This window comes from Chitinophagales bacterium (genome assembly GCA_017303415.1).
GTDB lineage: Bacteria > Bacteroidota > Bacteroidia > Chitinophagales > Chitinophagaceae > SpSt-398.
Window position 1 is genome coordinate 922743 of sequence record JAFLBJ010000001.1, and the last position, 57671, is coordinate 980413.

The 57671-nt window shown below is 46.9% G+C and carries 47 protein-coding genes (2 of these 47 cut by a window edge); 15 read left to right on the top strand and 32 right to left on the bottom strand.

The genetic code is table 11. The features are described 5' to 3' along the window. A protein-coding gene (locus J0M30_04130) for a hypothetical protein (GenBank protein MBN8666667.1) crosses the window boundary here: on the top strand, positions 1-739 show its 3' portion. It extends 77 nt beyond the left edge of the window; 739 of the gene's 816 nt are visible here — the last part of the coding sequence; its start codon lies off the left edge, out of view; the stop codon is at positions 737-739. A 79-nt stretch (positions 740-818) separates the two neighbouring features. Here the strand turns inward: J0M30_04130 and J0M30_04135 are convergent, their stop codons facing one another. The 5 genes from J0M30_04135 to J0M30_04155 all read right to left on the bottom strand — a co-directional run bounded on the left by J0M30_04135 (position 819) and on the right by J0M30_04155 (position 3837). Next, positions 819-1244, bottom strand: a complete 426-nt coding sequence (locus J0M30_04135; protein ID MBN8666668.1) for a PIN domain-containing protein — start codon at positions 1242-1244, stop codon at positions 819-821. Further along, the gene (locus tag J0M30_04140) at positions 1234-1476 is read right to left on the bottom strand and encodes a hypothetical protein (GenBank protein ID MBN8666669.1); all 243 of its coding nucleotides are present in this window, start codon (positions 1474-1476) and stop codon (positions 1234-1236) included. The genes J0M30_04135 and J0M30_04140 overlap by 11 nt, the downstream gene beginning before the upstream one ends. Positions 1477-1598: 122 nt before the next feature. Then, positions 1599-2105: a thioredoxin family protein gene (locus J0M30_04145; protein ID MBN8666670.1), complete on the bottom strand. Its 507-nt coding sequence runs from the start codon at positions 2103-2105 to the stop codon at positions 1599-1601. Positions 2106-2210: 105 nt separating this feature from the next. Next, positions 2211-2804, bottom strand: a complete 594-nt coding sequence (locus tag J0M30_04150; protein MBN8666671.1) for a MerR family transcriptional regulator — start codon at positions 2802-2804, stop codon at positions 2211-2213. A 61-nt stretch (positions 2805-2865) separates the two neighbouring features. After that, the gene (locus tag J0M30_04155; protein MBN8666672.1) at positions 2866-3837 is read right to left on the bottom strand and encodes a peptidoglycan DD-metalloendopeptidase family protein; all 972 of its coding nucleotides are present in this window, start codon (positions 3835-3837) and stop codon (positions 2866-2868) included. 94 nt (positions 3838-3931) lie between these two features. On the opposite strand from J0M30_04155, the gene alaS reads away from it, so the two are divergent. The 4 genes from alaS to J0M30_04175 all read left to right on the top strand — a co-directional run bounded on the left by alaS (position 3932) and on the right by J0M30_04175 (position 10517). After that, on the top strand, positions 3932-6550 hold the full coding sequence (gene alaS, locus J0M30_04160) for an alanine--tRNA ligase (protein ID MBN8666673.1): 2619 nt from the start codon (positions 3932-3934) through the stop codon (positions 6548-6550). A 182-nt stretch (positions 6551-6732) separates the two neighbouring features. Further along, positions 6733-7773, top strand: coding sequence for a PDZ domain-containing protein (locus J0M30_04165; GenBank protein ID MBN8666674.1), 1041 nt, complete (start codon positions 6733-6735; stop codon positions 7771-7773). A gap of 138 nt (positions 7774-7911) precedes the next feature. Beyond that, positions 7912-9372 (top strand): Asp-tRNA(Asn)/Glu-tRNA(Gln) amidotransferase subunit GatB, encoded by a 1461-nt coding sequence (gene gatB / locus J0M30_04170; protein MBN8666675.1) that lies wholly within the window; start codon positions 7912-7914, stop codon positions 9370-9372. Then, positions 9372-10517, top strand: a complete 1146-nt coding sequence (locus J0M30_04175; protein MBN8666676.1) for an AhpC/TSA family protein — start codon at positions 9372-9374, stop codon at positions 10515-10517. The genes gatB and J0M30_04175 overlap by 1 nt, the downstream gene beginning before the upstream one ends. Positions 10518-10589: 72 nt before the next feature. Here the strand turns inward: J0M30_04175 and J0M30_04180 are convergent, their stop codons facing one another. From J0M30_04180 to J0M30_04205, 6 genes are all read right to left on the bottom strand, one after another. Next, positions 10590-11411 (bottom strand): hypothetical protein, encoded by an 822-nt coding sequence (locus J0M30_04180; GenBank protein MBN8666677.1) that lies wholly within the window; start codon positions 11409-11411, stop codon positions 10590-10592. Between the two features lie 27 nt (positions 11412-11438). Then, positions 11439-12926, bottom strand: coding sequence for a RagB/SusD family nutrient uptake outer membrane protein (locus J0M30_04185; protein MBN8666678.1), 1488 nt, complete (start codon positions 12924-12926; stop codon positions 11439-11441). A 17-nt stretch (positions 12927-12943) separates the two neighbouring features. Then, complete coding sequence (locus J0M30_04190; GenBank protein ID MBN8666679.1) at positions 12944-16087, bottom strand: SusC/RagA family TonB-linked outer membrane protein; 3144 nt, start codon at positions 16085-16087, stop codon at positions 12944-12946. A gap of 296 nt (positions 16088-16383) precedes the next feature. Beyond that, positions 16384-17850 carry a RagB/SusD family nutrient uptake outer membrane protein gene (locus J0M30_04195; protein MBN8666680.1) on the bottom strand — a complete coding sequence of 489 codons (1467 nt, stop codon included), beginning with the start codon at positions 17848-17850 and terminating at the stop codon, positions 16384-16386. Between the two features lie 19 nt (positions 17851-17869). Then, positions 17870-20998 (bottom strand): TonB-dependent receptor, encoded by a 3129-nt coding sequence (locus J0M30_04200; protein ID MBN8666681.1) that lies wholly within the window; start codon positions 20996-20998, stop codon positions 17870-17872. A gap of 156 nt (positions 20999-21154) precedes the next feature. Then, positions 21155-23485, bottom strand: a complete 2331-nt coding sequence (locus tag J0M30_04205; protein ID MBN8666682.1) for an MMPL family transporter — start codon at positions 23483-23485, stop codon at positions 21155-21157. Positions 23486-23668: 183 nt separating this feature from the next. Here J0M30_04205 and J0M30_04210 point away from each other — a divergent pair, with 183 nt between their 5' ends. Further along, positions 23669-25957 (top strand): hypothetical protein, encoded by a 2289-nt coding sequence (locus tag J0M30_04210; protein ID MBN8666683.1) that lies wholly within the window; start codon positions 23669-23671, stop codon positions 25955-25957. After that, complete coding sequence (recO, locus tag J0M30_04215; protein ID MBN8666684.1) at positions 25954-26685, top strand: DNA repair protein RecO; 732 nt, start codon at positions 25954-25956, stop codon at positions 26683-26685. The genes J0M30_04210 and recO overlap by 4 nt, the downstream gene beginning before the upstream one ends. A 171-nt stretch (positions 26686-26856) precedes the next feature. Here recO and J0M30_04220 read toward each other — a convergent pair whose 3' ends face one another. Then, positions 26857-28035 (bottom strand): amidohydrolase family protein, encoded by a 1179-nt coding sequence (locus J0M30_04220; GenBank protein ID MBN8666685.1) that lies wholly within the window; start codon positions 28033-28035, stop codon positions 26857-26859. A 114-nt stretch (positions 28036-28149) separates the two neighbouring features. On the opposite strand from J0M30_04220, the gene prfA reads away from it, so the two are divergent. Next, the gene (gene prfA, locus J0M30_04225) at positions 28150-29217 is read left to right on the top strand and encodes a peptide chain release factor 1 (GenBank protein MBN8666686.1); all 1068 of its coding nucleotides are present in this window, start codon (positions 28150-28152) and stop codon (positions 29215-29217) included. Between the two features lie 63 nt (positions 29218-29280). Further along, complete coding sequence (locus J0M30_04230; protein ID MBN8666687.1) at positions 29281-29901, top strand: hypothetical protein; 621 nt, start codon at positions 29281-29283, stop codon at positions 29899-29901. Positions 29902-30376: 475 nt separating this feature from the next. Here J0M30_04230 and J0M30_04235 read toward each other — a convergent pair whose 3' ends face one another. The 6 genes from J0M30_04235 to J0M30_04260 all read right to left on the bottom strand — a co-directional run bounded on the left by J0M30_04235 (position 30377) and on the right by J0M30_04260 (position 33772). After that, positions 30377-30760: a VanZ family protein gene (locus J0M30_04235; protein ID MBN8666688.1), complete on the bottom strand. Its 384-nt coding sequence runs from the start codon at positions 30758-30760 to the stop codon at positions 30377-30379. Positions 30761-30906: 146 nt separating this feature from the next. Then, positions 30907-31668, bottom strand: coding sequence for an anti-sigma factor (locus J0M30_04240; protein ID MBN8666689.1), 762 nt, complete (start codon positions 31666-31668; stop codon positions 30907-30909). A gap of 1 nt (position 31669) precedes the next feature. Then, positions 31670-32209, bottom strand: a complete 540-nt coding sequence (locus tag J0M30_04245) for a sigma-70 family RNA polymerase sigma factor (GenBank protein ID MBN8666690.1) — start codon at positions 32207-32209, stop codon at positions 31670-31672. Positions 32210-32280: 71 nt separating this feature from the next. Next, entirely contained in the window at positions 32281-32658 is a 378-nt protein-coding gene (gcvH, locus tag J0M30_04250; protein MBN8666691.1) for a glycine cleavage system protein GcvH, read from the bottom strand. A 55-nt stretch (positions 32659-32713) separates the two neighbouring features. Then, positions 32714-33418 carry a peptidylprolyl isomerase gene (locus tag J0M30_04255; protein ID MBN8666692.1) on the bottom strand — a complete coding sequence of 235 codons (705 nt, stop codon included), beginning with the start codon at positions 33416-33418 and terminating at the stop codon, positions 32714-32716. Between the two features lie 6 nt (positions 33419-33424). Next, positions 33425-33772, bottom strand: coding sequence for a hypothetical protein (locus J0M30_04260; protein ID MBN8666693.1), 348 nt, complete (start codon positions 33770-33772; stop codon positions 33425-33427). Between the two features lie 107 nt (positions 33773-33879). On the opposite strand from J0M30_04260, the gene serS reads away from it, so the two are divergent. Together serS and J0M30_04270 are read left to right on the top strand one after the other, a co-directional pair. Continuing rightward, positions 33880-35154, top strand: coding sequence for a serine--tRNA ligase (serS, locus tag J0M30_04265; GenBank protein MBN8666694.1), 1275 nt, complete (start codon positions 33880-33882; stop codon positions 35152-35154). A 116-nt stretch (positions 35155-35270) separates the two neighbouring features. After that, positions 35271-37115 (top strand): 2-oxoacid:acceptor oxidoreductase subunit alpha, encoded by a 1845-nt coding sequence (locus tag J0M30_04270; GenBank protein ID MBN8666695.1) that lies wholly within the window; start codon positions 35271-35273, stop codon positions 37113-37115. A gap of 107 nt (positions 37116-37222) precedes the next feature. Here the strand turns inward: J0M30_04270 and J0M30_04275 are convergent, their stop codons facing one another. The 9 genes from J0M30_04275 to J0M30_04315 all read right to left on the bottom strand — a co-directional run bounded on the left by J0M30_04275 (position 37223) and on the right by J0M30_04315 (position 47860). Next, positions 37223-38833 carry a DUF1501 domain-containing protein gene (locus tag J0M30_04275; GenBank protein MBN8666696.1) on the bottom strand — a complete coding sequence of 537 codons (1611 nt, stop codon included), beginning with the start codon at positions 38831-38833 and terminating at the stop codon, positions 37223-37225. A 43-nt stretch (positions 38834-38876) separates the two neighbouring features. Next, entirely contained in the window at positions 38877-40514 is a 1638-nt protein-coding gene (locus tag J0M30_04280) for a DUF1800 domain-containing protein (protein ID MBN8666697.1), read from the bottom strand. A 24-nt stretch (positions 40515-40538) separates the two neighbouring features. After that, on the bottom strand, positions 40539-42488 hold the full coding sequence (locus J0M30_04285; protein ID MBN8666698.1) for a gliding motility-associated C-terminal domain-containing protein: 1950 nt from the start codon (positions 42486-42488) through the stop codon (positions 40539-40541). 252 nt (positions 42489-42740) lie between these two features. Continuing rightward, on the bottom strand, positions 42741-43382 hold the full coding sequence (gene nth / locus J0M30_04290; GenBank protein ID MBN8666699.1) for an endonuclease III: 642 nt from the start codon (positions 43380-43382) through the stop codon (positions 42741-42743). A 90-nt stretch (positions 43383-43472) separates the two neighbouring features. Then, on the bottom strand, positions 43473-43706 hold the full coding sequence (locus tag J0M30_04295) for a hypothetical protein (GenBank protein MBN8666700.1): 234 nt from the start codon (positions 43704-43706) through the stop codon (positions 43473-43475). Positions 43707-43870: 164 nt separating this feature from the next. Then, on the bottom strand, positions 43871-44179 hold the full coding sequence (locus J0M30_04300; GenBank protein ID MBN8666701.1) for a septum formation initiator family protein: 309 nt from the start codon (positions 44177-44179) through the stop codon (positions 43871-43873). A gap of 209 nt (positions 44180-44388) precedes the next feature. Then, a complete protein-coding gene (gene eno / locus J0M30_04305) occupies positions 44389-45678 on the bottom strand; it encodes a phosphopyruvate hydratase (protein ID MBN8666702.1) in 1290 nt (429 codons plus the stop codon). Positions 45679-45845: 167 nt separating this feature from the next. Beyond that, on the bottom strand, positions 45846-46751 hold the full coding sequence (gene gldA / locus J0M30_04310; GenBank protein MBN8666703.1) for a gliding motility-associated ABC transporter ATP-binding subunit GldA: 906 nt from the start codon (positions 46749-46751) through the stop codon (positions 45846-45848). A gap of 32 nt (positions 46752-46783) precedes the next feature. Beyond that, complete coding sequence (locus tag J0M30_04315) at positions 46784-47860, bottom strand: hypothetical protein (protein MBN8666704.1); 1077 nt, start codon at positions 47858-47860, stop codon at positions 46784-46786. A gap of 72 nt (positions 47861-47932) precedes the next feature. Here J0M30_04315 and nhaD point away from each other — a divergent pair, with 72 nt between their 5' ends. Further along, on the top strand, positions 47933-49204 hold the full coding sequence (nhaD, locus tag J0M30_04320; protein ID MBN8666705.1) for a sodium:proton antiporter NhaD: 1272 nt from the start codon (positions 47933-47935) through the stop codon (positions 49202-49204). Positions 49205-49247: 43 nt separating this feature from the next. On the opposite strand, the gene J0M30_04325 is transcribed toward nhaD, so the two are convergent. Then, positions 49248-49883 (bottom strand): carbonic anhydrase, encoded by a 636-nt coding sequence (locus tag J0M30_04325; GenBank protein MBN8666706.1) that lies wholly within the window; start codon positions 49881-49883, stop codon positions 49248-49250. A gap of 165 nt (positions 49884-50048) precedes the next feature. Between J0M30_04325 and J0M30_04330 the strand changes: the two genes are divergently transcribed. From J0M30_04330 to J0M30_04340, 3 genes are all read left to right on the top strand, one after another. Beyond that, complete coding sequence (locus J0M30_04330) at positions 50049-50438, top strand: hypothetical protein (protein ID MBN8666707.1); 390 nt, start codon at positions 50049-50051, stop codon at positions 50436-50438. 116 nt (positions 50439-50554) lie between these two features. Then, on the top strand, positions 50555-51223 hold the full coding sequence (locus J0M30_04335) for a carbonic anhydrase (GenBank protein MBN8666708.1): 669 nt from the start codon (positions 50555-50557) through the stop codon (positions 51221-51223). A gap of 95 nt (positions 51224-51318) precedes the next feature. Further along, the gene (locus J0M30_04340; protein MBN8666709.1) at positions 51319-52893 is read left to right on the top strand and encodes a SulP family inorganic anion transporter; all 1575 of its coding nucleotides are present in this window, start codon (positions 51319-51321) and stop codon (positions 52891-52893) included. Between the two features lie 2 nt (positions 52894-52895). Here J0M30_04340 and J0M30_04345 read toward each other — a convergent pair whose 3' ends face one another. From J0M30_04345 to J0M30_04360, 4 genes are all read right to left on the bottom strand, one after another. After that, entirely contained in the window at positions 52896-54302 is a 1407-nt protein-coding gene (locus tag J0M30_04345) for a TolC family protein (protein MBN8666710.1), read from the bottom strand. A 67-nt stretch (positions 54303-54369) separates the two neighbouring features. After that, entirely contained in the window at positions 54370-55659 is a 1290-nt protein-coding gene (locus J0M30_04350; protein ID MBN8666711.1) for an HlyD family efflux transporter periplasmic adaptor subunit, read from the bottom strand. A gap of 17 nt (positions 55660-55676) precedes the next feature. Next, positions 55677-57335: an ATP-binding cassette domain-containing protein gene (locus tag J0M30_04355; protein MBN8666712.1), complete on the bottom strand. Its 1659-nt coding sequence runs from the start codon at positions 57333-57335 to the stop codon at positions 55677-55679. 67 nt (positions 57336-57402) lie between these two features. Then, positions 57403-57671, bottom strand: the 3' portion of a protein-coding gene (locus J0M30_04360; protein ID MBN8666713.1) for a hypothetical protein. 25 nt of this gene lie beyond the right edge of the window; 269 of the gene's 294 nt are visible here — the last part of the coding sequence; the start codon falls outside the window, past its right edge; its stop codon occupies positions 57403-57405.

Here is a 57671-nt window from a genome sequence, read left to right on the forward strand (position 1 = left end):
TTCCCGTATTCGCACCCTGAATGAATCCTTGCAGGATATCGCCGTCGATAATTTGGATAACCTTTATCTCCTGCGTGCTTCGGGGCAGTTGAAAAAGGTGAGCCCACAAGGCGATTCCCTCGCCGTGTTCAATGATGTGCGGCGATACGGACCGGTTACACAAATTGATGTGTCCAATCCTTTGCGGGTGTTGCTCTATTATCAGAATTTCTCTACCGTATTGATCCTCGACCGTTTTTTGAATGTGCGGTCAACGCTTGATCTCCGCCGCTCGAATATCTTACAGGTACGGGCTATTTGCCTGGCCTATGATAATAATATCTGGCTCTATGATGAGATCGAGAACAAGCTTAAAAAGGTGGATGAGAATGGGAAGGTGTTGATGGAGACCCCTGATTTCCGCTTATTGTTTGGCGAAGCCCCGGTGCCTGAATCCATCACCGAGCAGGATCAGCTGGTGTATTTGTATGATAAAAAATTGGGGATCTACGTTTTTGATTATTATGGGGCATTAAAGAATAAGATCTTGATCCAGGGATGGGATAATCTTCGGGTAGCCGGAAATTCCATTTGGGGAACCAAGGGGGATAGCTTGTACCGTTACCGGAAGGATCTGTTCCGCGTATATGATCAGCCGCTGCCCAAACAGTTTACTCCCTTTCAGAAATTGTTGTTTACCCCTTCGCGGATCTATGTAATGAAGAAGGAGGAGTTAGGAATTTTTGGTTACAGGGATTAACCGAATTTCGCGGATTGCACGAATTAATTTTCTGCTCCGTGGTTGTTGATGTTTCCCCAACAGCGGTGTAATTACCAGATTATTTATTTAGGCGTTTAAGTATTTCAATAGAAGAAAGTACAGGAAGTTGTGGAATTGCTGATTTTTTTAATTTTTTGTCAGCAGAAATAAAAAAATCAAGGTTGTGATGAAGCGCAGTATAATATTGGATGGCATCTTCAATGTCGCTCCAGTCAGTATTTGAAATAGCGGCTAAAACTGTATCGTAATCGGCATCTATAATTTGAATGTCATTTAATAAGGTTAATAAGATCATCCTGGTCTCCCTGATCGAATAACTCTGAGAGGTAAAATACGCGGTTATGTGTAAAACCGAAGGGGTGGTATAAAGATACAGCTTACCTTCCAGGGCAATCTCCATCAAAGCCCTTGCGGGTGTATAACCTTCACGCTTAAGGGTAATATCAAGGAGAAGATTAGCATCCAGAAATATTTTAGAAGCCATATTTCTTCTTTTTTCCTTCGTAATAAAGTTTCTTCAGATCTTCTTTAGGTTTTCTACCCTTAGGTTCTGGCAGACGATCAAGGAGTTGCAGTATATTTTCCTTTTTTGCTTGTGTGAGGGATTCAAAAAACCCTTCTACCAATTGTGATACGGAAGTGTTGTGCTTGGTGGCATACCTTTTCGCTTTCTCCATCAGTTCTTGGTCAATCGTGATGTTTAACCTATTTTTCATGATGAGGTCTTTATTCAAATATACGCATAGGTTTCTACGACGCTTCTGCCCGGGAAACACTACAACGGATAAGCTGAAAAATTAATTCGTGTAATTCGCTGAATTCGTAAAAATTCGTGTAATCATTTCCCTTCCAGGACCTCCGCCAGCTCCATATCAAACATACCATACTTCCCGTATTCGACCACACGGCCCAATTCTTTTCCGTCTTTTAGAACAATGATCGTCGGGACATTTTTTATGCCCAGTGCTTCAGCCAGGTGGCTCAGGGTTTTCTTTTGCTCATCGGTACCGATAAGCGTGATCTGGTTGGCGGGGAAACCGGAGGCATCGACCAGTTTGTAAAATTTGGGAATGATAAAATGCGAATCGTGACACCAGGTGCCCATAAAGACAAGCAGTTCATATTCGGGGTGATTCTTCAGACCTTCTACCGCCTTGGGGAAAGGGGTATAACCTTTTTCATTTTCGGCATACCAGGGGAAGGCGGTGTCTTTGGCGATCAGGTCGCGGGAGATAATGCCTTTTAATATTTTTTCATTATCGCTATTGCGGGATACTTCGTATTGATGCTGGGCGTGGATGGAAAAAGAGAGTAGAAGAATAAACAGTGTCAGGAGGGGTCTCATGGGGTCAAAACAATTAAATAGTAAGAAAATTTGATTTTTCTCACGGAAGGCACAGAAATCACGGAATTACGTTTTTGTGTTTTTCCTGCATTCTGTGAGAACCGCTTAAAGATTTGCTTTCAATTCCAACAAGAAACCACGTATCCCTTCCAGCGACCTTATCATTTCAAATTTCTGTTCGGCCTTCTTGTTGTTCTTTAAAAAATCCTTCGCGCCTTCGATCGTGAACTTTCTACGACGCAAAAGATCATAAATGAGTTGCAAATTCTTGACATCTTCCGGGCGGAAAAAGCGGTCCCCTTTGCGGTTCTTGCGGGGTTTGAGCAGGGTAAATTCAGATTCCCAGTAACGTAGCAGGGATTGATTGACCTGGAACCATACGGCTACTTCGCCGATGGAATAATATTGTTTTTGAAAAAGGATCTCATCGGGGGGGACATTCACGAGGTCGGCCATCTGGCTAATCTCTTTCAGGGAACGTCGGCCACGGGTGGATTTGCGGGCCGGCAGGGTTTCTATTGAAACGGCCTCCTCTTCCTTTTCCTCCACCGGCTCCTCAAAAACCTTTTCTGCCGAGGGCGGCTTGGGTGCCACCAGTGGACGTTTCTCCAGGAGTATTTCCTCTACCGGCTTTGGGGGGGTAACCTCCCCTTCGGGGCTGGAGAAATCAAAGGTTATTTGAGTGAGTGATTTTTGCATGGGCCGCTGTAAAAATACGATATTGGAAATTAAGAAATTCCAGAGTTTTCCACGTTGAAACCTAATCAAAGCTTTGGTTCGAGGCGCCGGCTTTTTTCAACAGCCTGTCAAATTGCTCGGGAGAAAGATCATTGTAGAAGAAATAGACAGGATCGATCTTTTGCCCATTTTTATGGACCTCATAGTGCAGGTGCGGACCGGTGGATTTTCCCGTGCTGCCCACATAGCCGATCACTTCGCCCCGGGTCACTTTCTGCCCCCGTCTGGCTTTGATCCGGCTCATATGTCCATAAAGGGTTTCGTACCCATAGCCATGGTTGATGACGACGTGGTTCCCATAGCCCCCGTCGCTAAACCCGGATACAGATACCACTCCATCGGCCGTGGCATAGATGGGGGTGCCTGTCGGGGCCGTGAAATCCAGTCCGGCATGGAGTTTTATGGTCTTATAAATAGGGTCGATCCGGTAGCCAAAACCGGAGGCGATCCGGTCCAGGTCCTTATTGCTCACGGGTTGAATGGCCGGGGTAGCGGCCAGGATCTTTTCCTTGTTTTTGATCCGTTCGTTGATCTCCCCGTATGACTTATTCTGTAAGGCGATCCGGTTCTTGAGTTGGTTGATGGATTCGAGCAGGGAGCGGTAAAGCTGGTTCCCCGTCATACTCTCGATGATGGCGGCCTGCTGTACCTTTTCCTGGGCTTTGGCCCGGGCACTGTCGGGAATGGGATTGGCCTCAAAAATGGAGCGGTACACTTCATTGTCCCGCTTTTCCAGGTCACGCATCTGCTGTCGCACTTCCCTCAATTCTTTGGAAAGCTGGTTATAACCATCGCCGAGACGGTCATTTTCCATTTTTAACAACCTTTCATTGGGAGAGCCGACAAACCGGAAAGCGAAAAAGGAGATCAGGGCGGCGGTAACCAGAGCAGCCGCTAAAAAACCAAATACCCGGAGCACTTTTACCCGTACAGGGGTCTCCAGCTTCTCATACCGAAGGGTATGTGTGTTGTAGAAGTATTTGATCTTTTTCATGGTGTATTGGGGAACAGAAATCAATACCTTTGCGTCCCACCCGTCGGGGTCAACAAATATAGACGGTTTACCAGCAAATATCAACCCAAAAGCTATGTTTACGAGCGCGGAAATACGTGATAAATTCCTGGATTTTTTCCGTTCCAAGGGCCATGCCATTCTACCCTCGGCCCCTATCGTGGTCAAAAACGACCCAACCCTCATGTTTACCAATGCAGGGATGAACCAGTTCAAGGATATCTTCCTGGGACATAAATCCCCCACCGATACGCGTGTGGCCGATACGCAGAAATGCCTGCGGGTAAGCGGCAAACATAATGACCTGGAAGAGGTAGGGGTGGATACCTATCACCATACCATGTTTGAGATGCTGGGGAACTGGAGTTTTGGTGATTATTTCAAAAAAGAGGCGATCGAATGGAGCTGGGCGCTGTTGACCGATGTATATGGAATTGATAAGGAAAGGATCTATGTAACGATCTTTGAAGGGGATGTAAAAGAAAATATTCCAAAGGATGAAGAGGCGTTCAGCGAATGGAAGAAATGGATCGCGGAGGACAGGATCTTATTGGGAAATAAAAAGGATAATTTTTGGGAAATGGGGGATACCGGTCCCTGTGGCCCTTGCACCGAGATACATGTTGACTGCCGCCCCGATGCCGAAAGAAAACAGGTGGATGGCAAGACTCTCGTGAACAATGACCACCCGCAGGTGATCGAGATCTGGAACAATGTATTCATCCAATTCAATCGCCAGAAAGATGGCTCCCTCGAACCGCTCCCTGCCAAGCATGTGGATACCGGTATGGGATTGGAGCGTCTAGTCAGGGTACTTCAAGGGAAGACCTCCAACTACGATACCGATATTTTCACCGGCACCATTGCCGCCACGGAAAAGATCACCGGCAAGAAATACGATTACAGCGATACCAAAGAAGCCATCGCCTTTCGCGTGCTGGCCGACCATATACGTGCCATCAGTTTTACCATCGCCGATGGACAATTACCTTCCAATACCGGTGCAGGGTATGTGATCCGAAGGATCCTTCGCCGGGCTGTTCGTTATTACTATTCTTACCTGGATTATAAACAACCCCTGCTCACCCAACTGGTACCCGTACTCGCGGAGCAATTCCGTACTGTATTCCCCGAATTGCATCAACAATTGGATTTTGTGGCCAAGGTGGTACTGAAAGAAGAAGAAACCTTTCTCCGCACCCTTGAAAAGGGCCTCAAACGGATCGATGAGATCATAGGCACGGGTGATAAAAAAGAGATCAAAGGAAAGGATGCTTTTGAATTGTATGATACCTACGGGTTCCCGCTTGACCTGACTCGCCTGATCGCAGCAGAGAACAAACTTCCCGTGGATGAAAAGGGCTTTGATGCTGAAATGAAACAGCAAAAAGACCGGAGTCGCGAAAATGCAGCGGTAGATACCGGTGACTGGGTGGTGCTGGATGATTTTGCCCCCCATGAGTTTGTTGGATACGACTCCCTCGAAATTGAGACACGTGTGGTGAAATACCGGAAAGTGAGTGCCAAAGGAAAGGACCAGTTTCAATTGGTATTGGAGGTAACACCGTTTTATGCGGAAAGTGGCGGACAGGTTGGAGATACCGGCACCTTGCAACTCAATGGTCATACCATTCAGATCACCAACACAAAGAAAGAGAATGACCTGATCATCCATTTTGCGGATACGCTTCCGGAAGAGCTGAATGGTGAAGCTTTTGCCCGGGTGGATGTTGAGCGTCGTCAGCATATTGCCCTGCATCATTCGGCTACACACCTATTACATGCCGCGTTGCGACAGGTACTTGGTACGCATGTAGCCCAAAAAGGGTCATTGGTCAATGAGGAACATTTGCGTTTTGACTTTTCTCATTTTGCCAAAGTGACCGAGGAAGAGATTACGGCTATTGAGCAGATGGTCAATAAAAAGATCCGTGAGAATATACCGGTTGTTATCCGGGAAATGCCCAAGGAAGAGGCTTTGCAACTGGGTGCTATGGCACTGTTTGGTGAGAAATACGGTGATATGGTACGGGTGGTGATCATTGATCCTACCTATTCCGTGGAACTCTGTGGGGGTACCCATGTAGGGGCTACGGGTGAACTAGGTCTGTTCAAGATCAAACTCGAAACAGCCGTAGCGGCCGGTGTACGTCGAGTAGAAGCGGTATGTGGTCAGCAAGCTGAAGCCTATATGGCAGAAAAATCAGAGCAACTTAAAGAAATAGGGGCCCTACTTAAAAACCCCAAGGATATTAAAGCAGCGGTGGAGAACCAGCTACAGGAAATCCAGGCCTTGCGCAAAAAACTTGAAGGGCTTGAAAACCGCGCTCTGGTAGGTATCCGCAATGAGCTGCTTCAAAAGGACGAGATCATCAATGGCATTACCTATATAGCCGATATCGTGGAAGTTTCGGGTGCGGATGCGCTGAAAAAACTCTGTCATGACCTGAGTAATAACCTTAAAGATTATGTCGCGGTTCTTGGGGCCAATGTGGATGGCAAACCCTATGTGGCCATTGGTATTTCAGAGACCGTGATCGCCGCCAAAGGACTGGATGCGGGTAAACTCATCAAAGAAACAATTGCCCCACTGATCAAGGGTGGTGGCGGTGGCCAAAAGGGTCTGGCTACGGCCGGCGGGTCGGATGTAGCGGGTCTGGAGAAAAGTATTGCCGCCATCCGACAATTATTATAAATTATTGATTTTAAATTCAAAAGAGACTAAAAACCAGAAGCTAATGGCTAAAAGCTATTAGCTTTTGGCCTTATGCCCTGTCATAAAGAAATCCTAAAATGACCCTCCGAAGATTTTCGTATTTCAGAATAAACTCTATATTTGATCTACGAAATTTAACGTAGTATAAAAACAAACGCATTATGAAACAATTTTTGAAGCCCGCTTCTTTGATCCTTGCCGCCCTGTTGGTGGTGGGTGGGGTAAATGCCCAGGATGAGAAGTTGAAGGAAAAGAAGAAGAATAAAGAGGATGTACAGCAGATCATCATTACCAAAACCGGCGAAAAGAATGAAAAGATCGTGGTGGAAATCGATGGTGATAAAGTGACCATCAATGGTAAAGATGTAAATGACATGAAGGATGAGGACATCAAAGTGATCACCAACAAATTCAAGGGTACAACCGGTTTGTCCATAGCTTCCGGTGGAGGTGACTGGAAGATGAACTGGAACCAGGATCAGCCATTTGCGCTTTCCACTACCATGGGTAACCGCGCCATGCTGGGTGTTACCACCGAATCTTCGGATAATGGGGTAGAGATCATGAGCGTGACCGAGAAGAGTGGTGCAGAGAAGGCCGGTTTGAAAAAGGGTGATCTTATTCTTAAAGTAGATGATGCGAAGATCGAATCGCCAGATGGGCTTACCAAGGCAATCCGTAGCCACAAGCCTGGTGATAAAGTAAAAGTTACCTATAAGCGGGATAAAAAAGAACTGACTACTACAGCCGAATTGGGCAAACTGGAAGGTGTAACCGGCGTATATAATTTTAATGCAACGATGCCTGAAATGCGTGAACTCGAAGCACTTCGTGGTTTAGAAATTCCCCGTGGGCAGGCATTTTCCATTCCCCGTATGGACCGTTTTGACAATTTCAATTTCCCCTATTTTGATGAGGAAATTCGGTTGGGGCTTTCTGTACAGGACACAGAGGATGGAAAAGGCGTGAAAGTGCTGGAGGTGGATGAGGAAAGCAATGCCGCCAAAGCCGGGATCGCTGTTGACGATGTGATCACCGAATTTGCCGGAAAAGCAGTAAACAGTGCCGATGAAGTGGCCAAACTCTACCGCGAGAAGCTAAGGGCCAAAGAAACTACTGTTCCTGTTAAGTTGTTGCGTGGCGGGAAAGAGAAAAGTGTGGAGATCAAGGTGCCGCGCAAGTTGAAAACAGCGGATCTGTAATCAATCTACCGCAAACACGCGAAGGCGCAAGGTAACGCAGGGATATTCCGGCGTCACTTTGCGCCTTTGTGGTAATGCACTATCCTGTGACCATCCTCACTCATTTCCTCAGCCCAGTTCCCTAATTTTGCCCTTCTGATGGCCGAAAATTCCCCTGCATACGAAATCGTCGTCGGGCTTGAGGTTCATGCCCAGTTACTGACCAAAAGCAAATTGTTTTGTGGTGACAGCACCGAATTTGGAAACGCCCCCAATACCCAGGTTTCCCCCGTTTCCCTGGCACATCCCGGTACCCTTCCGGTCATGAACAAGGAAGCCATTGCTTTTGCTGTAAAAATGGGGTTGGCCTGTGATTGCGAAATAGAACGGTACAACTACTTTGCCCGCAAAAATTATTTTTATCCTGATCTGCCCAAAGGGTATCAGGTATCACAACATACCACACCCATTTGCAAAGGCGGTCAGGTGACGGTGCAAGTGGAAGGGAAGGACGTGACGATACGCCTCAACCGGATCCACCTGGAAGAGGATGCGGGGAAGAGCCTGCATGATGTGGATGAGAATTTTACCTGTATTGACCTCAACCGGGCAGGGGTACCCCTGATAGAGATCGTAACGGAACCCGATATACGCAGCAGTGAAGAGGCTTTTGCCTACCTCACCGAGATCCGCAAGCGGGTACGCTATCTGGCCATATGTGATGGCAATATGGAAGAAGGGAGCCTGCGCTGTGATGCCAATATCTCTGTCAGAAAAAAAGGAGAGACAAAGCTGGGCACCAAGGTGGAAGTAAAGAACCTTAACTCCATACGCAATGTAAAAAGGGCCATTGACCATGAAGCGCAACGATTGATCGGTATGCTCGAACGGGGAGAGACCATTCTGCAACAGACCCGGAGTTTTGATGCCAATAATGGCACCACTTTCGCTATTCGCGATAAGGAGGAAGCGGATGATTACCGGTACTTCGCGGAACCGGACCTTACACCGTTTGACCTCACAGAAGAGTTCTTGCAAGAAATCCGGAAATCACTACCAGCCCTGCCTGCTCAACGAATACAACACTATACCACCGAATTTCAATTATCCGCCTATGATGCGGGGGTGTTGACCGAAGAAAAGGAAATAGCTGAATATTTTGAAAACCTGATCACCCATACCCCGCATTTCAAAGCCGCGGCGAACTGGATCTTAGGTCCTGTTAAGAATTGGATGAATGAACATAGTGCCGGTATCGAATCCTTTCCTCTCTCCCCCGGGAAACTGGCGCCATTGATCGATCTGGTACAGGAAGGAAAACTTAGTTTTTCTGCTGCCAGTACCCGTTTATTTCAATCGCTGCTTCAATCGCCTGATAAGGATCCTTTTTCTCTGGCACAGGAATTGAACCTCTTGCAGGAGAGTAATGCCGATCAACTTGAACCAGTGGTCGACGAAGTGTTGACCAGACTGGCCGACAAGGTAAAAGAGTACCAGAAAGGGAAAAAAGGCCTACTGGCTTTGTTTGTCGGAGAGGTAATGAAACGTTCTAAGGGAAAGGCCGATCCCAAGGTGGTGAATGAGATCATTATGAAACTACTCACAACAAAACATAAATAATGCGAAGACAACTCACGATGATTGCCCTGCTCGGATTGCTGGCGGCTTGTAAGCAAAAGACGACCCATACCTATACGGTGGAAGGGAAGATCGCTAACCTGAATGCACAAACGATCTACCTGGATCAGATCATGTTGGAAACCGGAACAAGCAAGCCCATAGATTCAGCCGAGATTAAACCCGACGGGAGTTTTATCATGATCGCTGATATAACGGGCGAAGACCTTTTTTATCTCCGCACCAATACTCAGAACTATCCTTTTGGTTCAATGGTCAGTGATGGAAACAAGATCAAGATCACGGGTGACCTCGCCAAGGGGCAACAATCCCTTTTTTATGGGGGCTCTCCTGCGACGGACGCGTTGAAGAATTTTTTCTTGACCAATAACGCCTATTTGCGGGGATATGATAGTTTGAGCAAGGTGATGGACAGTGCGGGAAAGGCTGGTGCGGCCGATAGTGTACTGCTTGGCATCCGCTCAAACATGGAATCGCTGATTAATAGTTTGAAGAAAGATGTGAATGCACTGGTAAAGACCAGTACGAGTCCTGTGGTACAGGTGTTGGCTTTGCAATTCAACCAGAATTTCTTTTCGCCCGACGAGTATGGGGTAGTTTTGAAAACGATTACCGATAAGTATCCAAAGGATGCTAATGTCCTTGCCGCCAACAAGCGGTACAATGACCTGATCGCTGCCATGAACAGACCGACCCAGCAATCACAGCAAGGGGCTATGTTTACCGGCAGACCGGCTCCGGAGATCTCATTGAAGGATATGAATGGCAATGCCGTAACACTGAGCTCGTATAAAGGAAAGTATGTGTTGGTAGATTTTTGGGCCAGTTGGTGCGGGCCTTGCCGCCAGGAGAACCCCAATGTAGTAGCAGCGTACAACAAATACAAGGCAAAGAATTTTACTGTGCTTGGCGTTTCGGTGGATGAAAATCAAAGTGCCTGGAAAAAGGCAGTTGAAAAAGACAAACTTACCTGGACACAATTGATTGATGAAAAGGGGGTGGCTGCCAATACCTATCAGGTAACTGGTATTCCTTTTAATGTACTGGTAAATCCGGAGGGGGTGGTGATCGCTGAGAACCTGCGCGGTTCGATGCTGGAGAGTAAGTTGATCGAGGTATTGAAGTAAGAAAGAGATTGTTTAAAATAAAAACCCCGCGCAATACATTGCGCGGGGTTTTATTTTGAGAAGGACTTTTGATTATCTCGCCATAGTCATTACCCAGGAATCATACACACCAGCAGTTGTATATAGCTGCAGCGCGAGAGTAAAGGTATTGTCACAGGAACTAAAGGTTTTTGTTCCTGTAGAATTAGCCCTTACAAAGAGCGGCAGGCCTCCTGAAGTGTAGGGAGTTTGTTGCCCCGCCATTGTTACCTTGAAATTAGTAGGATCTGTCCAATCCAAACCAATAGTGGCTGAGATTCCGCTATCATATATGTTGGACAAAGTGGCTGTGGCAGTTGTAGCACCTGTGGAAACAAAATTCGATAGCGCACTTGTATAAGGTCCGTAGGTGCCATTCTCGTAGGTCTGGGTATAATTACCAGCCAGGTTAGCCAGAATTACATCGCAATACTTACGCATGGTCAGTGTAAAGGTCTTATTGTAGGCGGCTATATTCACATCACCATCGTTAAGTGTAATTGTAATAACATCTACGCGATTGGAGGAAGGATAACCTGAGAACAGACCATTAATAAGAAGGGTGTCAACAGCTTTACCGGCAGGCATAGTAAAGGTGGCAGGGGCGTTGTACTGAACACCGGCTGCGGCACCTGTTGTTGTGGTAATTGCAATGTTGACTACTCTATCCTTGTCGGAAACCGAAGTGAAACCAATTGGAATTTTGTAGGGGTCATTTGTGCTTTTAATGTAATAGGTTCCTGTGGTGGCAGACACGTTGAATTTTGCAAAGCTAGGGGTCAACGGATCCTTATCAACCACCATATTATTCTTTTTGCAGGACGCAAGGCTCACTATGGAGCCTGCGACCAGCATATAGATCAGTAATTTCTTCATGATAGTTTTTTTTGTTGCTGCGTGATATTAAGGGTTTTGGTCAGCTGGCGTCATGCTTGCATTATTATCCAATTCCCTTTGCGGAATACGCATCAGGAAGCGTGGATCGTGAGGGCCAGTAGTGTAAACAACCGGGTTAAAATTAGGTGCGCCATGATTTCCTGCACCTGTAGGTCGGTTCAGGCCCTGGTTCAAACGCTTGATATCGAATAAGGAGAAACCTTCACCCCAAAGTTCAATTCTTCTTTGAAGAAGTATTTCATCCACAAGGCTAGTACCAGAAAATCCGGCTGCGCTATATGCGGGGTAACGTGTTTGAACAAGTGCTTCCAACACAGTACGGGCCGCTGCATCCTGGCCTCCCTGACGTGCCAATGCTTCTGCTTCGATCAGGTACATTTCTGCTGCGCGCATGTACAGATAGTCGGCTTGCCAACGATTTGAAACATCAGGAACCTGGTGTTTGATTTGGTTATAATCAGGGTTACTGCTTGTTCCAGTACCTGGAGCAACGAAAACTGCTTTGCGAATATCACCAGCCGGGATTTGGTCATACAGTGCTTTTGTGATCTTCTTTTGCTGACCGAGTGCGGCATAACCACCTGTCCGAATATCCATATGCGACCAGAAGGAAGCATAAATGGTGGCTTCCGAGGCAGTTATAACAGAACCCCACATCCACTCTGCATTGTTAACGGAAGAAAAGGCACTGAATGCAGTATACTGGGCTGAAGTCATAGGAGAATATCCCTGACGCGCTTTATTCGCATAGGTTGCAGCAGTTGCCCAATCTTCCATCACAAGGGCAACGCGAGCACGAATACCTTGAACCACTTTTACATCGATCTCATTTTTCGAAGCGCGAGTCTTACCTGTTAACAGGGTTTCAGCTTCTGTAAGATCAGCTATAATGCGGTTATAAACATCCTGAACGGTTCCACGAGATTTACCACCTGTAGTGTCTTGAGTATAAATGGGAACGCCCGGAGCGGTTTCATGACCTTTGTATGTTTGCTGATAATAATTTATAAGGTTGAAATAGCAATAGGCGCGCATTCCAAGAGCCTGACCTTTGATGCTTTCTTTTTGAGTAGCGGAGGCATCGATTACTCCATCCACAAAATTATAAAGCTTATTGGCTTGCTTGATCATGTCATAATAACGAAACCAACCAAAATCGGATATTTGACCAGTTGTAGCCAATCCCCAGTTAGTGTATTGATAGGTTGTGTTATACCATCCATAACCCTGGCTATGAACGACCATATCATTACCCATGAGGTCGGCAGAAAGGTCATACGTTTTTTGGCCATAGTCGGAGTGGCCACCGCCGCCGACAGCAAACGTGAACATCTCCTTGTAAAGGCCACCTAAGGCTGCATTCACAGCGTTGATCTTGCTAAAGATCTGGGCTTCACTTGCTGCGTCGGTAGGCACCGTTTCCAAGTAGCTCTTTTTACATCCCGCTACCATAAGTATCAGAACGGGAGCTGCTATTAAAAGAATTTTTTTCATATCTGTTTTCGTTTAATTTATTGAAGGTTAACGTTGAAACCAAAGCTGATTGTGCGGAAAGGCGTATAAGATGCGTCCGACGTACCATTAAATGCACGTTGGGGGTCCATACCTTTTTTAGCTGTGAACAGTACAGCATTGTCAACGTTGGCAAAGATCTGAGCACTTCCTAAATGCAGACGGTTGGCAAGGGCCTTAGGCATCGTATAACTCAGCGTGATGTTTTTCACGTTGACATACGAACCATCAAACAAGAAACGGGTAGAGACACCATCTTGACCAGCTACTGCATTTTGCAAGCGGGGAACGTTGGTGATATCACCTGGTTTTTGCCATCTTTGAAGAATGTCTGAATGCCATGCTGTACCAGGAGATCCACGGTGCATGATACCAGCGTAGTTGCCATCATAGAATTGACCACCATATGAGAATGTCAACAAGATGGACAGGTCAAAATTCTTGTAATTAAATGAGTTGGTCAAACCACCTGAGACATCAGGCAGCGCGGAACCAAAGAAATAGAAAGTGGCGTTGTTATAAATATTGGTAACAGTTCTTTGGCCTGTGGGTTTGCCATTGGCATCCAGCACATCCTGATAATAAAGTGCGTCACCATTAGAAGCATCAACACCAGCGAATTCACGCAACCAGAAGTCGAAGATACCGCGGCCTTCCATTAGTTTCTTGGTACCGGTTACTATACCATTCTTTGCCTGAATGGGAGGCAGTTTGGTAATCTTGTTCTTAAAGGAAGTGAGGTTTAAATCTACCCTCCAATTGAAATTTTTTGAACGGATCGCCGTGTATCCTAACTGAAGATCAACACCATAGTTCTTCATACTACCAATGTTCTGCCAAACAGAAGAATATCCTGTGGAGATCGGAAGAGGGACATCAAACAGCAGGTTATCTGATTGCTTATTGAACCATTCAATTGTACCTTGAAGACGATTGTCGAACATGGCAAAATCAAATCCGATGTTGGCGGTTTTATTGGTTTCCCATAACAATTCTTCGTTTACAGGACGAGATGGGGGAGTATAAGTCCCGTTGCCATTTGCATAATAATAGGCAACATAGGGATAAAATAGACCAATGTTTTCATTTCCTTGTTCGCCATAGCTCGCTTTGAATTTCAACTCGTTAAGCCAGCTAACATTTTCCAGAAATTTCTCCTGGGTCAAACGCCAACCAATACCTACTGAGTAAAAATCACCCCAGCGAACCTCATCGCGAAAGCGTGAAGAACCGTCAGTACGGTAGCTTGCGGAGAGCAGATATTTAGAATCAAAATCATAATTCACGTTACCAAAATAACTTTCAATTCGGTGGTTATCGGTAGCAGAACTGGCAGGACTAAAAGGTCCGGTTCCATTATCCAATTCAGATTGACCAGGGAAAGTAAAACCTGATGCGTTGGCCGAAACATAGCTATAAATGTACTTGTAGTTCTCGTGTCCAGCCAGGAAGCGAAGGTTATGTTTACCAAATTCACGCGTATAAGTCAATACCTGGTTACCAGTAAGCGATACTTGGCGGTCATTTGTCTTAGTTGACCGACCACCGTCGCTAAGACCGGGAGTTGGGGCCGCATCACCATATTGGTTGTTCTGATATGAGGTGATATTATTGGCAAAATAGTTTACACCGAGTGTAGCCTTAAATGCAAAGTGCTGCAAGAACTTGATCTCGGCATAGGTGTTCATGTTACCGTTAAAGATATCGCGTGAGCGATCATCCAGATCAAGCGAGCCGAGCAGGTTTGAACGACCAGCATAGGGACGTGTGCCCATTTGGTCGGGAGTACCCCAGTCAAGCATATTTTTGCCTGTTGCTGGATCTATAACGAAGGCTCCAGTTGTAAGATTATGTTGGTAAACTGGATAAATTGGACCCATCTGACGAGTATAATAGAATGGGTTTGTAGTAGCTGTACCACCACTTGGTACATCCTTTCTATTTGACATAGCTCCATCCAGATTCACACCTGTAGTCAGCCAATCTGTAGCGGATGTATTTACATTAATTCGGAAATTGTAACGCTTGTAGCCGGAAAAACGAACAATCCCATCTTCGTTGAGAAAACCCGCAGATACATAATAGTCAGTTTTGTCGTTAGCACCCGAAATGCTGAAATTAGCATTGGTTCTGGAAGCAGTACGGAAAAGAGCATCCTCCCAGGACTCATTCCACAATAACTGTGCATTGGGATTCAATTTGCCGGTAGTGGGATCAACCAGGGTATTTCCTGGTACATTGTATGCATTATAAACAAGACCGCTTGTTCCAGTCAAGACGTTGGATGCTGAAACTCCTGCAGCGGCCGGGGTTGCGCCACCAGCCACATAGGAATTACGATAAGATTCCCAAAATAATTCATAATAATCTTGAACTCCTACACGATCGTACTCTGGGATACCACGATTCATAAAACCCTGACGGAATGTTACATTCGTTGCGGCTTTTCCTTTCTTTCCTTTTTTTGTGGTGATCATGATTACACCATTGGCAGCGCGGGACCCATAAAGAGCGGCAGCAGCAGCATCTTTCAATACGGTAACCGATTCAATATCATCGGTTGAAATTGCTGAAATGGATCCATCATAAGGTACTCCGTTCAATACATAAAGCGGAGAGCTCGATGCATTGACTGAACCTACCCCGCGAATCAATACACTTGCCCCTGTTCCAGGAGCACCGCCTCCGTTTGTCGCGATCAAACCGGGAATTAACCCTTCCAAGGCACGGGTTACAGAAGTAACCTGTTGCTTTTGAATGGTTCCTGCAGTGATCGTATTCTCAGATCCGGTGAAGGCAGTCTTCTTTACCGTTCCATAAGGAACTGTTACTACTACAGTTTCAAGTGTGGAAGCATTCAATGCTAATGTCACATTGAACGTGGATTGATTGCCAATTGCTATTTCCTGGGGTACCATGTTAATGGACGAAATAACAAGCGTGGCGGCATTTTGAGGAACCTGAAGCGAAAAGGTTCCGTCAGATTTGGTGGCTGTTCCGGTGTTTGTGCCTTTCACCAAAACAGAGGCGTTTGATACAGGCGTGCCAGTTTCATCGGTCACTTTACCTGTAATTGTACGCTGAGCAAACGCATTTACGGAAATAAATACGAATGCTGCTACAAGAGCGAGCAATTTCCTCATGTGTACTTGAATTTAGTTAATGTTAATAATTCGCAAATTAACAACAGAAGCCCAATATTGTGGGTATTATGTTGATTTTTTTGCGTTTAGCTAAAAAGAAGCCTTAAAACTAATTATTGGACAACTGATTATTTCAATCTGCTGCGTAGGATGTTGGGTTCACAAAAATCACAATTTTAAATAATGTTATAATTTAATGTGTAAGTGATTTACATTCAGCAGTGATTTTTTTTAGTATTAAACAAAAAGGCCCCCATTGGGGGCCTTTTTTTTGACAATCAAAGTATAAGCAGAACTTAGTTATCCGTCATCAGCGGGTTGAGTAACAGCTCACTAGACGGTATGGGCCAAATATATTGTTGTCCGCTGGCCGGGATGGAGTTCACACCGGGTTTGGCAGGCAGTGGCTGTCCCAGGCGGGTCAGGTCAGAGCCGGCAAAGCCTTCACCGAGCAATTCGATCCTTCTTTCGGTCATGATCGCATCGGCGAGAGCGGTAGCATCGGCGAAGCTGCCAGCTGTAAACACAGTGGTAGCATCGGAGCGGCCGCGGATGGCATTCAACAGGGCAATGGCCTGGGCATCTACGGTATTGGTAGAACGCACGCGGGCTTCGGCCAGGTTGAGGATGACCTCGGCATAGCGGATCACGGGAGCCCAGTCAATAAACGGAGCGGCACCGGGATATTTGGAAACATATTGTTTACCTCCGGAGGTGACGACCAATGTCTTTCTCAAATCGGTAGCCAACCAACCCGTGTTGGAAATGATACCGGTAGAAAGCAGGGAATATTCGCCATTACCACCATTTACCGCAGCGGGCAGGTAATAATAACCCAACTGGTTCTGTGTGCCAGGAGCTTCATTGGAAGCAAAAGGCATGGACAGAATGGACTCTGTGGTAGTATAGGGTGTTTTGAATACATTGGTCACATTGGCCTGCAGGGCATGGGCAACACCCGTAGTGGCAGTGAATGGAGCCGTTGCGGTCACAATCTTGTTGGCTTCAGTGATCACATTGGCATACTGCTGCATGCTGAGGTACACACGGGTTTTCATGGCAATGGCAGTATTGCGATGAGCGCGCGTGGTATTCAGGGTGGCTGATGTATAGTTCAGCGGCAGGTTTGTTTCGGCAAAGTTCAAATCATCGATGATCTGCGCATATACCTCACCTACGGTATTACGGGCAGCGGCATAGTCAGCCGAACTCGTATTGCCTGTGAGACGAAGAGGAACACCCGGTTTGCTTCCGGCGCCATCCCAGTAAGGACGGGCATAGAATTGCAACAGGGAGTAGTAGCACATGGCACGCAGGAACCGGGCCTCTCCAAGATAATTCTTGGACAATGCATCACCCACAACGCTGGTACCTTTTGCCGCCATACCATCAATGAACACATTCGCGAGGTTGATGGCATAATAAGCGCGACCCCAATGATTCTCCACACTGTTGGTGGAACTATTGCTTGGCGTGTAGCTCCAGATATCATATCCGGTCACCACATTCGTACGGTCATTCATGAAATCGCCACCGCGGATATCGTTGAATATCTGGTAACGACCACCGAACATACCGGCATTTTTGATGGTGGCATAGATCGAACGCACCTGACCTTCAATACGGGCTTGTGAATCAAAAGCCGAAAGATCGGAGATCGAAGTGGTTGGAATGGGATTGAGGTTGCTCTTCTGGCAACCGGTGCCCAGGACCATCAGGCCTCCAAGCATTCCCAATGAAACTATATAGTGTTTGAATTTCATACGTTTCTTTTTAAAGGGTTTAGAATCCAATGTTTAAACCAACAGTGATTGTACGGGCATTACCTACGGTGTTACGGTCAATACCCTGGTTGGTGGTACCATTACCGTTGGAGGAAACCTCAGGATCGGGACCGGGATATTTGGTGAAGATGAGCAGGTTGTTTCCACTTACATAGAAACGGGCCGAGCTCATTTTGGCTTTATCCACAATATTCTTAGGAATATTATATCCCAGGCTCAAAGAACGCAGTTTCACGAAGTCACCTTTAAACACGTTAACATCCAGCGGGAAAGCAGAACCATTGGAGATATTATCGCCAAATACCGCTTTGGGGATATCGGTGATGTCACCGGGCTTGGTCCATTTGCGCAGGATCGCTGTTTCATTGTTCCAGAAACGTTGGTCACGCAGACCTGCTTGTGTACCATAGTAAATATAGAAACCAAGTTGGTAAGTGAACAGGAAGTTCATTTCAAAATTCTTATACCGAACAGTATTGTCGAAACCACCCACGTATTTGGGGTTCGTGTTCTTATAAGGAGCTGCATCAGCCGCACTTACAGTTGGCGCCAGTGAACCATCGGCAAAAGAGAAACGGTTCTGACCACTGGGGGCTACGTGCTGGAAGTATACATCCTGTCCGTTCTTATTAATAAAGATCCTTCTTCCGGTAGCTGGATCTACACCGTTGGTGCGGGTAATGAACAGCATACCGATGGGGAAACCAGGTTTTGTGATGCTGGGGTTCTCCAAACCACCGGTGGCAGAAAGAATCTGATCCAGACCAAGCGCGAGCGAAGTCACTTCATTTTTATTATAGGTAATGTTGAAGGAAGTGGTCCAGCTGAAATCTTTCTTGGCGAAAGGCGTAGCGCTGATCATGAATTCAACACCCTTGTTGTACATGGTACCTACGTTGTCTGGGAGCGCAGAAGGCAATCCGGCAGAAGGAGGCTGGGGTACAAAAAGAAGCAGTCCGTCAATATTATTTTTATAATAAGTGATCTCCGATGTAATACGGTCATTCAGGAAACCAAAGTTGATACCGATATCGGTCTTGGTACTGGTTTCCCATCCGAGGTTGGAGTTACCAGCCTGGTTAAATACCACGGTGGCATTTCCTCCATACAATCCGGAGCCAAAGGTAGAAAGCGAGGCGAAGTTGCCCAGGCCACTGATATTACCCACACGGCCATGGCTTCCACGGATTTTGAAGCTGCTGAATACTTTGTCCAAACCGGCAGAAGACCAGAAATTCTCATTGGCAATTTCCCATCCGGCAGAAACACCCCAGAAGGTACCATACTTGCTGTTGGCACCCAGTTGAGAGGCACCATCACGACGCAGGTTGGCTGTCACAAAATATTTTCTGTCGTAGTTATATTGTACCCGGCCAAACTCAGAGTAAAGATAGTTCTCACCAATACCAAGACCAGAGGTGTTAGGCGTAGCCCATCCACCCTGAATATTGGTAAAGGCGGGATCGGATACATTGATACGGTTCAAACCATACCCAACGAAATCTGATTTCTGTTGCTCAATACCTGCGAGTACACTTACATTATGCTTTTCAGCAAAGGTTTGATCAAACTGGGCGGTATTGGTCCAAACCCAACGCTTGTTCTTATTGAACCAGCTGCTGGCCGAACCATTGGAGGAGAAACCTTCACCGGAGATGGGGCTGAAATAAACTTCATTGTCCACCAATACATAGTCAATTCCGAATACTGAACGAAGGGTCAGGAATTTCAGGGGTTTGACCTGCAAATAGGCGTTTGCAATGATGTGGTTGATCTCGGCATTGTTACGGTTGTTATCCAATTGGATTACCGGGTTATTGAAACCCACCTGACCTTGTTTATTACCCATTACACCGATCAGGGCACCGGAATAGTTGTAGGTGCCATCGTTATTATATGGAGAAATATTGGGGGCAGTAACCAGTACTACACGACCCAGACCTGCGGTAGAAAACGCATCACCCAGGGAACCGGAGCTCACAGCAGCCAGATTCTGTTCATTGGAGTACTGGATTTTTCCACCCAGGCTGATGGCTTTGTTTACCTTCTGGTCCACGTTCATGGTCAGGGAGATACGCTTGTAATCATTGCGCTTGATGATACCTTCCTGATCGGTATAACCGGCCGAGAAGTAATAGTTGGTATTATCATTTGCACCGGATACACTTACTGTATTGCTGTGCTGTACACCACGGCGGTAAACATAGTCATACCACTTGGTATTGATGGGATTTCCATCAGGGCCATTGGTCAGGGCAAACGTGTTGGTGGTGGCATTGAAAGTACCTGCATTTACCAGGGCTGAATTTTTGTGGTCTGTGTATTGGAAGGCATCCAGCAGTTCAGGAAGCCCGAATACATTAGTGAAACCTACCCAGCTGTCGAGGGTTACTTTGGCTTTGCCTGATTTACCTTTTTTGGTTGTGATGAACAATACCCCGTTGGCAGCGCGGCTACCGTAGATGGCAGAGGCGGCGGCATCTTTAGCGATGTCAACGCTTTCGATATCATTGGGGTTAATGCTCGCCAGGATATTACCTGCCGCACTGGTACCTGAGAAATCACCACTATACATGGGTACCCCATCTAATACGATCAGCGGATAGGAACTCAGCGAGATCGAGTTCGTACCACGGATACGCAGTACCGGAGGCGCGTTCAATACACCACTTGGGATGGTTACCTGAACACCGGCGGCACGACCACCAAGAGCCTGTTCAAAACTCTGAACGGGTTTGTTGGCCAGGTCAGCGCCTTTAACGGTAGCAATGGAACCAGTCACTTCCTTTTTGCGCTGGGTACCATAACCCACCACGATCACATCTTGTAATACTTTTTCTTGCGGAGCAAGAGAAACATTGATGACGGTACGACCGCCAACAGCTTCTTCCACCGTCGTGAAATCCACGGCTGAGAAGACCAAAGTTTTTGCCTCGGCAGAGATGGCGATAGCGAAAGAGCCATTCGCATCGGTCATCGTACCTGTCCGGGAGCCTTTAACCTGTACTGAAACATTCGCCACGGGTGTCCCCGTGTTGTCTGTCACCTTTCCGGTAACAGTCTTTTGAGCCCATGCGCCAACGACCAATAAGGCCTGGAACAGGGTAAGCAGGAGTAGTTTCCTCATGTGCATTTAGTTTAAGTTTCAAAAAAAAAATTGCGTAAACGGGGTTACACAACTTCGCCTTTAAAGGACACATATTTTGGACTTTTTTATGCAACAATGATGTCCGTTAACGCCTTGTTAACATTTGTTAATGATTGATAAGCGGTTTGAAGGGGCTTATTTCTTGCGAAAACGGACCAGGGAAATGAGGACGGCCGGTAACAATACCAGATTGGTGATTGTTGCGGTGACCAGGGTGAGGGAGGTAAGCCAGCCGAGTGACTGGGTTCCGCCAAAGCCACTAAAGCAGAATATGACAAAGCCGGCAATCAATACCAGGGAGGTGTAAATAATGCTTATTCCTGTGCTGTGAATGGTTTCAATCACAGTTTGTTGCATGTTGTATTGCTGTCGGGGAAGTTCCTGTTTAAAATTGATCAGGAACCGGATGGTTACATCGATCGCGATACCCAGGGCCACACTAAAGATCAGGACGGTAGAGGGTTTCAGCCGGATTCCTACCCAACCCATTACCCCGGCGGTAATGACCAGCGGAATGATATTCGGGATCAATGAACAAGCCAGGATGCGGACCGAGCGAAACAGGTACAACATACAAACGGCGATAAGCGCAAATGCCCAGCCGATACTTTCTTTGAGGCCATTGATGATAAAGCGGTTTCCTTCCTGGAAGGTGACGGACGTACCGGTAAGCCGTACCGAGTACTTGCTGGTGTCAAAAAGCTGATTGGCCCGTTGCTGAATGGAATCCAGGATCTCCGGTAACCGATGACTTCCCACATCGGCCATATTTACGCTGATACGCGCTTCCTGCCGGGTACTATCCATAAAGGAAGCCACGATCCGTGAAAAGGAATTGGCAGTTCCTCCGTTCTCTGACGGGCGTACACTGAAATATTGATTCAAAGCCGGCATCACATACTCATCCGGAACGGAATAATAGGCACTGTCTCCGTCAAAAAAGGCTTGTTTGGCAAATTTCATTCCTTCCACAATGGATAAAGGGCGTGCCATTTCCGGACGGGCAGCGATGAATTGGGAAAGGGAATCAATATTCTTAAAGGTTTGCAAGGCATTTCTGCGCAAGCCATTCTTTTGTCTCGTATCCAAAATGATCTCCAGCGGCATGATCCCCCGGAAATTGGTCTCAAAGAACTTGAGGTCAGTATAGATCTTATCGGTTTTGGGAATATCATCCACAATAAACCCTTCGCTTTTTAACCGGAACATACCTGCCACCGAAACGATCACGATCAGCGTTGAATAGATATAGATGAGTTTTCGGTGGTTGAGCGACCATCTTTCCAGGCGATCCAGCCAGCGGTTGAGCCGGGGATTGTCCAGGTACTTGGTGTGTCTGGATTTGGGTGAAGGCAAATAACTTAATACGGCAGGGATCAATATTAATGAGATAAAAAACAGCAACATGATATTGATACCGGCCACTACACCAAACTCACGCAATACTTCACTTTTGGTGAGGGCAAATACGGCAAAACCGATCGCTGCAGTCAGGTTACAAAATAAAGTGACGATTCCCATTTTCTCCACCATCAACACCAAGGCCTGCTTTTTGTCACCGGTTTCATTATACGACGTATGAAATTTATTGAGAAAGTAGATGCAGTTGGGTATCCCGATCACCACCACCAGAGGAGGGATCAGCGCTGTTAGCAACGAAATTCTATAACCAAACAGTTGCATGACTCCCAGGCTCCAGATAACACCAATAACGACCACGGAAAGGGAAAGCCACATGGCGGATAAGGAGCGGAAGAATAACAGGAGGATCAATGCCGACAAAACAAAGGAGGCGATCAAAAACCATTTCATCTCGTTGGCAATACGCACAGCCAGGATGGTGCGTATATGGGGCAAACCGCTTTGATGGATCTCTATCTGATGTCTTTTTCCAAAATCACCCATAATGCGGGTGATATCATTGACCACCTTTTCCCTTTTCTTGGAAGCCAATACCTGCTTATTGATCCGTATTCCCATCAACCAGGAACTGGATTCGGCATTGTACAGAAAACCTTTATAAAAAGGCAAGGTTCCTAATAAGGTAAAACTGCTGTCGATCTCCTGCTGAGAAAGCAATGTGTCCCTGAATAATGGAATGGAAAGAAGCCTTTCGTCTTCGGTTGATTTGACGAGATTGACGGCCGTGGCCACAGAAAGTATATCCTCTACCCCGGGAATGCGGCGGACTGTTTTTGAGGTGGATGTAAAATCATTCCAGAAGGAGGCATTGGATAAACTGTCAGTTTGAAATCCGATCACCAGCAAATTGCCATCCTCGCCAAATTTTTTACGAAACTCCTGGTATGCTTTGTATTTGGGGTTGTCAGTAGGAATGGCCCGCGCGAATTCATAGCTCAATTCCACTTTATTTGCCAGATAGCCCATGCCTGCGGTCAATATGGCCAGAAGGATCAGGAGAGGCAAGCGATGTTTAACAATGAATTGACCGAGTTTACGCCACATAGTGTCTGGTTACTGTGCGGCAAAGAAACGAAATATTGTTTAGACGTGAGGCGTGAGACCTCAGTCGTGAATCGTGAGATGAGAACACTGAGGTTAGACAACTTCTCGCGCCTCACGCCTCACGTCTCACGACTCATGTTTCACGTTTCACGTCTCACGTCCCCCTTTTTCCTAACTTCGACTGTGGCCCTGAAAAACATATTCTTCTTCGTCCTGATTTTTTTCGCGACAGTGGCGGAAGCGCAATCGCTTATTCCACCAATTGGCCAATGGCGCGAACACTTGCCCTATCGTTCTGCGATAGGTGTGGTGGCAGCCGGGGAGAAAATCTATTGCGCTACTCCCTATTCGCTTTTTTCGCTGGATACAGATGAGCAATCGATTGAACGGTATAGCCGAATGACCGGATTGAATGAGACAGGATTGTCTGGTATTGCCTACGAACCGGTATCTGGCAAACTGCTGATCGCTTATGCAAACAGTAATATAGATATCATTTATCGCAACGACATCTTCAATATTCCTGATATCAAACGCGAAGTGGTGACGGGGGATAAAAGAATCTATGCCGCCACAGCGATCCAGGGCGATTTTTTTCTGAGTACGGGATTGGGTGTCATCCGGGTGAATGCCGGTCAGTATGAGATCCGGTCCACCTGGCTGATTGGAAATGGTGGAACACAGGTAAAAGTGAATTCTCTGGTTCTATTCAATGGGCTTTACCATGCAGCTACAGCCGAAGGATTAAAAAAGGTATCCGGACCAAACGCAGACCCCTCATTTTTTGGCAACTGGGAAATATTGAGCGGACAAAATGGATTGCCAGCCGGTGAATGTCGTGATCTGGCAGTGGCCAATAATGTTTTGTTTGCCGTGGTGAGTGATCAGGTATTTGTTTTGGGACAGAATGGGCAATGGTCCCTGATACAGGACTCACCCGGTTGGTCGGTCAATTCGATTTCCCCGGCGGGTAATAATATATTGATTTGCCAATCACAACCCGGTCAGGGAAGGGTTTTAGAGATCAACAATACGGGTACATTGATAAACAGTCTTCAATCAGGGTTATCGGTACCTGCATTGGCACTTCGTCAGAATAACCTGACCTGGGTGGCCGATCGGGTCAATTCCCTGATCCGTTTTGATGGTACGGGAGCCAGTTCTTTCCGACCCAATTCTCCCGACTCCATTGCATTGGGTGGATTATTTGCCAGTAATGGCACCCTATGGGCCGGTGCCGGAAGTAGGGCCGGGGCAAATAATAAAAATGGGTTGTATCAATTGGCAGATGGTGAATGGACCAATTATAACGGACGAAATTTCCCGGCCCTGGATTCATTGCCTGATATCGTAACGGTCATTGCAGACCCAAAAACAGATACCGCCTGGGCGGGCTCATTTGGAGGTGGGTTGCTACGCATCACACCAGCAGGTGGCCTTACCATCTTTAAACAGAATTCACCCTTATCACCTACTTTATTTGCGCCTGGTATCTATCGTGTGGCCGGATTGGCTATAGACAATGATGGTCATCTCTGGATCGGTAATGACGGAGCTGCTTCCCGGCTACAGGTCCGAAAAAAAGATGGCAGCTGGCTTTCCTTTGATCCTCCCTTTTCGACCGCTAACCGTTCCATGGGCTCCTTGTTGATCGATGGCTCCGGGCAGAAATGGATGATTTCACCGGGAGGAAATGGATTGTTTTGTTTTAATGATAAGAATACGCTTAACCAACCTTCCGATGATCAATGGAAATGGTTTCGTCAGGGAGGCGGACAGGGTAACCTGCCATCGAACCGGGTTTTGAGCCTTGCCCTTGATAAAAGTGGGTTTGTGTGGATCGGTACAGATGACGGGATCGGGATCATTCAATGTCCGGAGTCGGTATTTGGTTCACCAGCTTGTGAAGCCATCATCCCGGTTGTATTACAGGGTAATTTTGCCGGTTTTCTTTTCAAAGGGGAAGAAGTGCGTGGAATCGCCGTGGATGGGGCCGATCGCAAATGGGTGGCTACAGGTAGCGGTGTGTTTCTGATCAGTCCCGAAGGAGAGAAGATCATTTATCAGTTCAATGAGTCCAATAGTCCCTTGCTGAGCAATGATGTGCAGCAGGTAACAATAGATGGATCTACCGGGGAGGTATTTTTTGCCACAGCCAATGGCCTATGTTCCTTTCGAAGTACGGCTACGGAAGGCGGTGTGACACATTCAAACGTACTTGTTTTTCCCAATCCCGTGCCTCCGGGCTATGGCGGAACGATTGGTATAAAGGGGCTGGCCGAAAATGCCACGGTCAAGATCACCGAGTTGGATGGAAGGCTGGTTTTTCAAACCCGTGCACTCGGAGGCCAGGCCGTATGGGATGGGAAGGATTACCGGGGAAGAAGGATCTCCACCGGTGTTTATCTTGTATTGGTGAGTGATGGAAAAAAAGAAACCCTCGCCTCCAAAATCGTTTTTATAAGTCAATGACACACGCCACCAAAGGAATCGTATTGAGGGCCGTTAAATACGGGGAGACCAGTCTGATCGTGCTGGTCTTTACTGAGCTGTTTGGCATACAATCCTATATCGTGAATGGTGTGCGCACGGCAAAAAAGGGTAGTGCAGGGGCCAACTGTTTTATGCCCGGCGCGATACTTGATCTCGTCGTATATCACCAGGAATCAAAAAATATTCAACGGATCAAAGAATATCGTTGGCACCGGATCTACCAACATTTATTTTCCGATATACCTCGTCATGCTGTTTCTCAGTTCATGGTCGAGCTAATGACCAAATGCCTGAAACAACCCGAGGCCAATGCCGATCTGTTTCATTTTTGTGAGGATGCGCTGTTGCATCTGGACGAAAGTACTGATCCGGTGATGGCCAATTTCTCCCTCTATTTCGCCTTGAATTTCGCCACCTTCTTTGGCTTTCGCATTGATGACCGCCAATCCTCGCTGAATTCAATCCTCGATTTGCAGGAAGGTTGTTTTGTCGATGAAAGACCAGGCCACCCTTATTTCATGGAAGGCGAACAGGCCAGGGTATGCGGGGAATTGTTACACGTGATGCAGCCGGGTGAACTGGAAGGAATACGTCTTAACCGCGATTTCAGGAGACAGTTGTTGTTTTCGCTCGAGAATTATTATGCCTTGCATGTACAGGATTTTGGGGTGATGAAGACACTGGCGGTGTTGAGGGAGGTGCTTTGAGGGGGGGGGACGGAGGTTGGATGTTGGATGATGGATGTTGGATGTTGGATGACAGATGACGGATGACAGATGACGGATGACGGAGGTTGGATGATGGAATATTGTTGTTTAACTGCAGGATTTTCGACTCAGAACCTCGGTCATCTGTCATCCGTCATCTGTCATCCAACATCAAACAACCCTCCTCGACTCTCCCTTCTCCATCTCCAGCACTACCACTCCCGGTATTTTTCCCTTTTCAAAACTTCCTAACTCATTATCCCAACGGAGGGCTTTTGCACCATTCAGGGTGGCCCAGCCAAGGATGGTTTCGCGAGGGATATGTGGAAAATGCTGTTGAATGGCCGCGATCTCCTTTGCAATACTGAGTTGCCAGTTGCTGCTATAGCTATCTGTTCCGAGTATGATCTGGCAGTTGTGTTTAATAAAAAGATCGATCGGAGGTGTTTTGTTTTCGATATAGAGATTGGCATTGATACAAAAACAATACACCAAGTGTAAGCCATGGGTTGCGGCATATTCATTCGCCCATACAATATCTTCCTCGGGCATATAGGTATTGTGTATGAGGAAAATGGTCTGGCCCTGGTCAAAGAAAGGCAGACAGGAACGGATACTGCTCATACCAGTAACGGGGAAAGGGGAGGTTTCGATCCCAAAGATCCGGAACAACCGCAGGTATTCACCCCCACCGCTTTGGTAAAGTTCATCCTCTGCCGGATGTTCCTGGTTGTGCAAGGAGATTACTTGTCCGGCCGTGGCTTTATTGATCCGCCTGAATGTATCCGGCGAAATGGTGTAAGGCGCATGAGGTACCAGCGTGGTACGGCATTGATGACCGCGGGTTGTACAGGCGGTGATAAGTGTTTCAGCCTGGGACAGGTAGTGAGACATGTTTTCTTCGGCTTTTTCATCGGTAAAGCCCAGTACTTCGACGAAATTCTGCCAGTAGATCCGGCTATTTGATTTAACGGTGGCGGTATCGGCTGTATTACCAATATCACCAACTGCTGCAATGCCATTGTCCCACATTTCCTTTTCGGCATCAATGATCCGTTGTTGAATAATGGTGGCGGGGAAATCGCGTTTGGTGACCACGGAACAGAGAAATTCGATTAATCCGGTATGGGGTGGGATGACATCCTTTAAATGGCTTAACTCCAGGTGGCAGTGCCCGTTGATGAGTCCGGGAACAAGAATGCCAGTTTGATGGATAATATCCCCCCCTGCTTCCGTTTCCGGGACGATGGCTTCTACCCGCCCTTTTTCGTTCAGGATCAAAACCTGACCTGGTCCCCTGAAACGGTAGCCATCGAAAACTTCGTCTGCGCTGAATTTTTGGTAGCCCATGCGGTCAAATCATTTAACTTTGCGAGCCAAATTTAGGGATAAAGGGCTGAGAGCTAAAAGCTAATAACTATTGGCTTTTGGTTTGTTTTAAGAACAAGAATCAACAAAAAGAAAATGCTGGATAAACTGGAAGCCATCAAAGCGCGATTTGATCAGTTGGGAGTAGCACTTACCAACCCGGCGATCATTGGTGACAGCCGAAAGTTTGCTTCTACCAGCAAGGAATACCGCAGTCTGGAGAAGATCGTGAGTGCGTATATGGAATATCGGAAAATGCTGGAGGATGTAAGCTTCTATCAGGAAGCCCTTCGGGGAAATGATGAGGAGTTGCGGGATCTTGCCAAGATGGAGATGCCCGACCTGGAGGAAAGAAAAGGTAAACTGGAAGCACAGATCAGACAGATGCTGATACCCAAGGATCCGCAGGACGAGAAGAATGCGATCCTGGAGATCAGGGCAGGTACTGGCGGGGATGAGGCCAGTCTCTTTGCGGGCAACCTGTTGCGTATGTACATTCGCTATTGTGAGGGGAGAGGTTGGAAAACAGCCATCCTCAGTGAGAACGAAGGAACAGTGGGTGGATACAAAGAAGTACAATTAGAGGTGATTGGAGATGATGTATATGGCACGCTGAAGTTTGAGAGCGGTGTACACCGGGTGCAAAGGGTTCCTGAAACAGAAGCCAGTGGTCGTGTACATACATCCGCCGCCACCGTAGCTGTTATGCCCGAGGCGGAGGAAGTGGATTTTGAACTCCGCGAAAGCGATGTGAAAATGGAAACAGCGCGAAGCGGAGGTGCGGGTGGCCAGAACGTGAACAAGGTTGAGACCAAGGTATTGCTGACCCACCTGCCGACCGGCACAGTGGTCGTTTGCCAAACTGAACGAACACAGTTGGCCAACCGGGAAAAGGCCATGCAGATGATGCGTACCAAATTGTATGAAGAACAGGTACGGAAACAGGAAGATGAAATAGCACGGCACCGGAAGAGTCTTGTCAGTACCGGTGACCGAAGCGCCAAGATAAGGACCTATAACTATCCGCAGGGCCGTGTGACCGATCACCGGATTAATTTTACCTCCTATAACCTCGATGCTGTTATGAATGGCGATATACAGGATTTTATTGACGCCCTTCAGTTTGCAGAAAATGCAGAGAAGATGACCCGCCAGGAGAATTAATTTTTTCGTCATGCAACGGTTGGGCCGAAATACCTAACTTGAATGCAATCAAATTCATGAATCATGCTTGACCAACTATTTAACCTGGTGAAGGAATATGCCCAGGAGCCTGTGATCGACAATCAGGCCATTCCCAATGAAAAAAATAATGAAGTGGTAGCTGAAGCTACTAATACCGTAGCCAGCGGTTTGCAAAATGTAATGGCCGGTGGTGGTGTGCAAAGCATCATCCAGATGTTTCAGGGCAATGGACAGGGTGGAGGCGCCTCTTCCTTGCTCAAAAATCCTATGGTGTCTATGATGATCGGCCATTTTACCAGCAAGCTTGTAGGTAAGTACAATATGAGCCCGCAAGCCGCCGGCAATGTGGCACAGCAACTGATTCCTCAAACCCTGAATGGGTTGATCTCCAAAACCAATGATCCTGCCAACAGCCAGTTTGACCTGAGTAACCTGCTGAACTCTTTATCTGGTGGTGGACAGCAGGGTGGTGCAGGAGGTGGATTGGATATCGGCGGATTGGTTAGCCGGTTCACCGGTGGTGGCATGGATACTGATGGTGATGGCGATGTGGACATGCAAGATATGATCGCAAAATTCACCAGCCGTTCACAGGATAATCTTCAACAACGTCAATCTGGTGGAGGTGTTATGGATATGCTGAAAGGTTTGATCGGAGGCTAACAATTGGTAGTAATTTTTCAGGAAAAGGGGCTCTTAAAAAGGGCCCTTTTTTATGCACAATGCCTTCTCTCTTGTGCATAAACCACAAAGTGGTATTGCATTCTCCTTTTCTTCTTTGTAACTATGGAGTAAAGAGATCTGTAATTCAGGGAATTGTCATTGAAGCGTCAGATGGTTTTCTTACCATTTTATTAGCAAATGCAGGTGCAACATTCAGGCCTCTTCCACGTTATATAGTTGTAGATCTTTCGTTTACAGTCATTAGGAGGTGAAAATGTACGGAACAGCATTCGGAATAATGCTTGGTGAATTTTCGAAAAGGTGCTTTTAAACTTTCGTTAACAGCGACCTTCAAAATATTGGCAGTAAATTTGCGTTATAAGATAGTAAAGTCAGAATAAAGAACTTCTCAATAAAGCAGTCAATTTTCTCATAAGCAGTTAGTTTTGGTTGCGACCCCTGTTTCCACAGGGGTCTATTTTTTTATATACCGTCTGGTACTCCACCAACCGCCAGCTATACTTCCTATGGCATCGGCCACAATATCCCAATAATCAAATGACCGGTGTGGGATGAAATTCGCCTGTACAAATTCCATGATGACCCCATACACCAGGGAAAGAAAACTGATCGTATAAAAGGTTTGGATGGATGCCGGAGTGGCTGTCATTTTTTTCCAGATAAAATAACACCAGGCGATGGTGAGGATTCCAAAGAGAATAAAATGAACAGGTTTATCAAGGTGTGGAATATTGAGCAAGCCCCCGCTGGGAATTTTTTCCCCAGGCAGGCAAAGCAGTACCGTAAGCAGGGTGGTCCAGAGCAGGGCAGGTAAAATCGGTGGGAAACGGTTCAGCATGCTTGTTTTGCTGCAATGATAAGGCAAAAAAGGGAGCCTCCGTATGAAGACTCCCTTACCAACTACGAACCAGGATTTGGTCCGAATTAATTACGAAAGTTTATCTATTTCGGATTTAAAGGATTGAAAGATTGATTTTCCTGAAACTATAATTTACCCATAACATACATCTCTCCTTTTGGCACCGGGCTTCCGCCCATGGTTTCAAGGGTGATGGCAAAGGCTTGCGCGTGTTGGGTATTACGCATGCGGTAAAGCTGCAAAGGTTTTTGTGACATGCTCAGTACGCCGATGTCAACTGGTTGACCATTGATGATGGCCCAAAGCTGGTATTGTTTATCAGTGGGAGGCTGGGGCAGGTTATTCACCATCAGGTACACGTCTTTTGAAGTAGTATCCCAATATACGGTGGCATAGGAAGCGGGGGAGGCGTCCATTCCGTTGAGGGCGGCCATTTTCATACCCGGTTTTTGCAATACCGACGCATCGGCTTCCATGGCGGCAAGTGACTGGCGGGCGCTATTCAATTCCTCGCGGGCAGAGGCCAGGTCTTTTTGAATACCCTGATTTTGTTTTTGAAGGTTCAGGTTCCAGAACAAGCTACCGGCAAGGAGCACAAGACTGGCAGCCACGGCATACTTCATCCAGCCCATACGTACCACGGGGCGTTGTGTGGTTTCGCTCACAAGACCTGTTTCAGCCCAAACCTTCGCCTTTATGGCGGGAGGGGGAGGAATGGCATTCGCAAGCGCCTGCTGCTCTAATTGGCGTTCAAATGCATCGCGGGCCTGAACGAGTTCGGGGTGTTGGCCACAAAGCTGTTCAAACTCCTGGCGCTCCTCTTCAGAGGCGAGCCCGAGCACATAGCTCTCAATGATTCCGCTTGATATGTATTCCTGCAGGTTCAATTTATTGCAATAGAGTTCGTAATTGTGTTAATGCACTTCGTATTCTTGTTTTTACTGTTCCCAGGGGCATGTCCAGCATCCGGGCGATCTCCTCATGGGTAAATCCCTGGAAGTAGGACAGGTCCACCAGGGTGCGGTGTTCCTCTTTCAATTTTCCCAGCACTCGTTTCAACCCCACATCGTCTGTTTTTGGTCCGGCGGAAGCGGCAATCGTTTCCACATTATCAGGCAATGACAGGTTTCTCCGGCTATCCTGCCAGGCCCTTGACCTTATTTTGTCAATGGCTGCATTCCGGGCTATGTTCAGCATCCAGGTATAGAGCCTTCCTTTGGTGGCGTCGTATAACTGGATCTTGCGCCATATATTGACAAAGACCTCCTGTAAAATATCGTTGGCGGTCTCTGTTTCATGCACTACCTGCAGGATGACTCCATATAAGGCACCAGCATAGTTATCGTATAGATAACCAAAGGCCGGTTCATCCTGCTCACGCAATAATGCCACCAGCTCCTGTTCGCTGTATGTACCTTTTTGGTTCAAGTAGTTGGTAAAAGATATAAAAAAAGCGGACCGGGTCCGCCTTGATATACGAAAATTTGTTTTTCCTGGTTTTAGCCGATTTCTGCCTCATAACCAGCCGCATCGAGCAGGGCATCCACATCGGCCGGGTTGTTTACGGTCATTTTAATCATCCATCCTTCCCCATAGGGGTCGCTGTTCACCAGTTCCGGGGCATTGGCCAGGGCTGGATTGAGCTCGGTGATGGTGCCGGCAACCGGCAGAAACAGGTCGGAAACGGTTTTCACTGCTTCCACTGTTCCAAAAATTTCACCGGCAGCCAAAGCTTTGCCAATGGTCTCTACTTCCACATACACGATATCACCCAACTCACCCTGGGCAAAATCCGTAATGCCGATCGTAGCGGTCTGTCCTTCCAGTTTGATCCATTCATGGTCCTTTGTGTAGCGAAGCTGAGCGGGAATATTCATGCGTGTGATTTTTGAATTGCAAATATGAGAAATCGATGGGTAAAACCGTATTTTCTTATCCTTTCTTTTTCCGTTTGATCAGTTGGGCATGAATGATGCGGACATCCTCCAATGGACGATCACGGTCGGGGCCTTTACTTGTTTCAACACCAGCGATCTTATCCACTACTTCCAATCCTTTTACCACTTCTCCAAACACGGTATAGTTTTGATCCAATTGAGGGGTACCACCAAGGGTTTTATATACCTCGCGCTGTACCAAAGGAATAGACCGGCCTTCTAAACGGGTTTTTTCCAGGTTATCCAGTTCCGCATCGGTGTATTTTTTGCCTTGAACAATATAAAACTGGCTGGGACTGCTGGCTTTTTCAGGGTTATTGTTCCGGGCGGCAGCTATGACGCCTTTCTTATGAAAAAGGCCCGGTCTGAATTCCGCAGGAATACGGAACGATGGCCCCCCACTGCCCAGCGGCTGACCCTTGGCGGCCCGCTTGCTCTCGGGGTCGCCACCCTGGATCATAAATTCCTTGATAACACGGTGAAACAACAGGCTATCAAAGTACCCGATCTTAACCATGCGAAGGAAATTATCCCTGTGCAAAGGGGTAGAATCTGATAACCTCACCACCATATCACCCATAGTGGTTTGTATTAATACATCGCGTTTCCTGTCCTTTTTTTTCAGCGTAGAATCCTTTTGTGCATGCAGCGACAGGGTAAAGAAGACAGCCAAAAAGGCGATGATCGATTTTTTAATCATGACTTGTCAGAATTGATGGTCTTGCAAGTAAAGCAAAATATGGTCTTTTAAAAAATCCTCCTGCTCTTTTGCGTTCATTTCTGGCATGGGTTTCAACTGGCGGAAATGGGGCCACCCATCCGGGTCCTTTCCTTCCAGGGTATAGTAGCCGCTTTGGGATAAAAGGCTGCAAACGGCCACGTGCATCAGGTCTTGTTTTTGCTCTTTGGTAAAGGTTTCTTTTATCTGCCCCAACTCCTGGATACCGATCAGGAACAGGATGGTTTCCAGGTCGGGTTTTTTCCCAAACCTTTCTACCAATTGGGCTTCGAGGGTCCACCAACGCGTTTGCAGGTCATCTTGAAATGTTGTCATACGGTGAAAATATTTTTCTTAGTAAATGCAAAGGAAGATAGATTTCATTGATTATGGCGGGAATTTCTGTCTGGGGATTCAACTATCTTTGCGCAAATTTTCGCTCCATGTTACAGGTTCCTTTTATACGTCAGCAAACAGCCCTGGTCAAAGAACGTCTTACGATAAAGAATTTCAAGGAGCTGTCCGTGGTTGACGAGGTATTGCGCCTGGATGAGGAGCGGAAGAAGCTGCAGTTGGAGTTTGACACCACCCAGGCCCGGGTAAATGCCGCTTCGAAGGAGATTGGTATGCTGATGGGCAAAGGTCAAAAAGAGGAAGCGGAAGGGAAGAAAAAGGAAGTGGCCGATCTCAAAGCGGTTCTCCAGCCGTTGTCTGAACAACTGGCGCAGGTTGAAAAGACGCTGGAGACCGAACTGGTCAAATTGCCTAATCTTCCTTCGGAAAAGGTGCAGGCCGGTCATTCTGCCGCCGACAATATAACGGTTCGGGAAGGCGGCAAAAAGCCCGAATTGCCCGCTGGTGCGCAGCCTCATTGGGAGTTGATCAAACAGTACGATATCGTTGACTTTGAAACCGGAGCCAAGATCACCGGGAGTGGTTTTCCCTTGTTCAAAGGCCAGGGGGCCAAACTGGAAAGGGCGTTGATCTCTTATTTCCTTGATTTTAATACAGCCGCAGGCTATACCGAATACCTCCCCCCGCTGATGGTAAACCAGGATACCGCTTATGGTACCGGGCAATTGCCGGATAAGGAAGGACAGATGTACTATATGCAAGCGGATAATTTTTACATGATCCCTACGGCCGAGGTACCGGTGACCAATATTTACCGGGGCGAGATACTGAAAGAAACTGACCTACCGATACGCATGACCGCTTATTCCCCCTGTTTCCGTCGGGAGGCCGGTAGCTTTGGTTCCGATGTACGGGGGCTGAACAGGGTCCACCAGTTTGATAAGGTGGAGATCGTTCAACTGGTACACCCCGACACGAGTTATGCCGTTTTGGAACAGATGGTCGAGCATGTGGAGCGGTTATTGAACACCCTCGAACTACCTTACCGCATCCTGAAACTTTGTGGTGGAGATATGAGTTTTGCCTCGGCTTTGACCTATGACTTTGAGGTATATAGCGCGGCCCAGGGGAAATGGTTGGAAGTGAGTTCGGTGAGCAATTTCGAGTCCTTTCAGACCAACCGGATGAAGATTCGTTTCAAGGATGGAAACGGGAAGACCCAGATGGCCCATTCCCTCAATGGAAGTTCCCTGGCCCTGCCCCGGATCGTAGCCTGTTTACTGGAGAATAACCAGGGACCGGATGCCATTTCATTACCGGCTGTGCTTCACCCTTATTTTGGGAAACCGGCCATAACCCGGTAGGTAGAGCAAGAAGTCAGGGAAATTTGTGCAGGGAATCATCTTCAAATTGCACGAATTTTACTAAATATGCGGATTATTCGATTGCTTAAAAATCAAAAAACAGAAGTTTAACCGATATGGCCAGACAAGTTCAGGTGGTAGAAGATGTGGTGATCAAGTTTGCAGGAGACAGTGGTGATGGAATGCAGCTTACCGGCAGTCAATTTACCAACAATACAGCCCTCTTAGGTATCGATTTGGCAACCTTTCCGGATTTCCCTGCGGAAATTCGCGCTCCTCAGGGAACAATACCTGGCGTGAGTGGTTTCCAATTGCGTTTTTCCAGTAAACCCGTGTTCACCCCTGGTGATATGTGCGATGTGCTGGTGGCTATGAATGCCGCTGCATTGAAAACAAATCTGGCCGTTTTAAAAAAGGGGGGAAAGATCATTGCCAATACCGATGGCTTTGATACCAAGAACCTGCGCCTGGCCAACTATCCGGATGGGGTGAACCCATTGGAGGATGGCAGCCTGGGGAATTATGAGGTCATCAAGATCGATGTGACCAAACTGACCCGTGAATCCCTGAGTGAGATGACCATGGGGATGAAAGAAAAGGACCGGGCCAAGAACATGTTCGTGCTTGGGTTTTTGTATTGGATGTATGGACGCTCCCTGGAGAACACCGAAAAATTCCTGACCGAAAAATTTGGAAAGAAGCCCGATATCCTGGACAGCAATATCAGGGTATTGCGCGCCGGATATAATTATGGTGATACCACTGAAACCTTTACCACCACTTACCGCGTGGAAAAGGCCAAGATGGAATCAGGCACCTACCGCTCTGTGATGGGGAACCAGGCTTTGTCATATGGCCTTGTAGCCGCCGCCCAGAAAAGTGGACTGCCTCTATTTCTCGGATCCTATCCGATTACACCGGCCTCCGATATCTTACACGAACTTTCGAAACATAAGAATTTTGGAGTACGCACGTTTCAGGCAGAGGATGAGATCGCCGCGATCGCTTCGGCCATTGGTGCCAGTTATGGAGGAAGCCTGGCGGTGACAACCTCTTCCGGTCCTGGTATCGCTCTGAAAGGCGAAGCCATTGGACTGGCGGTTATGCTGGAGATTCCCCTGGTGATCGTGAATATTCAACGGGGTGGACCTTCGACCGGTTTGCCTACCAAGACCGAGCAGAGTGACCTGATGCAAGCTTATTATGGCCGGAATGGTGAATGTCCCATGCCGATCATCTCTGCCTCCACACCTGCCGATTGTTTTGAAGTCGCTTATGAAGCAGCCCGTCTGTCTGTTCAACACATGACGCCGGTAATGTTGTTGAGTGATGGTTATATAGCGAATGGTGCCGAACCCTGGAAGTTTCCGGTAAGCGCTGATCTGCCAACGATCACTGTAAAATTCAAAACCGGATTGGATGAAGGGGAGATCAAGTATCAACCTTACAAAAGGGATGAGAAACTGACACGCCCCTGGGCCATTCCCGGTACACCGGGCCTGGAACACCGGATCGGCGGACTCGAAAAACAAGATATCACGGGTAATGTGAGTTATGACCCCGACAACCACCAGCACATGGTGAAGACCCGTCAGGCTAAAGTAGACATGCTCGCTGACTATATACCCGAACAAAAGATCGACAACGGACCTTCAAAAGGAAAAGTGTTGGTATTGGGTTGGGGTTCTACCTATGGCGCTATCAAGACCGCCGTTTCTGAACTGGTGGATGAAGGCCATGCCGTAGCGCATGCGCATCTGCGGTATGTACGGCCCTTCCCCAAAAACCTGGGTGATATTCTTAAGAATTATGACAAGGTGCTGATCCCTGAGATCAACAACGGACAACTTATCAAGATCATCCGCGACATATTCCTGATAGATGCGGTTGGATATAATAAGATCACGGGTGTTCCGATCATGAAGGCGGAATTGGTAGAGGAAATACGGAAGTACTTGTAGGAATAAAAAATTTAAAATAATTAATAAAAAATAAGGAATCAGAAAGCGGGAGATCATTGACCCACTTTCTGATTCCTTAATTTTTATTATTTCTCAGTTCTTATTTCCTAATCCTGCGAGGTCTTCACTACACTGATCACTTTCTGCAACGATTTATTCTGCAAGCGGATAAAGTACACACCTGCCGGTAAACCATCTCCATAAATATCTACATTATAGGTGCCCGCTGCATAATCTTGGTTGGTATGTACCCGCACCACCTGTCCCAGTGCATTCATTTGCTGGATGAGGGTGTGTCCGCCTTCGGTAGAGAACTGCAGGGTGGCATTTACCGTATATGGATTTGGCCAGAGTTTCAGGATCAGGTTGTTTGATTGGTTATTGGTATCATCAATATCATCCGGGAGTCCGCAAGGTCCACCCTTGATCAGCGGAAGTGACTGATAATTTCTCAACAGGATGGAATCGATCAAGGGTTGCTGTACACAGAACCATCTTTCCAGCACGGATGCATACACACTTCTGAAATCATATTGGTAAGGAATATTGTTCACTACCTGGATATCCGAAGGGATATCGGGGCTGTTTCCCAATACGCCTTTTTTTACATGTTTACCAAAGAGGAATAGTGGGGCAGCGGCACCGTGGTCGGTACCCAGACTTGCATTTGATTTTATCCGCCGACCAAATTCAGAGAAGGTCATTCCCATTACCCTATCATCTTCTCCCATCAATTCAAGGTCACGCTGAAAGGCGCTGATACCGGTCGATATCTGCTTCATCAGGTTGGCGTGATTACCGGTTGTGGTATCACTGGCGTTTACCTGTTTTTTATGTGTATCAAAACCACCGATGGAGACAGTATAGACCTTTGTTTTCAATCCACCCCGGATAAGACGTGCCACGATCTGTAATTGGTGGGCAAGACTGTTGTCCGGATAGGTTGCCAGGTTATTGGCCCTTTGATAAGCGGCGCGGATGATATCCGAGTAGATTTTTGTTTTTTCCGAGATGATCCTTACATAACGCAATTCCTTATTGGCGGCAGGGGCCGTCAATGGGTAATCGTTAAATGGATTGACAAAGGTGTAAAGTTTCTCCGGATCGGTGATGCTTAATCCCATGGAAAGGATCGGCCCTTGTACTTTTAAGGTAGGTACATTGCTGATCTGGATCGCCAGCGGATCGGGCATATCGGTATTGGGATAGGCATCGGGATAGCCCGGGTATTCATTTTCCAAATAACGCCCCAGCCATCCGGTCTTTACACGGTCTAAGCGGTTACGGGTGGCATCTCCACTCATCCAGATATCGGTTGAACGGAAATGCGAGAAATCCTGGTTTTCATAACCTACAGACTGCACCACATTGAGTTTGCCATCGTTGAACATATTCTGCAGATCGGTCATTGCCGGATGCAAACCAGAGCGATCGGTTCCATCCAACCGCAGCACTTTACTTTGGGGGATGGCGATATTGGTTCGCGCGTTATAATAGTTTGCATAGACATCCAATGGAATCACCATGTTGATGCCATCATTACCCCCGGCCAGTTGGATCAATACCAATACATGGTCATTGGTCGCTTCGCCACCCAATAACCGGGACAGGGAATTATCGGCCGCTGATCCAAAAGCGGTAAAGGAAAACCCGTTCAGGAACGTGGGGAGAGTAACGGCTGCCGGGACACTATTTCTCAGGAAGTTTCTACGGTTCATGGGTTGACTCTTTCGGTTTTTTAAATAGGGTTATGGGGCTTTATCAGATTAAATGAAATTCAGGCAGGTTCATCAGGAAACGGAACATATCTTTTAATGCCGGATTGATGACCGCGTTATTATTGCTGTTCCAGGCATTGGTCCAGGTAGCATCATTGCCTGAATTATTGATCAGAAAATTATTCTTTACATAGGTTTTTGAATTGGCCGATAAGGGATACCGTAATAACAAGGCAGTGATATCATCGATCAATTGATTGGGATCGGCGGGGTTCGAAGAGTAAGCCGCAAATGCCCGGCAATCGATCACATCATCCGCTACCAGGGCATCGGTAAAGTCGGCCCGTTTGGGCAGCGAGTTACTGTTCACCCAGATCTCGTAATACATGGGATCCTGGTAATAGGCCTGCCAACCCGAAACATCCGGTGGTTGAAACAAGGTCTGCTGCATTTCAGCGGCACGTTGATAGATCGAGTAGAACAGGGGATAGCCTGTTGCGTAATTGGTATATACCGGGAAGGGCACGCTGAATTCACGTAGCGTACCGGCGATCATGTCCAGCGGGCTTTTGATATAACAAGCCTGGTTGAGGGGATCAAAGAAATGTTCGCTCCTCAACAGGGCAGATAAAACAGGTTTTACCTCATAATTGCTGGAGATCAGTAATTGGGCCAGTGGCTCGATCACATCCGTTTCGGTCTGCTCATCGATCTGGTAGTATACAAACCAGGTATAAAGTTTACGGCAAATAAAACGCGCCGATTCGGTTGTATTGAAGATCATATCCACCAGCGCGTCCACTTCTGTTTCGCCACTATTTGAAATTGTAGTGTTATTGTAAAAGGCGGAGAAGGACTTGGTGCCTGTATCATGGCTGCTGGCATCCAGATATGAGGTATATGTATTGCTATTGATCCGCCATCCGGTCAGCACCCGGGCTGCGGCGATCACATCGTTCTCAGTATATTCCGAACCGGGCCCTTTTCCAACACTAAAGAGCTCCTGTAATTCGCGCGCATAGTTCTCATCGGGGGCGAGACGGGTATTGAGGTAACCATTCAGGTGGATCAACATGGCCGGGTCAATGGTCACATCCTTCACCAATTGTTTTACATTGCCCAGGGCATTGCTCCGAAGCAGGTTGTGATGTCTCCACATCATGGTGGCATTGTCTACTTCCTCTACCTGCACCGAGAAATGGTGATGCCAGAAGAGGACCATTTTTTCCCAGATACTTCTGTTCTGGTTAATGATAAGACCCGACCACCATTTGCGCAGGCTTTCCACACGGAGGCGGTTGATCGAACCACGTATCTCAGAAAAACTTGTGGTATTGAAATCATTTACCCAGGTTTGGCCCTGAGGCACACCTGCATCATCATGCATTACACCGTCGTCATCGGCAATCAATCCATAATCACGCACGGGAGGGGATACCACCGGGACATTATTCAGCAGCTCATCGATGGCCTGACTGGGCGTAAGCGTCAGGAAATGGTCGATATCCGCTTTGGTCGCACCAAACATGGTGCGTTTAAGCAGGTGGGCCACTTCCTGTCTTGTCCAGGTACCCGCATAAGGCGTCAGGTCACTATCCACACGTTCATCGTATGAACGGACCGGTTCTTTTTTGGCACTTACCTTTTTGCGTGCGGCGGTGAGAAATGCTCTTCTGTCCATGTGCTTAGTTTTTCCTTTGATTTGTTATCGGATCAATACCAGGGTTCCTTTTTCCTGGTGCATCTTATTCTGCAGGTCCAGGTATTTTACATAATAGATAAATACACCAACCGGTTGGGGCTTTCCACGAAACACGCCATCCCAACGGTCGTATAATGACTGGCTTTTAAAAACCAGTTCTCCATTTCGATTATAGACCTGCATCGAGTAGCCTGGTGGTACTTTACCGATCGGGCCAAAGAAATCATTCTTTCCATCTCCGTTTGGTGTAAACGCCGTAGGAATATGTACTAGAGCCTCGTTGAGTACCACCACTGTGAACTGATCGCTTACGCTACAATCCTGTGCCAGTGAATTATTAGCACGGTAAACCGTGGTTACTGTTGGGGTGGCTATCGGGTTAGGACAAGTAGTACAACTCAGGGTGGGGTTTGGATCCCAGCTGATGGTTCCATTTCCGGCAGAGGGAAGGGTGATGGATTCTCCTGCGAAAATGGTATCTCTTTTTTTCAATAATTCAAAGGGACTGGTTAGTAATACCGGGCGATAACTCAGATAGACCGAGTCATATCCACAGGCATCAAATAATGTGTCGAGGGGAGAAACAAAGTTGGCAAGATTGCAAACCACGGAGTCTGTGGTATCCCGCATAGGTCTCTTGAATTTGAGTACCGCAAAATCAGTTTCGCCCTGACCGTCGATGAAATCACCATCGTATGAATCGGAATCACCGGCCAGGTAGTACTCATCCTGTGTGGGGTTGTACACCATAAAACGGAGATGGTCATTTGTACTACCACCCCGGTTCTCGGTCCAAAGCATATTGCCCGTAGCATCGAGTTTCACCACCCAATAATCCCCTTCTCCAAGGGCACCTGTTACATCGCCATCGTTGGAATAGGAGATCCCGCCGATCAGGTATCCACCATCGGTATCGGTCAGTAGGGCATTGGCATATTCTGCATCAGAACCGCCTAATACTTTTTGCCAGTTGAGTGTACCATTGGTACCAATATTCACCACCCAATAATCCTGGCTGCCTTTGGCGCCACTTACATCTCCGTCATTCGAGGTGGTATAGCCAGCGAGGGTAAGAGAACCATCGGTAGCACGGCTCATGGCATAGGCCACATCATTTTGAGCGCCGCCATATACTTTACTGTAAATTTTATTTCCGTTGAGGTCAATGGCCAGGAGCCATACGTCATAGTTTTTCTGGCTGGGTGGAATATCTCCATCGGTGGAGTTGGCATATCCGGCAAGGTAGATGCGGTTATTGATGATCTCAAAATCGAGGAGTTCTTCATTTTTTGTGCCGCCAAAACATTTACTCCATACCATACCCCCCGATGCGTTGATGCGCATGATGACGCCATCTGTATAACCTCCGGTTCCATGGTTGCCGGTGATGTCTCCATTATTGGATGAGGAAGAAGCGGCAATGAGAAAAGAGCCATCATCCAGTATCTGTAGATGGTTACCGATATCCAGCCCACTGCCACCATATCTTTTTTGCCATTGCAGGTTGCCAGTGGCATCGAGTTTCAGGAGCCAGATATCTTTGGTGCCTCCATATCCGGCTACAACTCCACCATCGGTGGAATTGGTTTCCCCTAAAACAATATAACCGCCATCGGCGGTTTGTTCAATGTCACGGGCTGATTCATAGCCGCTCCCACCCCAGGCTCTTTGCCATTCGATATTTCCACAGCGGTCGAGTTTGGCGACCCAGAGGTCCCAATAATCACGGGAAGCCAGATTGGTAACATGACCATCCTTTGAATCGGTATAACCCGCCACGATGGTACCGCCATCACTGGTCATTTTTATAACAAATGGAATGTCAACAGTGGAACCACCGTATTTATTCGCCCATTGAAGCGGAGGTAATTGTGCAAACAGACTTTGCCAGCCCAATATAAGGGCACAGCAAAACAGGATACGGGATGAGGTTTTCAGCGGTTGGAGGTTCATAGCAGCGATTCATGGCTATTTAGCAAGGATTGTGCTAAAAGTGCGTGATGAGCGTATTTTCTAAGGGATTTTACGTGGGGGATGTTGGATGACAGATGACGGATGACAGATGACAGATGACCGATGACTGTATTAGACGGACGGACCCCCGACTCCCGACTCCGGACCTTTGTCATCCGTCAACTGTCAACTGTCATCTGTCCTCCGTCATCCAACATCCACCATCCAACCTCCAACCTCCCCCTCCCCTCGTCACTTCCTTCCCTGAAAATACCGGCAAGCCGACTGCAATCCACACTGCTCACACCTGGGTGTGCGGGCAACGCATATGTATCGTCCATGCAGAATAAGCCAGTGGTGGGCTTTGTGAATGAGTTCTTTGGGAATATGTTTGATCAGTTCTTTTTCTACGGCCAGGGGGGTGGAAGCGGTTTGTGGTACGAGGCCGATTCGTCTGCTGACACGAAATACATGGGTATCCACCGCCATATTGGGTTGTTTGTCGATTACGGAGGTAATAACGTTGGCGGTTTTTCTTCCTACACCGGGTAGTTTAACCAATTCATCCACGGTCAGCGGAACCTGCCCATTAAAATCCTGCATTAATTTTTGGGCCATACCGATCAGGTGTTTGGTCTTATTGTTTGGATAGGAAATGCTTCGGATATAGGGAAACAGCTCTTCGACGCTTGCGCCGGCAAGGGTGTGTGGATCGGGATAGGCTTCAAATAAGGCGGGCGTGGTCAGGTTGACCCGTTTATCGGTGCATTGGGCAGAAAGGATGACGGCGACGAGCAATTGATAGGGGCTGTCATAGATCAATTCTGTTTCGGCCTCGGGCACATGCGTGGAGAAATAGTCGATGACGAATTGAAATCGTTCTTTGCGGGTCATGCTGCAATTTAATCAGGGCAGGGCGATGGGTAAAAATAAAAAGCATCCGCCGCAGGCGGATGCTTGAAAAAATTGGATAGAAGGAATTTGTTACTTCACCTCTTCAGCGCTAACAAGACGAGCGTAATTCAGGATGTTCAAAACGACCTCAGTGCGGGGGGATGCCGAAATAGTATCCAGTCTTTGCATCGAAGCCCTTAATACATTCAGCTTTTCGCGCAGTGTCCAATCGCTTTTTAATGCCTCGTCAATAGCGGCTGATTGATCAGGTGACGTTTCCTTGTACAAATACATTAATAGATCTTCTGGGGTAAAATTGCTCATGGGCAAACCTTTGATGTCCTAAAATAAGAAAGTCGAAATTCAGAAAGTGTCCGGTGTACTAACGCCTGATAAGGTAGTATTATTGTTGGAGAAACGAAGCCAAATCTTAAAATATTGATTATTAACTATTTAAAAACAAAAAGCCAATAGCAATTACCTATTGGCTATTCGTTTTTAGCCTTCTCGGGTACCACATAAACATCCTCATTGTCTTTCTTCATCAGGTATTTTTCCCGGGCATAGCGTTCAACGGTAGTGGAATCATTTTTGAGCAGTTCGAGTTCTTTTTGCTCTTTGGCGATTTCGGACTGGTAGTGAGCCTTTGATTTTTCGAGCATTTGAAGCTCCCGGGTGCGGCTGCGTTGGGTGAACAGGTCGTTTTTATCAAAAAACAACAGCGTAGCAGCCAATACCGCCGTGGCGATAAAGTATTTATTGCGGAGCCAGGATGGCAGGCGGGATAGGAGCTTCATATGGTTGGTGTTTGGGTGTTGCTGGTTGGAGGACGGATGATAGATGACAGAGGACGGATGACAGAGGACGGATGACAGATGACAGATGACAGATGACAGATGACCGTTGACAGCGTAAAATTAACTAACTTCTGTCATCCGTCATCCGTTATCCGTCATCTGTCATCCGTCCTCTGTCATCTGTCATCCAACATCCTCCCTCCTTCACTCTATTTTAAAAACTTCACCTTCCCTTTCGGATACACGGCGCTTTGACCCAGCAACTCTTCGATGCGGATGAGTTGGTTGTATTTGGCCATGCGATCGGTACGGGAAGCGGATCCGGTTTTGATCTGTCCACAATTCAGTGCTACAGCCAGGTCAGCAATGGTGGTGTCTTCCGTTTCGCCGCTGCGATGGCTCATGATAGTGTTGTAGCCATTGTGTTGTGCGAGCGTAACGGCATTGATGGTTTCGGTAACGGTACCGATCTGGTTTACTTTTACCAGCAGGGCGTTTCCGATCCCTTTGTCAATTCCTTGTTGCAAACGGGTTACGTTGGTAACGAAAAGGTCATCGCCTACCAATTGACATTTGGAACCAACGGCTTCGGTGAGCATTTTCCAACCAGCCCAATCATCTTCGGCCATACCATCTTCAATACTGCAGATCGGATATTTTTTCACCCAGGTTTCCCAGTATTTGGCCAGTTGTTCACTGGTCATTTCTTTGCCACTGCTTTTATGGAAAACATATTTTTTCTTCTTGCTGTCCCAGAGTTCGCTGTTGGCAGCATCCATTGCAATTTTGATCTGTGTGCCTGCTTTATATCCGGCGGCTTCAATGGCGGTAAGAACGGTCTCGATCGCTTCTTCGTTGCTTTGGATGTTGGGGGCAAAACCACCTTCATCACCCACATTGGTGCTGTATCCTTTTTTCTTTAATACGGTCTTCAGTGCATGGAAGATCTCCACACCCCAGCGAAGTCCTTCGCTGAAATTAGGAGCGCCAACGGGCATGACCATGAATTCCTGAAAATCGATCTTATTGTCGGCATGCGCACCACCATTCAGGATATTCATCATGGGGATGGGGAGTACCTTGGCATTGGTGCCACCGATATACCGGAAAAGGGGAAGTGCGGCTTCTTCCGCAGCGGCTTTGGCTACAGCCATGCTCACGGCCAAAATTGCATTGGCTCCCAGCTTTCCTTTATTGGGCGTGCCATCCAGTTCGATCATCATCTGGTCGATACCGGTTTGATCGGCCACATCATAACCCAGCAAGGCGGGGGCGATCGTATCGTTTACATTCTTTACGGCCTTGATGACCCCTTTCCCTACATATTTCTTTTTATCATTATCGCGCAGTTCAACTGCTTCATGGATACCAGTACTTGCTCCGCTTGGAACAGCCGCGCGTCCTAAAGCTCCTTCATCGGTGATAACATCCACCTCTACGGTTGGATTACCTCTGGAGTCAAGAATCTGGCGGGCAAAAATTTCGGAAATGTAGCTCATTGTTGATGTTTTAATATTTCGAGTGCTTGTTAGTTTTGGTTGTTGGATGTTGGATGATGGATGATGGATGTTTGATTTTGGATACGAAATTTATTCTAAAGCAACTTTCATTTGACCTACCGACATCTGTCATCCAACATCCAACATCCAACATCCAAAACCCGTCCTTAACCCTTCGTCAACGCCCTAAACACTTCTTCCAAACTCTGGTTTTGGCTTTGCAAAGAAACGACGTTGAGATTATGCTGCAAAGCGAGATCAAGGATTTGTTTCCGTAATCCCTCCGGGTCGGTGGTCGCTAACTGCCACTCGTTTGTGCCTTGCCGGGTTACCTCACCTGCAGCCGGGAGTTTTTGCAATAACTCCATGTCGATCGTTTCCTGAAATCCCACTTTTACGACATGGCCATCCGATTGCTTGCGCAAATTGGCCAAACTATCATTGGCTACCAGTTTTCCTTTGTTGATGATGATGACCCGGGTACAAATGGCTTCTACTTCCTGCAGGATATGGGAAGAAAATAAAACAGTCTTATCCTGTCCCTGTTTGCGGATCACTTCGCGGATCTCCACGATCTGGTTGGGGTCAAGCCCGGTCGTTGGTTCATCCAATATCAGTACCTCCGGGTCATGCACAAGGGCAGCGGCCAACCCAACACGTTGCTTATACCCCTTTGATAATTGTCCGATTTTTTTCGCCGATTCCAACCGCAGTCCTACCAGGTCGATCACTTCCTCGATTCTTTTCCTGGCTTCTTTTACCTGGTGTATCTCTGCAATAAAGCCCAGGTATTCGCGCACATACATTTCATAGTAGAGGGCGTTCAGCTCGGGCAGGTAGCCGATCTTTTTCTTTGTGGCAAGGGGGTTATCGGCCACATCAACTCCGCAAACCCGGGCTTTTCCACCATCGGCCTGCAGATAGCCGGTGATGATCTTCATGGTGGTGGATTTCCCAGCACCATTTGGGCCAAGAAACCCGACGATTTCTCCTTTATTGACTTCGAAGGAAATGGCGTCAACCGCCTTTTGTGTGCCGTAGGTTTTGAGAAGGTTTTGGACTTGAATCGACATACTGCAAGGTAACCCCGATTTTTTAAATCTGTTTATGATTTTACGGCAACGGCGATGCGAGAATCAGCGGTGCCATAGTAGAGAAACCATTTTCCTTTGAAGACAACAAGCCCTTCCACAAAACAGACTTCATTGACCTGTCCGGTTTTTTCATACGGCTTATCGGGCCGAATAAACCAGGTAGGCATGCGGTCGATCACTTCGGCCGGACTGTTGCGGTCCAGTAAGATCTGGCTGGCCGCATAGGTACCCTCCGGTAATGTTGTATCCCCTTTGGAAGGAACATTGCGGCTATTGTACAGTAATAAAATACCCTTGCCCGTTAGCATGGCAGCGGGTCCGGGTTCCACCAGGTCACTGTCGAACATTCCCTTACGGGGCCCAAATACAGAAAGTAGTCCACCCTCTTTTTTCTCTACCGGTGTCCAGTTTACCAGGTCATCCGACCAGGCCAGGAAAATATCCGTATCTCCCCAATACATCCAATACTTTCCCAGGATCTTATGGGCCAGTATCCGGTTTCCTTCGTATTGGGCAATGATCGACCCTGATTTACTCCAGTGGTTCAGGTATTTTCCACCCAATGCTTTTGAAAATACCGGACCGTGTTTTGTCCAATGACGCAGGTCTGTAGAACTGGCGATCAATAACCGCGCCTTGTCACCATCATAGGAAGTATAGGTGAGATAGTAAATACCTTGTTCTGTTTCCACGATGCGTGGGTCTTCACAACCACCTTCCCATTCCCAGCGGGTCAGGGAATCATTATCGGGATAAAGTACCGGTTCAGGATACTTATTGAAATGTAGTCCATCAAGGCTCCAGGCCAATCCGATTCGGGAGGTGCCGGCAAATTTTCCAACGGTATCTTCTGCCCGGTATAATAAAAAGACTGTGTCACCCCTGACCACAGCAGCCGGGTTGAACACATCTTTGGCTTCCCAGAAAACCTTTTCTCCTCTGACAGGACAGACGAATGCCTGGTTGCCATCCGGAGCCAATACCGGATTGATGGAATCAACTTTGGTAAAAGGCAATAGAAAACCATCCTGGTGTTGTGCCAATGGCTGGCAGGAATAAAGAGCCAATGTTATGGCAAGCAGGGGCAAAAGAATCCGGGAGTTTATCAATTGGTGCAGGTTAATTGTATTTTTGGCAAATCATTGTAAAAATACTCTATCATGGCTATGCTGATCACGGTTTTGTTTATCCTGGGCTATGCGGCGATCGTTTTAGAACACAATATCCATATTAACAAGGCCGCATCTGCGCTGGTGACTGCCGTTGTATGCTGGGCTGTTTTTGCCCTGGCTACTGAAGATAAGGAAAGGGTGGCAGAAAGTTTGACCGAACACTTGGGAGATGTGTCAGGTATCCTGTTTTTCCTGTTGGGTGCTATGGTGATCGTGGAGCTGATCGATGCACATGATGGGTTTGAGCTGATCACCGAACGGATCAGCACAACCAATAAACGAAAATTGGTATGGGTAGTTGGCTTGTTTGCCTTTTTTCTCTCGGCAGTACTGGACAACCTGACCACTACCATCGTGATGGTTTCTTTGCTTCGTAAAATTATACCCGGGCATCGTGACCGCTTGTTATTTGCCGGGCTTACGGTAATTGCCGCCAATGCGGGAGGTGCCTGGTCGCCCATCGGGGATGTGACCACCACCATGTTGTGGATCGGTGGACAGATCAGTGCAGGTAATATCATTATTAAAACCATCATACCCAGCCTGATCAGTTTTGTGGTACCCGCTCTGGTCATTAGCGCGCGTATGAAAGGGAAACTGGAATTGCCCCCTAAGAAACCGTTACCTGCCGGCTCAACGGCGCTGCAACGGAACGGAGTATTCTTTTTAGGTGTAGCTGTTTTGCTTTTTGTTCCTGTGTTCAAAACGATCACCCATTTGCCTCCTTTTATGGGCATATTATTCGGACTTGGTTTGATGTGGATCGTGACCGAAATGATCCATAGTGGAAAAGATGAGGCGGATAAAGATGTGCTTTCTGTTAACTATGCCCTGCGCAAAGTGGATTCACCCAGTATTCTTTTCTTCCTTGGAATTTTATTGGCGGTGGCTACCCTGCAATCTACCGGTGTGCTGCAGCAAACTGCCGCCTGGATGGATGAAAAGGTGGGGGATATACGAATTATCACGTTGATGATCGGGCTGTTATCAGCCATCGTAGACAATGTACCTCTGGTGGCTGCGGCCCAGGGCATGTATGGGTTGGAGCAATTTCCGAAGGACCATTTCTTTTGGGAATTCCTGGCCTATTGTGCAGGAACAGGGGGAAGTTGCCTCATCATCGGCTCCGCAGCTGGTGTGGCCGCCATGGGAATGGAAAAAATCGACTTCTTCTGGTATTTACGAAATATCAGCTGGCTGGCGCTGATCGGTTATTTGGCAGGAGCGGCAGCCTTCTTGTTGCAGGCGTCTTTAACCTGAGAATTTTGAAATAAAGAGAAAATCAAAAATCGCCAGATCCACCTTAGTGCGAATGAAACTCATATAGGGGATCAATATCAGTTCCGGCTTTTAATTCGGCAATGGGTTTGATGATCCCGTCCTGAAGGTCATATACCCATCCATGGAGATCGGGTTGATTATCATTTTTCCAGGCATTTTGTATGATAGCGGTCTTGGCGAGATTAAATACCTGCTCGCGGATATTGAGTTCAACGAGTCGGTCGACCCTTTTTTCCTTGTCTTCGATGGCTTCGAGTTCATCGCGGTGATACCGGTAAATATCTTTGATATTCCGCAACCACATATTCAGCACCAGGTTGAAATCATTGTTCGACATAGCGGCTTTGATGCCCCCGCAACCATAGTGTCCACAGACCACAATGTGTTTTACTTTTAAATGATTGACGGCGAAATCAAGTACCGCCATCAGGTTGACATCGGTATTGACCACCAGGTTGGCCACATTACGATGGATGAAGATCTCCCCCGGATCGGTCTGGGTGATCATGTCGGGAGGCACACGGCTGTCACTGCATCCGATCCAAAGGAACTCCGGCGTTTGCACATGCATGAGCTTTTCGAAAAAGGCCGGATCGACCTCTTTCTTTTTTTTGGCCCAGGCTTTATTATCGTTAAGAAGAACCTCGTAGGATTTCATGCCCTAAAAATAGGGGAATGCGCTGTAATCCAACTATTTTGATTGTTGGATAAAATTTGAAGAAAAATGACATTTTTTTAAACAAATTCAGGTATCGGCATGTTAAATTTGCCTCCCTTGATTCAGCAAGAACGGGGTGACCCCCGTGGGAAAATAAGCCTATATTTGAGCGCATTACAAAAAGGAATGAAAAAAAACCGGAAGTTACATACACGACTACAGATCCTTTCCGCCATCGGAATGATCGTAGCCCTTAGTTGGCTTACGGTGAGCATGCCTTTTGTGTATGCCAGCCAGCAGGAATGGGCCAAGATCACCCATTCTGCCAACGGGTCCCCACTTTCGGGTAATGAGGAAGAGTCCTCCTGCCCAATGGGTAATGCCACTGAAGAAAAGGCACCCAGCAGTACCAATCTCTCTGAAGAGTATTTGCACGATCACTTTACCACACATCATTTTAGTTCCGAACTATCTACTTATCACAAAAGTGATGATGATGGTACCTATATCGCCTTTCACGGCGAAATGCTTGTTCCTCCTCCGAACCAAGCTTAAAATCATCTTTTTTACAGAATGCCTTGAAACCTGCTAAGGTTTTCACCGGGCGAGTTTACTGAACCGATTTATTTATCGGCATACGGCTTATTGGACGTGTGCCCCAAAAAAAATGTATGAGAAAGCATTCAAAAGAATACCTGGCCAACCTGACACCTGAGAAATGTTTTGAGATCCTGGTAGAGGGTAACCAGCGTTTTGTAAGTAACCTGAACAATGACCATGATCATTTGGAAATGATCAATGAAACCCGGGAAGGACAGTATCCTTTTGCCGTGGTATTGAGTTGCATGGATTCCCGCACTTCGGTGGAATTGATCTTTGACCAGGGACTGGGCGACCTGTTTAGCATTCGTGTGGCAGGAAATATTGTGAATGAGGATATCCTCGCCAGCCTGGAATATGCCGTCAAATATGTAGGGAGCAAGGTGTTGATGGTGTTGGGACATACCGAATGTGGGGCCATTCGCAGTGCACAGGCGGGAGTAAAAGATGGTCATATCACCGGTTTGCTGAAAAGGATCGAGCCTTCGATCAGCAAAGCCCTCCTGTCGGGTGAAAAGAATGGTTATCTGTTTAAGGACAAAGTGGCCTACACCAATGTAGAGAACAGCCTGGAAGAGATACTGACCGGTAGTCAGATCATTCGCGGCATGTTTGAGAAAGGCGAAATTGGCATCATCGGTGGTGTGTACAATGTGGACAATGGGAAAGTAGATTTCTTTAAAAATCTGACTGGTTCAAAAACCAGTGATTTGGCCACAATGAAAGCGCATGCTGTTTAACCAGGATTATTAATTATTAATTATTGATTATGGAAGGCGAGAGCCTTTCCGATCAATAATCAATAATCAGTAATAAATAATTAATAAAAAAGTAAATGAAGAATTATATACAACATTTTCGCACTGACCTCCTTTCGGGCCTGGTCGTTTTTCTGGTGGCCCTTCCGCTGTGCTTAGGCATTGCTGTAGCCAGTGGGGCGCCCCCTTTTGCCGGAATCATTACCGGGGTGATCGCGGGAATTCTGGTGGGTGTCTTAAGTGGTTCCAATGTAAGTGTATCTGGCCCGGCGGCGGGTTTGATCGCTATTGTACTGGCAGCCATCACTGATATGGGCTATGAGCCCTTTTTGCTGGCCGTGATCATTGCCGGTGGTATTCAATTGTTATTGGGATTTTTAAAAGCGGGAAGTATTTCCGCCTATTTCCCTACCAGTGTAATTGAGGGGATGCTGGCTGCGATCGGTATCATCATCATCAAGAAGGAGATACCACACGCCATTGGTTATGATAAAGCCCATGAGGGTGATTTCTTTTCCTATGAATTGCTGAGCGATGATAAAGGATTCTTCACCGAGATCATTCACTCCTTTAATTACGCCCATGCCGGTGCCATCCTCATTACGGTGGTATCCCTTGGTATCCTTATTGCTTTCAACAAGATCGCCTTTCTTAAAAAAATTAAATTCATTCCCGGTGCCCTGGTAGCAGTTACCGTGGGGATTATCCTGAATGAGGTATTTAAATCCACTGGTTCGTCCTTAGCTATTTCACAGGATCACCTGGTTACCCTGCCCACTGCCTCCAACTTCAACGAATTTATCGGGCAATTCCATGTTCCCTCTTTTAAAGGAATATCAAATCCCGATACCTGGATCGTAGGGGTAACGATCGCTATTGTGGCCAGTATCGAAACCCTGCTCTGTCTTGAGGCCGGGGATAAAATGGATCCATGGAAACGGTATTCAAGCGCCAATACGGAATTGAAAGCGCAGGGTATAGGCAATGTACTTGCCGGATTGATCGGTGGTTTACCCATGACCTCTGTGATCGTTCGTACCTCGGCCAATGTCAATGCCGGTGCGCGTACCAAAATGTCAACCGTTATACATGGTATACTCCTTCTGCTTACTGTGATCCTCATTCCGGGCTTACTGAATAAGATACCTATGGCCTGTCTGGCTGCTATCCTGATCATGATCGGTATCAAACTGGCCAGCCCCAAAGTATTCAAACACATGTGGAAGACAGGAAAACATCAGTTCATTCCATTTGTGGTTACCGTAATTGCCGTAGTGGTTACCGATCTGTTGAAAGGTGTGGGTATCGGTTTGGTGGTAAGTATATTCTTTATCCTTCGGGGGAATATGAAACTGGCTTATTTCTTTAAAAAAGAGAAACACCATGAAGGTGAAACCATTCATATCGACCTGGCACAGGAAGTTTCTTTCCTGAATAAAGCAGCGATCAAACAAACCCTGGCGCATCTGCCTAAAAACAGCAATGTAATAATCAATGCCGCCAATACAGTTTATATTGATTATGATGTATTGGAATTACTACGTGATTTCCTGGAGTTTGGTTCCAAAGAAAAAAACATTACCGTTACCCTGGCTAATTTCAAGCCGGCGTATAAGATGGAAGATGCGGATCACGTGTACTCCGGGAACTAAGATTACAATCCTCCCGTAGCCCAGGTAATCGCATAACCTGTTTTGAAAAACTTAGCCCTCAGTTCCTGCAGTTTCTGCAGGGCCTCGAGGGTTTTGTTTTCGCGGGTATTGACCAGAAACAGGGAGCTTTCCCCGGATTCAAATCGCAACTCTTCCGCTTTTTGCAGGGCCAGATAGTTTCGATAGGCCTGTTCCTGGATACGGATCTGTTGCTGCAGGGTCTTCCATTCATTATAGTATGACCTGAGTTTATTGCCGATCTCGAGTTCTTTTTGATCCTGTTGCCAACGGGTCTCATCGATCTTGAGTTTGGCCTTGCGGTATTCCCCACGTCCTTCTGAAAGTCGCAAGGGGATACCCAGGGTAAGCCCATATTGGAAACTGTTTTCAAACAAAGGGCCGGTGGCCGTTTTTAAAATATCATATCCCTTTCCCAGTTGGTTGTATTTAAAATCCACGGTAGGCAATAACCCCTGAAATTTCAATTTCTTCTCTACATCCAACGCTTTGAGTTTGTAATCGTACACTCGTAAAACAGGATGTTGGGTCCTGGTGATTTCCAGCAAAGAATCCAGTCGGGGTTCGGCGATAAGGTTGGTATTGATCGCCTGCCATTCACCCGAAGGACGAACAGTGGCTGGTAGTTCGTAAGGTGTACCCTTATCTGTCCATAAAAAAGTGGATAATAATAAACCTGCATTTCGAAATTCAAGCAAGGCCTGGTCCCGCAGGTATTCAAAATTCTGAAGCTGGGCAAGTGCCTCTGTGGTGTCTACGGCAGCGCGATCACCCAGCAGATAAGCATTCCTCACCAGGGTCAATCTTTTCCGGTTTACTTCTACAGCATCTTCCAGTATTTTATATTGCTGAAACTGTTTGGCCCATTCCCAATAAGCCTCCATGGCGTTCAGAAAAAGATCGTTCAACAGCATGCGTCTTTCCTGTTCAGACGCCTCCTGAAAGATCTGAGCGGTTTTTAACGCTGCCCGCCTTTTATCCATCAAAAGATTCTTGGCCAGTGGTACGGATAAACCAATATAACTGGTTTCGCCACTTGTTTCTGTTGGATCGGTACGTGTTCCTGAAAGGTATTCCAATCCAGCCTCCACTTCGATCCCAAACCAGGTGGGGATATTGACCGAGGGGCGGTTATAATAGTAATAATCGGATCCGTCGAAGGTCTTTTGCGCGGATGTATTTTTTAAATAGGGGTCAAAGGCTCCCCGGGATATGGTGATATCCGCCTTAGCCTTTTCCACCAAGATATCCGCTTGTTTGGCCACCGGGTGAAGTGTGCGAATGATCTGCAGCACTTCTTCGGGGGCAAGCGTTGGGCCACCTGACTGTGCCCAAAGCCTGTTTATATTTCCTGAAAGGAATAATAGTATTAAGAAAATTAATTTTTTCATCCTGGTTGAGGTTAATGCACAATCAATAATTAATAATTAGTAATCAGTCACTCGTTCAGTGCTATTACTACTTCGTTTTATAATAGTCAGGCGGAAACCCATTGATGTTTCGCCACAATTCATACCAAACAGGCACATCTTTCAATAAGGCAATGCCTTGTGCGCCAGCTCCGATCTTGAGTTCCCTGGGCCAGGGTTTATCAGCCGGGTCTTCTTTCACCAGCACCCTGAACCGGCCATTGGCGCTTACATTACTTTCCACGGCTACGATCTCTCCGCCAAATGTTCCTGAGGAAGCGCTTGGCCAGCCACTGAATACAATGGCTGGAAACCCATCAAACAGAAAACGCACTTTTTGTCCGGGTGCAAGCAGAGGAAGATCGAGGGGTTGAACAAACATCTCCACCGCAAAGGAGATCTGATCGGGTACGATCTCCGCGATCATGTCCCCATCTTTCACATACTCACCAATACCGGCTTTTTGTGCTTTGACAATCTGGCCACTTTGTGGAGCCAGAATGTAATACATTCCGTTTCGGATGGAATAACTGGCATACAGGTTTTGGAGTTTGGCAATTTCCGCTTGTCCACCGGCAATTTGGGTGAGTGATTGAAATTGCTCGCCCTGTGCCTTGGCCACTTTCTCCGCATTTTCCTGTTGCAGTGCGTTCATCTCAATACGGGTAATGGTGATCTCCTGTTTTGTATTGGCCAGTTTGTTTTCGGCACTGATCTTTTTTGCCAGCGCGTTCTGATAAAGTTGATTTCTGGTTTCCAATTGGGTAAGGGAAACGAGACCACTATCATACATTTTTTTCTGTCGATTGAATTGAACCGTGCTGATCTGGAGTTCATTGTTGGCTGCCGCTGCTTCCGCACTATCGGCCTGAACCTTTAATTCCAATTGAAGAAGTTTGTTACTCAGTTGATCCAATTTCAGGGTCAGGCCATTGTTGATGGCACCGATCTGTTGCTGGGTGGCAGCTACTTTGTCTTTATAATATTCCACCGACATTTCCTTTCCGGTCAATTGCTCTTTGGTACGGTCAAGTAATTGGGGGTCCAGATAATCAGCTTTTACCTCCGTGAGTTGTACAAGTGTATCACCGGCTTTTACATAATCACCTTCCTTGATATACCATTTAATGACCCGTCCGCCGATGATGGTATTCACCTGCTGGGGACGCTGGTTCTGGTACAAGGTGGTTACCTGGCCCTTGGCGCGGATATTTTGTGTCCAGGGAAGAAAAAGGAAGAGGACAAATATGCCCATGCAAACCAAAAACCAGATCCTCACTCGGCTTTGCCGGTTGTGGAGGTAGATATGATCGTAGGATCGTATAGAACTCGTTGTCATTTTTTGTTGGTTGTTGTTTATTGAATGGTTTGAATCCGCCCATCTTCCAGGTGAATGATCTTTGTACACTGGTTGATGAATTGATTATCATTATTTACCACCACCACGGTCGTATCTTTTAATCCCAGTAGCAGGTCCATCACCTGTTGGCGATAGGTATCTGCCATATTATTCCAGGGATCTTCTAAAAGGAGGAGGCGCGGATTGGAGGCCAATGCACGGACCAGTAGAATTTTATGGATGACATTTCTTGCCAACCGGTTACCGGTGGGATCAAGGGGTGTGTCATATCCTTCCTTTAACCCATTGATGAATTCACTCAAGCCGGTTCGATTGGCCAGGTCAACGATATATTCCTTCTTGATCGATTCATTACCCAGGGTGATGTTTTCCCAAATGGTTCCCTGAAAAATATCCTGTTGGTTTAAAAGAATACCCGTTTGCGCCCGGATCGATGCCAGCTCATAATTCCCCAGGGGGATATCATCCAGCAGGATGGACCCTTCGAAATCGGTATATATACCGGTCATCAACCGAAGCAGGGTTGATTTGCCGCTGCTTTCTTTTCCGGTAATGCTGATCTTTTCACCTGGTTGAATAAGCAGGTCGATATCATGCAGGATATTCTTTTGTGGTGAAAAGCCAAAAGAGACATTTTGCATTTCCAATTTCAATCCTTTGCCATTGGCGGGTAATTCCAGGGTGCCGTTATCTTCTACCGGTTTATCGGTGAGTTTAGCCACTTTTTCAACGGAAGTAAGTGTGTCATAAACAGTACCCAGGTTCATGATCAGTTTTTCCACGGAGTTCAATACAAGCAGGATCACGATCTCGGCCGCAATGAATTGTCCGATGGTCAGTTGCTGATTGATCATCAGCATGGTACCTACAATGAGCATGGCGGCAGTGATCACTGTTTTGAAGATCACGAGGACATGGTATTGAAAAAGCAGGATGCGAAAGTGATTGTTCTTTGAGTCCAGGTAACCGATCACATATTCATCGGTCTTCTTCAGGTGCATATCATTCTTGCGGGCGAGTTTCATCGATTTGATCACCCGCGCGATCTCTTCGAGCCAGCCGGCTACTTTATACTTGTAGGAGCTTTCATTCAAGCTGGTTTCCAAGCCTGAACTTCCGGTATAGCGAAGAATGAGCCAGAGCACCAGTACCAGGATAGATCCAAACAGGATAAAGGCCGGGTGGTAAAAGGAAAGAAGGATCAACCCAAACAGGATCTGGATAGTGGCGGTGGGAATATCCAACAGGATCTTTGACAGGCTTTTTTGTAAAACAGGTACCTCAAAAAACCGGTTGACCAGTTCGGGAAGATAGACCGCATCATTTTTTTTCAGGTCAAGTCTTGGGATATGCGTGGCAAAAGCAAAGGCGTAGCGTACAAAGATCTTTTGCTGAATTTTTTCGATGATCTTCATTTGGTTCACCTGCATGAGACCAACCGCCAATACACCGGCTACGACCAACGAGATAAGAATAACGAGTGAGGCGCGCATGGAGGCACCCAATACATAGCTGATGATGGCCTGAATTCCCAACGGCAGGGAAAGTTGTATTAAGCCATTCAACACGGCATAAAAATAAATGGCCGTAATTTCTTTACGTTCCAGTTTGACCAGGTTCAATATCCTGGCCACCGGGTTCAATTTCGGAGGCATACAATTATTTTAAGGGAAATGAAAAAAGGATGGTTTTACCATCGGGTCAACAGGGCATGGGCCCGGATCACAACACCCGGTTGGGAGGGGGTGTATTTTTTTCCAAATAAGGGGTCAAATGCGGTAAGCCTTTTTCGAGGGAAACGGAGGTTTTTCTTTTGGCTTCAAAAACGGGGCTTGACAAAACAGCCATCGGGTCCTTCTTCTCTTTTTTCTCATCGACCGAATTACCTTTATCCTTGTTCTTTTCTTCGTCGATATTGAAAATCAATGTTTTACCAGTATCCAGCATAGAAAACGCCAGGGGTATGACCTGTACAGCCGAGAAGATGAGCA

Coding starts and splice junctions, on each gene's coding strand:
- J0M30_04135 (MBN8666668.1), bottom strand. CDS start 1,244: ATGGCTTCTAAAATATTTCTGGATGCTAATCTTCTCCTTGATATTACC.
- J0M30_04140 (MBN8666669.1), bottom strand. CDS start 1,476: ATGAAAAATAGGTTAAACATCACGATTGACCAAGAACTGATGGAGAAA.
- J0M30_04145 (MBN8666670.1), bottom strand. CDS start 2,105: ATGAGACCCCTCCTGACACTGTTTATTCTTCTACTCTCTTTTTCCATC.
- J0M30_04150 (MBN8666671.1), bottom strand. CDS start 2,804: ATGCAAAAATCACTCACTCAAATAACCTTTGATTTCTCCAGCCCCGAA.
- J0M30_04155 (MBN8666672.1), bottom strand. CDS start 3,837: ATGAAAAAGATCAAATACTTCTACAACACACATACCCTTCGGTATGAG.
- alaS (MBN8666673.1), top strand. CDS start 3,932: ATGTTTACGAGCGCGGAAATACGTGATAAATTCCTGGATTTTTTCCGT.
- J0M30_04165 (MBN8666674.1), top strand. CDS start 6,733: ATGAAACAATTTTTGAAGCCCGCTTCTTTGATCCTTGCCGCCCTGTTG.
- gatB (MBN8666675.1), top strand. CDS start 7,912: ATGGCCGAAAATTCCCCTGCATACGAAATCGTCGTCGGGCTTGAGGTT.
- J0M30_04175 (MBN8666676.1), top strand. CDS start 9,372: ATGCGAAGACAACTCACGATGATTGCCCTGCTCGGATTGCTGGCGGCT.
- J0M30_04180 (MBN8666677.1), bottom strand. CDS start 11,411: ATGAAGAAATTACTGATCTATATGCTGGTCGCAGGCTCCATAGTGAGC.
- J0M30_04185 (MBN8666678.1), bottom strand. CDS start 12,926: ATGAAAAAAATTCTTTTAATAGCAGCTCCCGTTCTGATACTTATGGTA.
- J0M30_04190 (MBN8666679.1), bottom strand. CDS start 16,087: ATGAGGAAATTGCTCGCTCTTGTAGCAGCATTCGTATTTATTTCCGTA.
- J0M30_04195 (MBN8666680.1), bottom strand. CDS start 17,850: ATGAAATTCAAACACTATATAGTTTCATTGGGAATGCTTGGAGGCCTG.
- J0M30_04200 (MBN8666681.1), bottom strand. CDS start 20,998: ATGAGGAAACTACTCCTGCTTACCCTGTTCCAGGCCTTATTGGTCGTT.
- J0M30_04205 (MBN8666682.1), bottom strand. CDS start 23,485: ATGTGGCGTAAACTCGGTCAATTCATTGTTAAACATCGCTTGCCTCTC.
- recO (MBN8666684.1), top strand. CDS start 25,954: ATGACACACGCCACCAAAGGAATCGTATTGAGGGCCGTTAAATACGGG.
- J0M30_04220 (MBN8666685.1), bottom strand. CDS start 28,035: ATGGGCTACCAAAAATTCAGCGCAGACGAAGTTTTCGATGGCTACCGT.
- prfA (MBN8666686.1), top strand. CDS start 28,150: ATGCTGGATAAACTGGAAGCCATCAAAGCGCGATTTGATCAGTTGGGA.
- J0M30_04230 (MBN8666687.1), top strand. CDS start 29,281: ATGCTTGACCAACTATTTAACCTGGTGAAGGAATATGCCCAGGAGCCT.
- J0M30_04235 (MBN8666688.1), bottom strand. CDS start 30,760: ATGCTGAACCGTTTCCCACCGATTTTACCTGCCCTGCTCTGGACCACC.
- gcvH (MBN8666691.1), bottom strand. CDS start 32,658: ATGAATATTCCCGCTCAGCTTCGCTACACAAAGGACCATGAATGGATC.
- J0M30_04255 (MBN8666692.1), bottom strand. CDS start 33,418: ATGATTAAAAAATCGATCATCGCCTTTTTGGCTGTCTTCTTTACCCTG.
- J0M30_04260 (MBN8666693.1), bottom strand. CDS start 33,772: ATGACAACATTTCAAGATGACCTGCAAACGCGTTGGTGGACCCTCGAA.
- serS (MBN8666694.1), top strand. CDS start 33,880: ATGTTACAGGTTCCTTTTATACGTCAGCAAACAGCCCTGGTCAAAGAA.
- J0M30_04270 (MBN8666695.1), top strand. CDS start 35,271: ATGGCCAGACAAGTTCAGGTGGTAGAAGATGTGGTGATCAAGTTTGCA.
- J0M30_04275 (MBN8666696.1), bottom strand. CDS start 38,833: ATGAACCGTAGAAACTTCCTGAGAAATAGTGTCCCGGCAGCCGTTACT.
- J0M30_04280 (MBN8666697.1), bottom strand. CDS start 40,514: ATGGACAGAAGAGCATTTCTCACCGCCGCACGCAAAAAGGTAAGTGCC.
- J0M30_04285 (MBN8666698.1), bottom strand. CDS start 42,488: ATGAACCTCCAACCGCTGAAAACCTCATCCCGTATCCTGTTTTGCTGT.
- nth (MBN8666699.1), bottom strand. CDS start 43,382: ATGACCCGCAAAGAACGATTTCAATTCGTCATCGACTATTTCTCCACG.
- J0M30_04295 (MBN8666700.1), bottom strand. CDS start 43,706: ATGAGCAATTTTACCCCAGAAGATCTATTAATGTATTTGTACAAGGAA.
- J0M30_04300 (MBN8666701.1), bottom strand. CDS start 44,179: ATGAAGCTCCTATCCCGCCTGCCATCCTGGCTCCGCAATAAATACTTT.
- eno (MBN8666702.1), bottom strand. CDS start 45,678: ATGAGCTACATTTCCGAAATTTTTGCCCGCCAGATTCTTGACTCCAGA.
- gldA (MBN8666703.1), bottom strand. CDS start 46,751: ATGTCGATTCAAGTCCAAAACCTTCTCAAAACCTACGGCACACAAAAG.
- nhaD (MBN8666705.1), top strand. CDS start 47,933: ATGGCTATGCTGATCACGGTTTTGTTTATCCTGGGCTATGCGGCGATC.
- J0M30_04325 (MBN8666706.1), bottom strand. CDS start 49,883: ATGAAATCCTACGAGGTTCTTCTTAACGATAATAAAGCCTGGGCCAAA.
- J0M30_04335 (MBN8666708.1), top strand. CDS start 50,555: ATGAGAAAGCATTCAAAAGAATACCTGGCCAACCTGACACCTGAGAAA.
- J0M30_04340 (MBN8666709.1), top strand. CDS start 51,319: ATGAAGAATTATATACAACATTTTCGCACTGACCTCCTTTCGGGCCTG.
- J0M30_04345 (MBN8666710.1), bottom strand. CDS start 54,302: ATGAAAAAATTAATTTTCTTAATACTATTATTCCTTTCAGGAAATATA.
- J0M30_04350 (MBN8666711.1), bottom strand. CDS start 55,659: ATGACAACGAGTTCTATACGATCCTACGATCATATCTACCTCCACAAC.
- J0M30_04355 (MBN8666712.1), bottom strand. CDS start 57,335: ATGCCTCCGAAATTGAACCCGGTGGCCAGGATATTGAACCTGGTCAAA.